This is a genomic window from Sphingobacterium litopenaei, from assembly GCF_014692495.1.
Lineage (GTDB): Bacteria > Bacteroidota > Bacteroidia > Sphingobacteriales > Sphingobacteriaceae > Sphingobacterium > Sphingobacterium litopenaei.
Window position 1 is genome coordinate 1 of record NZ_JACOIJ010000018.1, and the last position, 57,671, is coordinate 57,671.

A 57,671-nucleotide genomic window follows, 5' to 3' on the forward strand; every position below is an offset into this window, starting at 1 on the left:
TTGCTGTTCTCATAGCCTGTCGGAGCAATATTAAGCTCATCTAAATAAATATGGAGTTGATTGTCAACTTGATCGACTTCTAAAATCTGAAAGTATTCCAAAAGCCCTTCGGGCAGCAATAAAGATAATAATTTACGTTCGGCTTCTTGCAAGGGATATCTGTATTAAGGATGCTAAACTAAGAAATTTTTAACACTCCCCCCAAGAATTCTGCTTGATCCCCGCAAAGCTCATCCACATACCCTGACCGATATTGTTCGAACCCTTGGGTTCTCGTGCAAAGCGGGCAAAACGAAAAAAGCCCAATCTTTCGATTGAGCTTTTTAGATTGTGATCCCGCTGGGACTCGAACCCAGGACCCATACATTAAAAGTGTATTGCTCTACCAGCTGAGCTACGGAATCTTACTTCTTTTTTGAAGTATCCTTCGTTGTTTGAAGTGATGCAAAGATAGCTATTTCATGCGTTTCTGCAAACTATTTTGCGTTTTTTATGGTAATTTTTAGCAAACTTACTGATTCTTAAACCGATAAATTTGCATCTTTTTTTACTCGTTAATAGCTTTCCAAAGCATATCTTTCAATTGCGTAATATTCTTACCCGCAACTGAAGAAATAAAGATGTAAGAAATATCTTTAGGAAGCTGTGCTTTCATTTCTTCTTCCAATTCCTCATCCAACATATCGGATTTGGTAACCGCCAAAAGACGAGGTTTTGCCAACATCTCAGGATTGTATGACTTCAATTCGTTCAACAAGATAGTATACTCCTCTTCTATCGTACGATCAGTATCGGCAGGCACCATAAACAACAATACCGAGTTACGCTCAATATGTCTCAAGAAACGGTAACCTAAACCTTTTCCTTCGGAAGCGCCTTCGATAATACCCGGAATATCCGCCATTACGAAAGATTTGTTGTCGCGGTATCCTACGATACCTAAATTTGGAACAAGCGTTGTAAACGGATAATTTGCGATCTCAGGCTTCGCGGCTGATACCACAGACAGTAAAGTAGATTTACCTGCATTCGGAAATCCTACCAAACCTACATCCGCCAATACCTTCAATTCCAAAATCACCCATTGCTCTTTACCGGGCATACCTGGTTGAGCAAAACGCGGTGTTTGTTGTGTAGCTGATTTGAAATTGTTATTTCCCAAACCACCTTTACCACCTGGAGTCAAGATTTTTGTTTCACCATCTTCGGTAATTTCAAAAATCACTTCTCCTGTTTCGGCATCTTTTGCTACCGTACCAAGTGGCACTTCTAAGATTTCATCCTTACCTGTCGCACCTGTACGCAATGCAGAACCACCACGCTCACCGTCTGCCGCAATAATGTGCTTACGGTATTTTAAGTGCAACAACGTCCAGTGCTGCGAAGAACCTTTTAGGATAATATGTCCACCACGGCCTCCATCACCACCGTCTGGCCCACCTTTCATTGTCGTTTTATCGCGATGCAAATGTGCAGATCCTGCCCCACCATGCCCCGAACGACAACACACTTTTACATAATCAACAAAATTTGAACCTTGAGCCATATATAGATGTATCTTTTTTAAAAATTATTTTTGGTAGCTATCAATTACAGCAGACAATTCAGCGAAGATAGTTTCGATCTCACCAATACCGTTTACTTTAGTTAACTTACCTTGTGCTTCGTAATAAGGCAATAGATGAATAGTTTTGCTGAAGTATTCCTCAATACGTTTTTTCAATTTATCGGCTGCATCATCCGCACGACCAGATATCTCTTGGCGTTTAGCGATACGTTGCGTCAACTCCTCTTCTGTCACATCCAAAGCCACCACACCAGAAATCGAAGTATCTATACTATCCAAAAATGCGTCTAATGCTTCTGCTTGTGCTACTGTACGTGGAAAACCGTCGAAGATAAAACCTGTTGCCAAAGGATTCTTTTTGATTTCCTCTTCCAACATAGCGATAGTAATCGAGTCAGGAACCAAATTACCTTCTGCAATGATTTGGCTTACTTGTTTTCCTAATTCAGTTTGATCCTTGATGTGTGCACGGAAAATATCTCCTGTAGAAATATGTACCAAATTGTATTTTGCAATAAGTTTTTCTGATTGAGTTCCTTTTCCTGCTCCTGGAGGACCGAATAATACAAGGTTTAGCATAGTTTTGATTATGTTTATTTTGTGACAAAATAAAAAGCCTAATCCTTGTTAGAATTAGGCTTTCAGTTAACTAAGTGCACTCCAAGGGAGTCGAACCCCTAACCTTCTGATCCGTAGTCAGACGCTCTATCCAATTGAGCTAGGAATGCTTCAACCATCACTTCCGGGTATAGCCTCTTCCGTTTTGGTGATGCAAATATAGGTAAAAAGCCTTTAATACCAAATTTTACAGCACTTAATTTAGTAAATAATTTTAAAATTTCAACTAACTCTGTGAATTTCAGGAATAAAAAAGGAGGAAAATTTCCTCCTTTTTTTAGATTTATCAAACAACTATTAGTGTTTTTCGACGTAATGTTCGTTAGGCACGTAATCCGCAACCATTTCAGCAGCATAATTTGTTGGTTCTGCTTTACCAAAACGGCGTTTTAAGCTATCCATTAATGAATATACTACGGGTACGACTACCAATGTCAAGAACATCGAAGATAATAGACCACCGATAATAACGATCGCCAAACCTCTGTTCATATCCGCACCATCACCTGTCGCAATAGCAATAGGAATCATACCGAATACCATCGCAATAGTTGTCATTAAGATTGGACGAAGACGCGCGTGGTTGGCAGCTACCAAGGAATCGTGTGTATTCATACCTTCTTCCTTACGGTGGTTCGCAAAGTCAACCAACATGATCGCATTCTTAGCCACCAAACCAATCAACATGATAATACCTAAGATCGTAAAGATGTTCAACGATTGATTCGTCAACGCTAAGGCTAATAAGGCACCGATGAATGATAAAGGAATAGAGAATAACACGACAAATGGTGTAGCAAAGTTGTCATACAAAGCAACCATTACTAAGTAAACCAAAATTAACGAAGCCATCAACGCAATACCCAATGTACCAAAACCTTCAGATTGGTTTTCCATGTTACCACCCCAAACGTATGATACACCTGCTTTACGAGGCAACTGACTGAATTTCTCTTCCCATTCTGCCGCAATAGTACCTGTAGGACGACCGATTACACCACCTTGTACCGATACAGCAGGCGATTTGTCGCGACGCTCTAACATCGTTGGACCAGAACTGTATTCTACTTCAGCAAACTGATCTAAGGAAATATTAGCACCTGTACTATTTGTGAATTTTAATTTTTTAACATCTTCTAAACTTGTACGTCCTTTATCATCAAATTGAATGTTAATGTCATACTCATTATCACCTGCACGGAATTTATTATCTGTATTACCAGAGAAAGCAGTTTGCATGGTCATACCTACTGAAGCCACATTTAAGCCTAATGAAGTCATTTTCTCACGGTCTACTTTCACCGAAATCTCCGGGTTACCTGATTCCGAAGTCAATTTCACATCACGAGATCCAGGAACTTCTCTTAATAAATCCGCAGCTTGTAAGGCAAATTCTTGTGCATCTTCTACTGTAGAACCAATGATGGTTAACTTCAATGGCGCTTGCTCCGCTCCCATGATACCTACTGGTACAGATTTGATTTTTGCACCCACTAATTTTGGTAGCAACTCATTACGCAATTGAACCGCAAATACTTTGGAGTTCATGCTACGTTTAGCCTCTTCTGTTAAGATAACGTGAATTTCGGACTTGTAACGAGAACCCGTTGCCGAACTCATACCACCTTCAGAAGATTGACCTACTGTCGTAATGATTTTTTCAATTTCTGGTTTTGAAGCTAAGATATCTTCTGCTTGACGCGTTAAGATGTTTGTTTTCTCCAAAGAAGCATCTTTTTCTAATTCAAATTGCATGAAGAACTCTCCTCTATCTGAGGATGGGAAGAAATCCGCACCAATAAATCCAGCAGGAACTAAGGCAATAGATGCAACGAACAATACTACAGAAACTAATAAAGTGATTACTTTATTACCTCTTGAACGCAATGACCATCTTAAGATATCCGAAATTTTGTGTGTAAACTTATCCAAACCAGCTTCGAAACCGTGAACGATTCTTCCGAAGAATGAAGTCTCACTTAAGTATTCTAGTTTACCGAAACGAGAGTACAACCAAGGCACTACAGTAAATGAAACTAATAAAGACAATAAGGTAGATATAATTACAGTCACACAGAACTGAGCCAAGATATTAGCCACTAAACCTGTAGACATCGCAATAGGTAAGAATACTACCACGATTACTAAAGTAATCGCTGTTACAGTAAAACCAATTTCCGAAGCACCATCATAGGCTGCACGAACTTTGTTTTTACCCATCTCCATATGACGGTGAATGTTTTCAATTACCACAATCGCATCATCGACCAAAATACCTACTACAAGAGATAAACCCAGTAAAGACATCAAGTTCAACGTATAACCCATTAGCAATAATCCAATGAATGTTGCAATCAATGACAATGGAATAGCCACCATCGTGATCGCCGCATTACGCAACGAGTGTAAGAAGAATAACATGATGAAACCTACCAACACAATCGCAATAACCAAGTCATGGATTACGTTGTCTGCAGCTGTCAATGTAAATTCTGATGAGTCATTTGCTACCGAAATCTTAACACCTTGTTCTGAATAATCTTTCTCTACCCCACCTATTACATTGCCCTCTTTGTCATACGTAGCAATTGTATTACGTACCAATTCCGACACTGCAACGGCATTCGCATCAGATTGCTTAAATACTTGCAACATGATCGTATTTTGACGGTCTACACGTGCAATTTTCTCAATTTCCACGATACCATCTTGTACATCCGCTACATCTCTCAAGAAAATAGTAATACCTGCAGGAGTAGTCAAAGGTAAATTTCGCAACTCATCAATACTTCTCACTTTACCCGCTAGACGAATAGTCGTACGGTTATCTTTAGAAGCGACATTACCTGTTGGGAAGTCCATGTTGGATGAAGCAATAGCTTGTTGTACCGCTGAGATACTTAATCCATAACCTTGGATCTTATCTGGATCAATTTTCACTTGAATCTCACGTTCTTCACCACCAAGCATATCTACTTTAGCGACACCATTGATACGCGCGAAAACAGGTTGAATTTTCGTATCCAATAAATCGTATAATTCTTTCTCTGTCAATTTGGATGTTACCGCTAAGCTCATGATAGCCACATCATCCAAAGAGAATTTATTTAACGATGGTGTCTTGGCATCATCTGGTAAGTCGTTGATAACGGAGTTGATTTTACGCTGCGCATCCGTCAACAGGAAGTTTACGTCTGCACCGTTATTCAAAGTTACCATCACGACTGATACCCCTTCTAATGAAGTAGACTCAATCTTTTTTACCATCTCCAAGGAGGCAACCGCATCCTCAATTTTTTTCGTTACTGTATTTTCAACCTCCGTAGGCGAAGCTCCTGGATAAACCGTTTGAATGGTAATTACATTCACCTCGAACTTTGGAATCAACTCATACCCCAATTGGGAATATGAGAATAGACCACCGAGCGTCAAAATGATGAATAACACCAAGATGATACTAGGTCGTTTTATCGATATTTCTGAAATTTTCATAATAGCTTTTTACCCAATCTTATTTAATAACTTCGATTGCAGTTTGATCTAACAAGTTAATTTGACCTGAAATGATTACTTGATCACCCGCGTTAAGACCGCTCAACACTTCGATGTTGTTACCAAAGTTTCTTCCTGAAACCACCTTAGTTTCGATTGCTTTACCATTTTTAGCAACAAATACTTTGTTGTCTGATACAGAACCTACAAAAGCAGTACGAGGAATTACTAATACGCTAGCTGCAGATTTGCCACCGAAATTAGCCGTACCGTACATTCCTGCACGAAGATCATTTCCTTTGTTAGCAACTTCTACTTCTACTGGAAAATTTAAGCTACCATCTGATTTAGGAGCGATAAATGTAATACGACCAGTATATGATTTATCTGTATAAACAGAAGCTGTTACATCTACAGATTGACCTACAGCTAAACTTGCCACATTTTTCTCATCTACGTTCACACGTAATTTCAACGAGCTTACGTTTACAATGTCAAAAGCTGGAGTTCCTGGATTTACATACGTTCCTGGCTCAATTTTACGTGCATTCACAATACCCGATACAGATGTTTTGATAGTTACATCACCAGCAGTTAATTTAGAACTACGTAAGTTGTTTTTTGCTGTTTCAAATTGCAATCTCGCTTGATCCAATTGTTGTTGTGTTACACCACCTGTTTTGTAAGCACTCTCAAAACGTTGTAAGTTTTGTTGTGCATTATCATAGTTTGCTTGCGCGTTAGCTACATTGACATTTAATTTATCACCCTCAACAATAGCTAAAGTCTGTCCTGCGCTCACACGAGAACCTTCGTCCACCAAAACTCTAACCACACGACCAGCTGCCTCCGCAGATACAGTTACTTCTTGCTTAGGCTCGAAAGTACCATTTGCTGCATAAGTACCATCTATAGATTCCATACGCGCTGTATCAATACGTACTGCTACATTTGCGTTAGTTTTTGCCGCTTCCTGAGTTACAGCGTCATTTTTTGCTTTGTTATTTTTTAAGATAAAAAAGATTCCTCCTAATGCTGCTGCGATAATAATTACCGTAATTATTGCACGTTTCATAATATATATTTAGTCTAATTTGCGTTTACTAATGTTTTTAATTGTCCGTTAGATTTTATCAACTGAATTTCAGCAACTTTGTATTTCAATAAAGCTGTGTTCAGATTGTTTTGCGCATCTGCATAAGCATTCTCTGCATCAAGCAATTCTGTCAACGTAGCTAAACCATTTGTGTAGTTGTTATTGGTATTGTCCAATACTTCTTTAGCCAAAGCTACATTACTTCTATTCGTATTGATTGTCAATAAAGAGTTTTTGATTTGTGTCTTCGCATTTTCATTTGCTAAGGAAAGACCCAATTTAGCATCCTGAATATCGACTTCTGTTTTTCTCAATTCGATATCAGCTTGTCTGATTTTCGAACGTGTAGAACCCCCATTAAAAATTGGAATAGATAAATTCAAACCTAATCCTGAGAAATTAGACCATTTGAAACCATCACTACCAAATGTAGGGAATATATTACCCATACCTAAATATCCAAAGTTACCTGTAAAAGATAAAGAAGGATAATAAGTAGAAACGATAGATTTACGATTCAATTCCAATAATTCAGTCTGTTTATTCAAAAGAGCGATTTCAGTACGGCTATTTACATCCGCTGTATCATACATTCTTTCTACTGAGATATCGAAAGTTTCCTCTGGTAATACAATGTCATTTGTAATGTCCATTCCGATAGCAAATTTTAAGGCATTTTCTTGAAGTTCTAATGCATTGATTACTTGCTGTCTTTGTGCCTCTAGATTATTTACCGCTACTGTTGTACGATCCAAATCAATTTTCTTACCTAAGCCCGCATCAACCAAACCCTTGATTACGTCACGAGTTTTACGTGTGCTTTCTAGATTGATATCTAAAGTTTTGAGTTGAAGTTGTGTTTGAAAAACCTCATAATAGCTATTCGCTACCTTCTCAATTAGATTCTCTTCAGTAAGCGTATTATTAATTTGATAAAATTCACGCGTAGTTTTAGCAGCTTTCAAACCAGTAAATAAGGATTGATTAAAAAGCTGTTGATTTACAGATACGGCTGCATTAGTTTGCCACTTTTGTCCAAAGGCAACCATAATTGTTTCTCCTGGTTCACCACCAAAAATTTCGGCTGGCAAAGCACTTTTTTGCAACAACGGATTATAATTAATGGAGCCATTAGCATTCACCTGCGGTAGAGCTCCTGATCGAACTTCGTCAATCTTATATTCGGCATTTTCTACATCCAAAGCAGATTTCTTCGCTTCAGCCTTGTTTTGCAAAGCATATTTTATTGCTTCTTGTAAAGTCAAGACCTCTTGCGCATTCGCATAAGAAGCACCAAACAGACCGGCTAATAAAACAGCTATTATTCTGATTCTTTTCATTATTATTTATTAGTAACTATTCGTTCTTCAAAAATTAACTTCACAGCCTTCATTTGACTGTCTAAAATATGATCCACATTTTCCAAATTCGGGATACCACACATGATATCTTTTACGGTATGTAGTAATCCTAAACCTTTAATAATATTGCGCAAAACCACACTTGACTCTTCAATATTATCCATCTTTAAGTTGCCAGCATCCACGGCTTTGTTCAAAAGCGTTTGTAACACTTCCAAATCTTTACATTCTATCTCATCAATAAACTCTGTAAAGGCATTATCTCGAATCCAATCTAGGTTTTCGTTAATGTAGAGCATGTAATGCTTACGCATATGCTCCGCACGAAACTTCAATAATGCAAATAACGTATCCAGCAAATCGCCGTTGTATGCCTCTATCATCTTCTCTTCTTGCGAAATCAAATTAGTAGAAATATAGCACACCACATCTTTTATCAAAGCAACTTTGTCTGGATAATAGTAATACAAGTTCGCCTTGGTGATTTTTAGGTCATCCGCGATTTCATTCATCGTAGTTTTTGAAAAACCATAATGTGAAAATCGACGCAAAGCAATCTCTATTATTTCCTCTTTTCTTTTATCCATTTTATATTTTTAACTTTTGACTTTTACAAAAGAATGTTCAAAAATACAAAACGTTTAAATAGAACGTAGAATTGCATTAAAAAAATACAATCCTCTGACAAAAAGTTTTGTTTAGTAATTATAACTGCTAGGTAAACAGTTTCAAGAACTTACGTTTATCTAATTTGTATAAACGCGCAGCCCGGTATGAGACACCAGTCTGATATTCATCCAATTCTTTAAGATAACCTAAGTTGCTCATTCGCTTTCTAAAATTACGCTTATCGAGCGTCTCTCCTAGAATAGCTTCATATATTTGTTGTAATTGTGTAAGCGTAAATTTTTCTGGCAGCAATTCAAAAGGAGCTGTAGAATAGTTGAGATTTCTTTTCAGCTTTTTTAATCCCAATTTTAGGATATCATTATGGTCAAAAGCCAATTCAGGCACTTCATTCACATCAAACCATTTTGCCTGACGCATATAGTTAGTAACTGGTTTCACTTTATTTTTGACATCATCATATCGCACCAATGCCATATAAGCTACCGTCAAAATACGTCCTTCAGGATGACGCTTCAAACCAGCCATCGCGGCTAATTGCTCTAAATAAATATTTTTTAATCCGGTGTGTTCATAGGCAATACGATTGACCGCTTGCTCCATTTCCTCTTGCTTGTCCACAAAATAGCCAGGCATAGCCCACCAATCACGATACGGGTATTCATTCCTCTCATTCAATAAGACTTTCAATTTACCTTCATGAAAAGTAAATATTAAACAATCTACTGTAAAAAATGATAACATGATTTTGCCCTTATAAAAATTTATTATTTCTTAATAATTTTCTGACATATGATCAATTTAATAATCTGTAATAATCATTAAATTGTAGCCATGAGTTAATCTTTATTTATTCATAGATTTTCTTGATTAACAGCGACAAGATGAACAAAAATCAGCAAACTAGCAAAAAAATATGGATAAAAATTTAATAGTGTAAAAAATACACATTATATTCGTACGAACTTAATCTAAATTACTTTGAAAAAAATTAATCGAATTGGAGTTTTTACTTCTGGTGGTGACGCACCAGGCATGAATGCCGCAATCAGAGCGGTAGTGAGAACTGCTATTTACAACGATATCGCTGTTACGGGTATTTATCATGGGTACCAAGGCATGATTGAAGGTTCATTTATCGAAATGAATCGTCGTTCAGTAAGTTCTATTATTCAAAAAGGTGGTACTATATTAAAATCAGCACGTTGTTTAGAATTTAAGACTAAAGAAGGAAGACAACTGGCATATAATAATCTTCAAGAGCAAGGAATAGATGCATTGGTTGCTATAGGTGGTGACGGTACATTTACGGGGGCTGACTTTTTTTCTAAAGAATACGACATTCCGGTAATGTGTATCCCAGGTACTATTGACAATGATTTGTACGGTACAGATTATACATTGGGATACGATACAGCCAATAATACCGTTATCGAAGCTATTGACAAAATCCGAGATACAGCTTCTTCACATAGCCGTGTTTTCTTTGTAGAGGTAATGGGAAGAGATTCTGGATGTATTGCCTTGAATGCAGGTATTGGTGGCGGAGCAGAAGCTATTTTGTTACCTGAATTGAATTCGGGTATTGACAGCTTGATTGAAGAGTTGGAATTTGCCGAATCACGCAAAAAAACTTCGATGATTGTCATCATTGCAGAAGGTGATAAAAATGGTGGAGCATACAATGTAGCTAAAATTGTCAAAGAAAAAATTAACCATCTTGATATAAAAGTTAGTATATTAGGACATTTGCAACGTGGAGGCGCTCCAAGTAGCTTCGACAGAGTACTTGCTACGCGAATGGGTTATAACGCAGTAAATGAGCTTATCAAAGGCAATACACGTGGTACTTTAGGAATTCGTGGCAACCAAATAATAATAACTCCACTAGAAGAAGCGTTAAACAATAAAGAGTTCAAGTTGGACGAGGAATTGTTAGAGATTGCAAACGTAATGAACAAATAATATTCCATATGATATTAGTAATTTTCACTGGATCGAGATATGCTGATTGGCGCCTAGCTGAAAAAGGAAGACTGCTACATGGTTTTCGCACAGCAGGAATCAACTCGTATATTCAGGATGAAAATTTTATCAATCAATTGTTGAATAAGAACACCGATCTGCTATATAATGCAGAGCGCGTGAAAAAGATTTTCTTTTTCGGTGCCGGAGCATCTTCTAAAGAACGTCAGCAAAAAATTGAACGTGTATTTTCGACTTTCTTCAAAAATGCAAAAGTAAAAGTAGCGCACGATTTGGATGCTTCTGCCCTATCGACTTTTGGAGATGAAAAAGGAATTGTTGCTATAATAGGATCAGGTTCTAACGCCGCATATTATACAGGAAAGAAAATTATTCCGAATAATTATGGTTTAGGCTATATTTTAGCGGATGAAGGATCGACAAACTGGATTGCACAGCAGGTACTTCGCGATTATTTGACTGATGCCATGCCAAATGGTTTTCGCGAAAAGTTAGATGAAAAATACAATTTGGATAGAAAATATATTTTGGAAAAATTATATAATAATCCAAACCCAAATATATTTCTTACTTCATTTGCAGATTTCTTCTACGAAAATCGTTTCGAACCATATTTAACAAATATCATTAAAAAAGGTCTTGATCTATTTATCACTACCTATATTCTACCTTTGCTCGATCAATATCCAGACTCCCCTATAAGTTTGACTGGATCCGTAGCACATAATTATCAAGATTGGTTGATGGAATATGCAAAGGAATATCATTTGAATATCCAAACTATAAATAAAGAACCTATTCAAAATCTAATAAAATATTACATTAATAAAAATTAAGAAAATGAAAATTGGAATTAACGGATTTGGCCGTATTGGTCGTTTAGCTTTCAGAGCTGCTGTGAATCGTGCTGATATCGAAATCGTAGGTATCAACGATTTAGTAGAACCAGATTACATGGCTTACATGTTAAAATATGATTCTACGCACGGTAAATTTGATGGCACTGTAGAGGTGAAAGATGGCAACTTAGTAGTAAACGGTAAAACTATCCGTGTAACTGCTGAGAAAGATCCTGCAAACTTGAAGTGGAACGAAGTTGGTGCTGACGTTGTTATCGAATCAACAGGTTTATTCTTAACTCAAGAAACTGCTCAAAAACATATCGACGCTGGTGCGAAAAAAGTTATCATGTCAGCTCCTGCTAAAGATGACACACCTACTTTCGTAATGGGTGTAAACCACAAAGAATTAACTGCAGATCAAAATATCGTTTCTAACGCATCTTGTACTACAAACTGTTTAGCTCCTATTGCTAAAGTATTACATGATAAATTCGGTATCGTTGAAGGTTTGATGACTACTGTTCACGCGGTGACTGCTACTCAAAAAACTGTTGACGGTCCTTCAGTGAAAGACTGGAGAGGTGGACGTGGTGCTTACCAAAACATCATCCCTTCATCTACAGGTGCTGCTAAAGCAGTAGGTTTAGTATTGCCTTCTTTGAAAGGTAAATTAACTGGTATGTCTTTCCGCGTTCCTACAGCTGACGTTTCTGTTGTTGACTTAACAGTACGTTTAGATAAAGGTGCTTCTTACGAAGATGTTAAAAACGCAATGAAAGAAGCTTCAGAAGGTGAATTGAAAGGTATCTTGGGTTACACTGAGGATGAAGTTGTTTCAACTGACTTCTTAGGTGACGCACGTACTTCCATCTTCGATGCTAAAGCTGGTATCTCATTGAACGATAACTTCGTGAAAGTTGTATCTTGGTACGATAACGAATGGGGTTATTCAAACAAAATCATTGATTTAGCTCAAGAAGTAGGTAAATTCATTTAATAATTTACCCTATTACTCATAGAAAAAGCATCTGAAATCAGATGCTTTTTCATTAACACTCATTTTAAGTTAATAATCTATTGGTATAATCTATTCACATATAACAAATTTATGTAAATAGCATCATCCGAATTATACCTAATCATCGGTATTTTAACGACTTACAAACTTAAACGTATCCCGAAGGAAAACCAACGCTTAGGCATCAATACCGCGCCTGATTCTTGATAAGAAGCATTCGCTATATTAATCACATCACCATAGATATTCCAATGATGTATTGTATAACCTAATCTTACATCAGACACAAAATAAGGTTTGTTCAATTCTCTTTTGATCCAGCGATTCCCAGTGCTAAACTCCCAATTGCGTGCATTGTATAGTATTCTCAGCAAAGCTTGATGCTTGAGACTTTCTAATACGTATTTTGATATTATTCCTGTTTGGTAAGACAAATCTTCTGGAGAAAGGTAATTATACCCCAAGACATATTTTAAGCTTCTGTCAAAACCAATCACATATACTCGACTTAAAGATGCACTTACACCATGCATTTTATTATTACCTAAATTTAAAGGCTGATAAGGAATTTTACTTATTTCCGTTGGATCAGTCACATTTCCTGCGTTTTTGGTCCAATCTACAAAGTCATTAATATCTCTATAGAAATAGCGTATTTCTAATTGCGTTCCGCCTATTTTTCCTTGCAAGGAAGTTTCGTATTGCCAGGCATATTCGGATTTCAAATCAGGATTACCCACATTAGCGGGTTGCTTCAAATATAAATCTGTAAAAGATGGAATGCGTTGACTTTTGCCTACATTAAGGTTAAGTTTCCAATTCGGGATAAATTGGTAGCCCACATCAACTCCAGGATAAACTTCCCAACCGTATTTACTATTGTAATTACTATAAGCTCCTACATGCAAAGTCAACTTTGACAATAATTCTGTTCTATATTCTAGATAAGAACCAAAATTCTCGCGCGTATGGTTACCTAGATTATTACTTTTCACATCTTCATCACGTAATTCCAATCCCAATCCAAATTGACCAAGTGAAGTTGTCAATCTACTGTTTAACTCCAATGATAGCGCATTATTTTTATGTTCAGAACGCGCTTTACTCAAATCATTTCTATAATAGCGATAGTCATCCGAATTATAGCGGTTTGAAATACGTGGACTTATGTAGAATTTCTCACCAAAATAGTGTTTGGTAGAAAAATGAGCAAAAGCTGTTCTGACTATTTCGTAAGATTCCTTGTCACCAGGTGCAGCATAATATCCATTTGCTCCAAATTCATTGTCAATATATCCCGCTGACCAATCTAAAGAGTTGCTTGCATTAAGATTATACGCTCCTTGATAATATAAACGCATATCTTCTGTAGCACTATTGTAACGTTGTCCATTAGTTTTATTTGTAGATAATGAAATAAGATTTTGAAAATCCTTATTTCCTAATTGTGCTACCACTTGAGCACCTCCACCCCAATATTTACCTGAACCATCGCCTTCTTCTTTATTTTCCAATGAAGAGCCTCCTTGCAGGTGAACAGTTAAGGAATTTTTAGCAAAAGATTTTGTAACGATATTGATTGCTCCTGTTAAAGCATTGACTCCATACACACGAGCCATTGGTCCACGAAGCACTTCTATACGTTCTATTGCGTCTAATGCCACCGGAATATTCATCGTATGATGTCCAGTTTGCGGATCAGAAATTTTCACACCATTTAGTAATATCAAGGCCTGCTCGAATGTTCCTCCATCAATACTAATATCCGCTTGGGTACCAAAAGGACCGCGCTGACGTACATCCACCCCATTGATAAAAGCCAAGACTTCACTAATAGATTTTACGGGCATCTGAGAGATATCTTGGGCGGTAATAATTTCAATATTTTTATTGCGTTCTGCAAATGGAATTTGGAAACGATTCTCAGAAATAACTACTTCGGAGATAGAATCCTTTCGCAAGGTATTGTCAGTTTGTGCATACATACAGTTCGTACAAATAATCCCAGCAATAGAAAACAACATTTTATTTGAATACATAGAGCTAATAATTTTTAAAGTCCTGCAAATGTGGTATCTTTTCATCATATTAAAATAGTCCAGTTTAAAAACAATGAATAGTCCAGTTTTACAAAATATCTTAGCTTATATAAAGATTAATAAAATGGAAGCTACTGCCATTTATTTACAAATCGCACAAGGCTTAATTAATGCCATACAAACAAAAGCTGTTAAAACTGGAGATAAATTACCAGGTACCAGAACTTTAAGCGAAAAACTATATCTCCATCGCAAAACAGTTGTGGCCGCATATGACGAACTAGTCGCCCAAGGTTGGATTGATATTATACCTCAAATAGGTGCTTTTGTGTCTAACAAAAAAATTAAAACTACTTCCATACAGCTTACGGAGAAGGCTTTTAATTCAATTAAAACTCCTTATGAAGTAATGGAAAATTATATACTGGATTCACCTTACATTCCAATTGCAACAGATTTATATTTTACAGATGGAACAGGAGATTTTAGGTTATTGGATTTTAAAATTTTGACTCAAATTTTCAATGCGCTAACAAAAAAGAAAACCACAGCTTGCGCTATTAATAAGAATTTTCATGTACAAAATATGAATTTAAAGCAACAATTCCTAAATTATTTGTATATCACCAAAAGATTTACAATTCCAGAAAATCAGCTACTAATCTTCCAAAATAATCAAATTGCTTTTCAAAGTATTTTACAAACTCTCTTTCGTCCAAATGATACTGTCATCGTAACTGAGATTGGGCATTTTGAAACCAATATGAAATTAAAACATGCCCAAGTTAATCTAATTACTGTTATTACAAATCAAGATGGAATAGATCTACAACATTTTAAGTCAATACTTAATAAACAAAAAATACGAGCCCTCTATATTCAAACAAATCAGCTTTATCCTACTACTATATCTTTGACAGAAGAAAATAAAAAGCAATTAATAGAATTAGCATATGAACATCAGTTCATCATCATTGAAGATGATAATGGGACTGATTTTGTATACCATAAAAATCAAATTTCTACGCTAAAAAATCTTGACAGCAAAGGTTCTGTCGTTTATGTGAATTCGCTCAAAGACCTATTCCCTCATCCATACGATTTAGCCTATATTATTGTACCCGAAAATCTAATCCTAGAATTATCCAAAGCGCAAAATATATGGCAGTCAACTGCTATGTATCTTATAGAAGAAACTCTTGCAGAATATATAAATGAAGGATTATTATTACGGCAGTTGCAAAAACAAACTAAGATTTACCAAAAAAGAAGAGATTATTTTGCCTCCATCTTAGATCAGCATTTCGAACAAAGTATCCATTTTGAAAAACCTGAAATTGGATTAGGATTTTGGATTCAATTAAATAAGCGAATTTCTTTGCTTGCCATTGCCAATCTTTTGCGAGCAAAAAATCTCACGCTTCCAAATTATCTGCTTTATCAAAATAGAGATTTAACAGCACTTCGATTAGGCTTCGCGCACCTAAATGAACAAGAAGCCGAAGAAGCGACGACATTATTAAGTAAAGGTATTTATGAGTATATGTATAATTAAAACCTTCTTACGTATTTATATCACTTAGATGAAAAATACAGAAGTGCCTGGCAAGTAGCTAATTAAAATAAAAAAGAGGAAAGTTTTTTTTGCAGCTTCCCTCTTTCTCAATGTAATTTTGATTAAATATTTTATTTTCCTTCTAAAGCAGACAAAAATTGAGCTCTATAAGAAGCATCCTTCTCGCCGATTTCGAAAGAGCGTTTGTATAAATCCAATGTAACAAACACTTCGGCAGGTTCTCCGATCGAATTGTCAAAGAATAATTTAAAGCTATAAGTCGATTTTTTGGTTAAATCTACTTCAATAGTATTAGATGAAAATACTGTAGGTTCTATTACTGCACTTGAAAAAGCGCCTGAAGATTGACTTCCGAATATTGTAGCTAAAGATTTTACCAAAGCATCTGATTCAGCGCCGATAGACGATAATTTTAGAGCTCCTCTTACAAAACCATCTTCAACAGGTCTTCCTTGACCATTTACACCTGGCTTGATATTCTTCAATACTTCCACTTGCAGACCAACAGTATCTTGTTCGAATACAGATTTTGCAACATAGATGTGCGAAGAATCCGTTTGTGACTCATCTACAATTCTCAAGAACAATTGCTGTTTTACAGCAGTCTTATCGTTGGTAAACTTTTCCAAAGACGGACCTGTTGCACTTTGTGACGAATTCGTCGAATTTCCGCAACTTGCGAATAGTAATGCCGCCAATACTCCTGCTGACAATGTGGATTTTATAGCTTTCATAATACTTACTTTACTAATTAAAGCATTCAAATTACGATAAAGTTTTATTTAATTAAAGCATTATACAAAATTTCGACTGGATGGAAGGATTTACGCGCCGCACCATCTTTGATTTGATGACGACAAGATGTTCCCGCTGCCGCAATAATCGTATCCTCTTTAGCAGATCGTACCGCTGGCAATAACACCAATTCCGCTACTTTCATAGAAATATCGTAATGCTCCTTTTCGTAACCAAAAGATCCTGCCATACCACAACAGCCCGATGGAATTACCTCAACCGTATAATTTGCAGGGAATGAAAGAACTTTTTCTGTAAATCCAACCAAGTGAAAGGCTTTTTGGTAACAGTGACCATGTAATTTGATATGTTGTTTTTCTGCTGAAAATTGTTCTGGATGAATATTTCCTTTGTCTATTTCTTGAGCTAAAAATTCATCAACCATCAAAGCATTTGCGGCAATCTTTTGCGCATCAGCTTTTAAGTCCGCATCCACCAATGTCAAATATTCATCTCGGAAAGTAATAATTGCCGAAGGCTCAATACCCAATAAAGGTGTTTCAGCTGAAATTTTATCTTTTAGCATAGATACATTGGCATTTGCCAATTTCTTCGCTTCTTTGACAAATCCTTTAGATAAATAAGTTCTACCACTTTCTTTATGTGGCGCAAACAACACTTCATAACCTAAAGCAGTCAGTAATTTATAAGCAGTCTGTCCAATGCTTGTATCATTATAATCCGTAAACTCATCACAGAAAAGGTATACTTTACGTTTTGAAATCGGTGTATTTTGCTTTTTCAACCATTGTTTCAAGGTTGTACCTGACACTTCTGGTAATGACCTATCAGGCGCAAAACCAACAACTTGCTTGATAAGACTTGAAGTAAATTTATTTTGCGAAAAGAAGTTATAAAGTGGAGCTACTAAAGAACCTAACTGCTGAGATTTGGTGAAATTAGCAATCACTTTCGAACGGAATGGAGCACCATTCGCATCATAATAATGTTGCAAAAATTCCGCTTTCATCTTGGCCACATCCACACTAGATGGACATTCAGTTTTACAGCCTTTACAGCTTAAACATAAATCCATCACTTCTTTGATTTCCTCGTGATCGAAACGATTTTGTTTAGTTGAATTCGTTAAGAATTGACGCAACATATTTGCTCTTGCGCGTGTCGTATCCTTTTCATTGCGTGTAGCCATGAATGAAGGACACATAGTTCCACCACTAATTTCTGTCTTTCGACAGTCTCCCGAACCCGAACATTTTTCCGCTAAACGAAGAATGCTTTCATCTTTCGTAAAATCAAAATAGGTTTTGATTTCTTTGCCATCAACGACCTTGTCATAGCGCAGGGACGTATCCATAGGTGGCGTGTTAACGATTTTATTGGCATTAAAAATACCTTTTGGATCGAAGATATTTTTTACGTCTTGTAATAAAGCATAAACTTTATCACCCAAAACTTTACCAATAAATTCTCCTCTCAAACGTCCATCACCGTGCTCACCACTCAATGAACCATTATATTTCAATACCAAATCTGTTGTTCTTTCCAGAATCGAACGGAACTGTCGACGACCTTCTGAAGATTTAAGATTTACGAATGGTTCAATATGCAGCTCTCCCGCTCCAGCGTGTGCATAATACGAGGCATGAACACCCTCATCTTTTAATAGCTTTTGCACATCAGCAACATAAGCTGGCAAGTCTACAGGTGAAACTGCACAGTCTTCAATTAGATTAACGGGCTGCTCATCACCTGGAAGATTACGAATCAAACCAAGTCCCGCTTTACGTACATCCCAAACCAAATTCGTTTGTTTTGGACCTAAAACTAATGGATACGCATAACCTAAACCTTTTGCTTGTAATTCCTGCTTTAAAGCTTCCGCACGACGAACAATCTCATCTTCGTTATCCGCTCTAAATTCAACTATTAATAATGCTTTCGGATCTCCTTGGATGAAAAAACGATTGTATTGGTAAGTTGGATGTCCTACCGTAAAATCCAAAATGTATTTATCAACCAACTCTGAAGCTTCAGGATTATGCGACAAAGCAACAACGTTACCATGCATACATTCAACCATGTCTGCAAAGTGAACACACAATAAACCAATTTCTTTTGGAGGAAGTGGACGCAATTTGATTTTTGCTTCAGTCACTATACCGATAGTACCTTCAGAACCTGCCAATAGATTACACAAGTTGAAAGGTTTAGTATTATCTACTAAATAATCCAAGGCATAACCTGTATTCCGACGCGTTATATCTTTTTTCGGATAGCCTGAATTAATAATTTCTATGTTTTCTTGATTGCTTATAATATCATTCAGCTGACGATAAATTTCACCTTCACGATCTTTTTGAGAAAGCTTTGCAAAATATTCCTGAGGATTTAATTCTTTGAATACAACCTCAGTACCATCATTCAACAGAACACTTGCTTCCAATAGATTTTCACGCGTATCTCCCCAAACAATTGAGTGTAATCCCGAAGAATTGTTACCAATCATACCGCCCACCATCGCTCTACTTGCTGTAGACGTTTCGGGACCAAACATGAGTCCATATGCCCTCAGATACGCATTCAAATCGTCCCGAATGACACCTGGTTGAACACGTGCCCACTGTTCTTGCTCATTTACCTCTAAAATTTTATTGAAAAACTTAGATACATCAACGATAATACCTTTTCCCACAACCTGTCCAGCCAAAGAAGTTCCCGCTGTACGTGGTATCAAAGTAATTTGATTAGTATTCGCAAAATCAATTAACTTGTTTAGATCCGACTTTGTATAAGGAATAGCAACAGCTAGAGGTTTTTCTTGATATACAGAGGCATCCGTAGAATAAGCTACTAAGATGGTTTGATGTTTTGGATTGTTTTCTTGAAAATATAACTCTCCATCTAATTCAGTATTCAGTTTTTCTAAAGATAGTAACATACTTCGTATAAAAAATGAGCAATAACATAACAAATCTACGTAAAGTATGTTATTTTTGATAATATATACATCTATTTATTTTATGTTTTTTCGTGTTTATTTTTAAATAACGCACAAAAACGCAAATCAATTATAAAAGTATTTGTCGAATTTCAATACACCACATAAATTAAACTGAATTTAATTCTATAAAATTATTTAAATTTTGAATTATGTTCTGAAATTTTGTAATTTTGCAGAATTATGGGAAAATTAGAAGTTTCATTAGATCATATTGATTATCAGATATTACGCATTATGCAAAATAATGCTAGAACTAATAATGCAGATATAGCCCGCGAATTAGGAATGGCTCCTTCGGCTATTTTGGAACGCGTTAAGAAATTAGAGCAAAAAGAAGTGATTTTACAATACAATGCCAAGATCAACCCTGTGGCTTTAGACCAAAATTTACTTTCTTTTATATTTATTAAAACATCTGATATCATAGGCGAGCAAGGTGTCGCCTATTTATTAGCTGAAATACCTGAAGTGCAAGAAGTGCATGATATCGCAGGAGACGATGGTTATTTAATTAAAGTACGCACAAATGATGCTGCAGGTTTAGTAGACTTGATGCGCAACACATTGGGAAAAATAGAAGGTATCATCTCTACCCGTACAACTATCGTTTTAGAAACTGTAAAAGAAGAACAAAAATTAGTTATTCCAACACAAACAGCATAATGGAAGAAAATAAAGCATCCTTAGCCAAAATTATAGTAGCCTATCTGATTGTATATATCGTTTGGGGATCTACCTTTTTCTTTATTGAGGAGGCTTTGCGATCTTTCACACCTTTTGTATTAGGATCCATTCGATTCATAATCGCAGGTTCGTTATTGATGGGCTATTGCAAATTGCGTGGGTATAAGATTTTTAACAAAGCAGATGTAAAACAAGCTGTATTTGTTGGTTTTTTATTACTATTTGTGGATATGGCTGCCATCATTTGGTCCGAGCAATATATTTCAAGCGGTATTGTATCCATATTATCGGCTGCAACGGCTATTTGGTTTATTATTCTGGATAAGCCCAAGTGGAAAGAAAACTTTTCGAGCATCCCTACCCTTTTGGGATTATTTTTTGGTTTCGCAGGTGTGGTGATGCTATTCGCAGAACAACTAATGACGAATGAAATCCCACAAGAAGAGCGTTCTCAAAATCTTACAGCCATGCTGGTATTGACATGCGGAACTATTGGATGGACCATAGGATCATTGTATTCGAAATATAATCAAAAACCTAAATCAGTAGATAAGGAAAAGAAAAAGGAAGCTTCCTTAAATGTAATGGTCAAAACAGCTTGGCAAATGGTCACTGCTGGTTTTGCTTTCACAATAGTCGCTTTGTTAACTGGAGAATATAGTCGCTTTGATTATACACAGGTTCACGTAGCAGATTGGGGTGCTATGCTTTATTTGGTGCTGATGGGTTCCATATTAGCATTCAGTTCATATATCTGGTTATTGCAAGTTCGGCCTGCCACAGAAGTGAGTACATATGCCTATGTCAATCCTATAGTAGCGTTATTATTGGTTCATTTCTTTACAGACCATCAGGTAACGGTATTACAGATTGCTGGATTGGCAATTGTATTAATTTCCGTCCTCTTAATGAATTGGAACTTATACAAAGACAACAGAACCATACGTGCGATACGTTACCGTAAGAAACTCAAAAAATTACGAAACATGGCACCAAAGAGCAGTATACCGCGCATTGTAGAAGTTGCAGACTTCCAACGAAAACAAAAAGAAAAAGCGGCAAAAAAAGATAGAGAGAAAGAAAAGAGCAATTCATAAGAATTGCTCTTTTCTCTTATGTAAATTTCTTTATAAAGTGCAAAATCAATAATTAATATTTCTCTATATTGTGTTAATTTTATTTGATTTACCAAATAGCCAATTCTTTAAACAATTATATTCTGCACTGAATTTAGACATAATTCTTATGCAACATACAATGGACAGAATTCAGAGGGCATTACTCAAAAAAAAAAAAAAAAAATAATGACAAGTAATCTTAAAATACAACTTAAACCAACAAGAATAATTGACTTACCTATATTGTTTCAATTTTAACTTGATGAGGAAAGTGGATATTTAGCCGCATTTATGCCCTAGGATGTCACAGATGAAGAAGCATATTTAAGCAAATACACTAAATTACTAAGTAATTCAACTGTAAATCATCAAACCATTTGGTTTGAAAACAATATTGTAGGAAGTGTTTCTAAATTTATAATTCATGAAGACAACGAAATTACCTATTGGATAGATAAAAAGTACTGGGGAAAAGGTATTGCTACTCATGCACTAAAATTATTTTTAGCATCGGAAATAGAAAGACCAATTTTCGGAAGAGTGGCTTTTGACAATTTCAGGTCGCAAAAAGTATTAGAAAAATGCGGATTCTTAAAAGTTGGTAGTGACAGAGGATTTGCTAATGCTAGACAAAAATAAATTGAAGAATTTATTTACAAAATAGTTTGACATATAATCATAACCTTTTTGATCGAATACCTAAAGGACTTTAAAAATAAATGTTACAACTGAATTTTAAAAAGATCTATCTAAACTTAATAAAAGCATAATTATTGTGTCCAAATATTTATTATATTGAATAACAATCATAAGGTTTACCTATTGAAATTAATCTATAAAAAGCTACTTAGTTTGAGTAATTTTGTTTGACTAAGCGAGGAAGAGTAAGAGTATGTACATAATTTTTGACACCGAGACCACGGGGTTACCGAAACGTTGGGACGCGCCTATCACAGACACAGACAATTGGCCAAGATGTATTCAGATTGCATGGCAGCTACATGATGCTATGGGGAATCTGATCGAACATCAGGATTATTTGATCAAACCTGATGGCTTCAACATTCCATTTGACTCGGAAAAAGTACACGGTATTTCGACAGAATTAGCGACGGAACAAGGTGTACCTTTGCAAGATGTGTTGGTTAAGTTCAATGAAGCACTAGCCAAAGCGAAGTTTGTTGTAGGTCAGAATATTGGTTTCGATATTAACATTATGGGCTGTGAGTTATACCGTTACGGTGTAGACTCTCCTATGGCAAGTATGCCTGTATTGGATACCTGTACCGAAGTTACTGCCGATCTATTAAAATTGCCAGGAGGACGTGGTGGAAGATACAAACTACCTAACTTGACCGAACTTCACTCCTACTTATTTGGAGTTCCTTTTGCCGAAGCGCACAATGCAACAGCCGATGTGGAAGCAACCACACGCTGTTTCTTTGAGTTAGTACGTCGTGAAGTTTTTACTCCAGAAGAACTTCAAGTAGATACAGGTTACTTCGTTGATTTCAAACAACATAATCCGTCTGTAATTCCTACGGTTGGATTAAAACATATCAACTTAAAAGCAGCTTCGGATGCAATACGTAGCCGTGACCAATCTTATTCTGTTGTCGAAGTTGATTCCGAGAAATTAGAGGCACTTGAGCATGCTGCTTTTGCACATTTGCATAACCATTCACAGTTTTCCGTCTTACAATCTACCATTTCTATTGGTGATTTAGTTTCTGCTGCCGCAAAATATAATATGCCAGCAGTTGCCATGACCGATCATGGTAATATGATGGGTGCGTTTCACTTTGTGAGCAAAGTTTTAGGACATAACAAAGAGATTGAAGCGAAAAATAAAGAGGCTATTGAATCAGGAGAAGAACCAACAAGCCAAATCATTAAGCCTATTGTAGGTTGTGAATTTTACATATGTGACGATCGTAAAGATAAAACCCGCAAAGACAATGGCTATCAAGTTGTTTTCTTAGCAAAAAATAAAGCCGGTTATCACAATTTAGCCAAAATGGCTTCTATCGCTTATACAGAAGGTTTTTATTATGTACCTCGTATTGATAAATCTGTAGTAGAGCAATACAAGGAAAACTTAATTGTTCTGTCAGGTAACTTGCAAGGAGAGATCCCTAATAAGGTATTAAATATAGGTGAGAATCAAGCGGAAGAAGCGCTTCTGTGGTGGAAAGAACAGTTTGGCGATGATTTTTATATGGAAATCATGCGTCATGGTCAAGAAGACGAGAACCGTGTCAATGAAACCTTAATTTCTTTGGCTAATAAGCACAATGTTAAGCTTATTGCGACCAACAATACCTACTACGTCAACAAAGCGGATGCCCACGCGCACGATATTTTATTGTGTGTAAAAGATGGCGAAAAGCTATCAACCCCTGTTGGACGTGGTCGTGGCTTCCGTTTCGGAATGCCGAACCAAGAGTATTATTTCAAATCTGCCGAAGAGATGAAAAAGGCATTTGTGGATTTACCAGATGCTATTATCAATATTCAGGAGGTTTTAGATAAAATTGAGATTTATTCGCTAAACCGTGATGTCTTGCTTCCGAAATTCGAAATTCCAGAAGAATTTCAACACCCAGATGATGAATTGGACGGCGGAAAACGTGGCGAAAATGCTTTTTTACGTCACTTAACTTATGAAGGTGCGAAAAGAAGATACAAAGAGCTAACTGAAGAAGTTGTAGAACGACTTGATTTCGAATTAGCGACAATTGAACGTACTGGATACCCAGGTTATTTCTTAATTGTACAAGATTTTATTGCGGCAGCGCGAAATATGGGTGTATCCGTTGGTCCAGGTCGTGGTTCGGCAGCGGGTTCGGCAGTAGCCTATTGTTTGGGAATTACCAATTTGGATCCTATCATGTACGACCTCCTTTTTGAGCGTTTCTTGAATCCTGACCGTGTGTCCATGCCCGATATTGATATTGACTTTGATGATGAAGGTCGTGGTCGCGTAATGCAGTATGTAATTGATAAATATGGTGCTTCGCAAGTAGCCCAAATCATTACTTACGGTACGATGGCGGCAAAATCATCTATCAAGGATACAGGCCGTGTATTGGATTTACCTTTGGCAGATACCAACGAAATTGCGAAGCTAATTCCAAATTTGAAGTTGAGCAAAATCTTCAATATGGACGAAAAAGCATTGAAAGATGTGCTTCGTGCAGAAGAATTTGAAGCTGTCAATAAATTAAAATCCATTGCGGATGGTGCTGGTTTAGAAGCTGAGACAATAAAACAAGCAAGGGTGCTTGAAGGATCGATGCGTAATACAGGTATTCACGCCTGTGGAGTAATCATTACACCAGATGATATCACGAATTTTGTTCCTGTTTCCTTAGCAAAAGATTCCGACTTATATGTTACGCAGTTTGACAACTCGGTTGTAGAAAGTGCTGGTTTATTAAAAATGGACTTCTTGGGGTTAAAAACATTGACCCTGATAAAAGATACTGTAGCCAACGTTCGTTTAAGACATGGTATAGAATTAGATCCAGACAACTTCCCTATCGACGACGAACTGACTTACGAGCTTTTCCAACGTGGTGAAACCATCGGGGTATTCCAATACGAATCTCCGGGTATGCAGAAATACATGAAGGAACTGAAGCCCACAGTTTTCGCCGATTTGATTGCCATGAACGCCTTGTATCGGCCAGGCCCAATGGAATATATTCCTTCATTTATTAAGCGTAAACATGGAATTGAACCTATTACTTATGACTTGGATGCTTGTGAGGAGTACCTGAAAGAAACTTACGGTATTACCGTATACCAAGAGCAGGTAATGCTTTTATCCCAAAAATTGGCGGGATTCTCCAAAGGTGATGCCGACGTTTTGCGTAAGGCAATGGGTAAAAAGCAAAAGGCTGTCCTGGACAAAATGAAGCCTAAATTTGTCAACCAAGCAGCGGAAAAAGGCCACAATCCAAAAGTGTTAGAAAAGATTTGGACTGACTGGGAAGCTTTTGCGAGTTACGCTTTCAACAAATCCCACTCCACGTGTTATGCTTGGGTAGCATACCAAACGGCTTATTTAAAAGCACACTATCCAGCAGAATATATGGCGGCTGTTCTTTCCAACAACATGAACGATATCAAACAGGTAACGTTCTTTATGGAGGAATGTAAACGCATGGGATTAACGGTATTGGGACCTGATGTCAACGAATCGCACTATAAATTTACTGTAAATGAAAGCGGTGCGATCCGTTTCGGTATTGGAGCGGTCAAAGGTGTTGGAGCTGGAGCTGTGGACACCATCGTTCAAACACGCGAAGAAAGTCCTTATAAGTCTATCTTCGACTTTGCTAAACGTATCGACTTACGTGCTGCGAATAAAAAAGCATTTGAATCCTTAGCATATGCGGGTGGATTTGACGGTTTTACGGATACACATCGTGCGCAATACTTCTTTAAGGATGGTGACAATACAACAGGTATCGAGAAAGCGATTAAATTTGCCCAAAGATTTAAAGAGAACGAAAATTCAGCACAAGCCTCACTCTTCGGAGGTGGAGCTGCCACCGCTTTACCAGAACCCGTCTTAGCTCCTTGTCAACCTTGGGGATTAATTGAAAAATTGAAATACGAGAAAGATGTGATAGGAATTTACTTGACCTCTCACCCACTCGACAACTATAAATTTGAAATTGAACACTTCTGCCACAACAAAGTATCGGAGCTACAACTTATTAATAAAGTAAAAGCTTCAGAAGTAGAAGAAGAAGTGCTGTTGGAATTTAATAAAATCAAGAACAAAGAAATCATCATTGGCGGCATTATTGCCAATGTAGCGCATAGAGTCTCAAAAGCGGGTAAGCCCTTCGGTTCTTTCATTATTGAAGATTACTCAGATTCCTACGATATTGCAATTTTTGGTGAAGATTACGTCAAGTTCAAAAGCTACTTAGAAGATGGTTATTTTGTACAAATCCGTGGATTAGTGCAAGAAAGATTCCGACAAGTTGGTAATTGGGGTTTTGAACTGAAAAGCATTCAGTTGCTTTCAGAACTACGCGACAAATTCGCGAAGAATTTTACCATTCAAATCGCATTACATCAATTAAATGACGAAATGATTTACAAGATCCATGATTTGGTAGAGTCTACGGTGGTTGAAGGCGAAGTGGCCAATTGCTCATTAAAATTCATGGTTGTAGATGTCAAAGACAATATTGCGGTAGAAATGCCAGCAAAGTCTACGAAGATAAAAATCACGAATGAATTACTTGAAACTATTGAGAAAATGGAAGGTGTAAAGTATAAATTAAATTGATAGGGTATAGATATTATTACATTTGAATTACGATATATATTCCCTTCAAATAGCTATATTTGTTTTGAATAAATTTAAATAGAGTATTATTATGGCATTAGAAATTACAGATAGCAACTTCGAAGAGCTTGTATTAAAAGCAGATAAACCAGTGTTGATCGATTTTTGGGCAGAATGGTGTGGTCCATGTCGTATGGTTGGTCCTGTGGTTGACGAAATTGCTAACGAATACGAAGGTAAAGCTGTTGTTGGTAAAGTAAACGTAGACAACAACCCAGATATTTCAGTTCGTTTTGGTATCAGAAATATCCCTGCTTTATTATTCTTCAAAAACGGTGAAATTGTTGACAAACAAATTGGCGCAGTGCCTAAATCTGTTTTAACGGAAAAATTAGAAAAACAATTGTAATCAATATAGTTTGATACAAAAAATAAAGGGATTCAATATCGAATCCCTTTATTTTTGTCCTTATTTTAAAGCAAATATATCTGTTACGCCTAAAAGTTTTCTTGCTGTAAAACCTTCTGCATACGGAACCTGAATATTACGTCCCAATTCGCGTCCTCGTCCTCTAGTTGACTCCATAAAGTCAGGAGAAGAAATGTAGGTTTGAGGTCCATCCTCTTCACTAGCCGAATTAAATTGTGTTTTATAAGCTAAAATAGATTGCTCCTTAATATTCCAATATTCCGTTACATCCAACAAAATATCAGGTTGAATATATTTATCCTGGATTAATTGCAATTGTAATCTTGGACGAAAAGGCTCTTGGAGCATCCCTTCCAATTTTGTCTCTATACGTCTTAAGCCAGCTAAGAACAAAGCATCATTCACTAATTTACTCGCGCGACCATGATCTGGATGACGATCATCCAACGCGTTGGTAATGACAATTTCAGGCTGATATTTACGAATAGCTTGGATAATTACCAATTGAGATCCTTCATTATTTTGGAAAAAACCATCGCGTAATTCTAAATTCTCTCGAACAGCCACTCCCAAAATTCTGGCTGCATCTGCGGCTTCTTCTGCCCGCGTTATAGCCGTACCACGAGTACCTAACTCCCCACGTGTTAAATCAATAATTCCAACTTTTTTGCCTTCGGCAACATATTTCGCAATGGTACCTCCTGCTCCTAACTCCGCATCGTCAGGGTGAACAGTCATCACCAATAAGTCTAATTTCATAATCCTAAAATTTTCTCAAATATACGGATAATGAGGAATTTTACTTTTGCAATAAAGATTCGATTTGTCTAATTATTGTAGAAGATAAGGGACTGGTAAACGAATAGTAGAAGTCAACAACTTTACCATCCCTGTCTATAAGATACTTATGAAAATTCCAAAGAGGAACACTATTGACTACCCCATTCTCATCCTTGTCAGAAAGAAACTTGTATAGAGGATCTACAAATTCCCCTTTGATGTGAATACGTTTAAAAACTGGAAAAGTAATTCCTTCTTGAATACGACAATAAGTTTCCAGATTTAGTCCCGTGCGAGGTTCTTGATTCGCAAAATCATTGGATGGAAAAGCTAAAATTTCAAAACCCTGATCCTTATATTGTTGATATAACTTTTCTAAAGTTTTAAATTGTTTACGAAAGTAACAGCCACTAGCCGTATTAACAATCAAAAGCACCTTACCTTGAAAATCCGATAATGATTTATAATTACCAGAAAACTCTAGTGCTTTGAAATCATATATCGTTTTTGTACTCATAATGAATTCCTATTGAAAGGGTTTATTAATAGGTCGCAAAATTTCATATTCGCGAATAATGTTTTCTATTTCGTAATCCTCTTGCGGATCGTAAGTACTTTTTAGATTATGACCAAACATACGCGCCACACCTTGATAAACGAAAGCTGTAATATTGCCTTTCATATCTTTTACCAAATCGTAACTCGTATTTCCTGTTTGTCGTTCGATTAATTTGATCAAGATTTTACCTTGTGAAATAGATAAATCCTTAACCTCATTATTTATTTTTTCTTTAATCTCTCGCTCACAAGCTTTGATTAGCGCTTTTTCTTCTTTCTTCGAATTTGCTAATGCTAATTCTCTATCCAATTGCTCGTATCTCTTTTGCGCATAAATTGCATAAGGTAAGACACGCAAAACATTACGCTTTAAACGCAAATAGCGTTCTTTATCTACGATGGACTTCCATTTCCGCTCAGCATATACATATACTGTCTCGATAGGAAACCAAGGCAACACCTCTCCTGTTTCTAATTTCGTAGTTCCATAATAGGCTAAAGTCTCAGGATTTCCTGCACCATAATGCGGAACTGTTAATGGTGTCATAGCTTGCTGCCCTTTACAAACAGTTTGTAAAAGTAACATCAAAAATATTCCAAAACATATTTTTTGTAGACGAAACATTAACATTTTCAACTTTAACTCCAACAATGAAAGAATTAATCTTTATATTTATACATGAATAGGTGCCTATATTATCTGCTTATTCATTATTGGATAAAAATAACTTTTTTGACGGAGATTTCGAAATTTTTTAAGAGGTTCTTATGGAAGAATATGTGATTGATATTGAAGCGGAAAACAAAGAAATAAGAAAACGATATAGAGCATTACTACGGGCTTGTAAACCAACACTACAAAAGGGCGATAAACAAGAAATAAGAAAAGCTTTTGATTTAGCATTAGAAAGTCACAAAGAGATGCGTAGAAAGTCGGGGGAACCGTATATCTACCATCCTATTGCTGTGGCGCAAATAGCAGCTGAGGAGATTGGGCTGGGTACAACTTCTATTGTCTGTGCTTTACTCCATGATGTCGTGGAGGATACTTCCATTACCCTAGAGGAAATTGAAGCGAGATTTGGTAAAAAAGTAGCCCGAATCATAGATGGACTGACTAAAATTTCGGGGGTATTCGACCCTAATAGTTCTATTCAAGCGGAAAATTTCCGCAAAATGTTATTGACACTTGCTGATGATGTTCGTGTCATCTTAATCAAGTTAGCTGACCGTTTGCATAATATGCGTACCATGGAATTCATGGCGCGACACAAACAGTTAAAAATAGCTTCTGAAACAAGTTACCTTTATGCTCCTTTAGCACATCGCCTTGGTTTGTATGCGATAAAATCTGAATTAGAAGATTTATCGATGAAATATACCGACCCAGATACCTATAAATTTATTGCTAAGAAGCTTAATGAAAAGAAAGCAGAACGCGAAAAATTTATTGCGGACTTTATTTCTCCTGTGAAAGAAATTTTGTTAGATCAAGATATTAAAGCGGATGTTTTTGGTAGACCAAAATCTATACACTCCATTTGGAATAAAATGCGTAAGAAATCTATTCCATTTGAAGAAGTGTATGATTTATTTGCTATCCGTGTCATTATCGATACCGAATACGAAAAAGAAAAAACAGAATGTTGGAAGGTTTATTCCATTATAACGGATCTTTATCGTCCTAATCCAGATCGCTTGCGTGACTGGGTGTCCACGCCAAAAGGTAACGGTTATGAGTCTTTGCACACCACGGTAATGGGGCCTCGCGGTCAATGGGTGGAAGTACAAATTCGTACCAGACGTATGAATGAAATCGCGGAAAAAGGTTTTGCTGCACACTGGAAATACAAAGAATCATCCTCGGATAATGGTCTTGACCAATGGATCCAAAAAGTAAGAGATGTATTAAGCAACCCAGAGCAGAATGCTTTGGATTTCTTGGATGATTTCAAGATGAACCTTTTCTCAGATGAGATTTTCATCTTTACTCCAAAAGGTACTTTAATACAATTGCCCAATGGCGCGACTGCTTTAGACTTTGCTTTCGAAATCCATAGTGATATTGGCGCGACTTGTATTGGTGCCAAAGTGAACCATAAATTGGTTCCATTAAGTCATCCTTTGCAAAATGGAGATCAGGTCGAAATTATAACTTCCAGTAAGCAGACACCGAAAGAAGATTGGTTGAGTTTTGTTGTTACAGCCAAAGCTAAATCCAAAATAAAATCATCGCTTAAAGAAGAAAAAAGACGTGTTGCAGAAGATGGGAAAGAGATTTTAGAACGTAAAATGAAATCACTTAAACTCACTTACAACACGGATAACATCAATAAAATAGCAAATTTCTTTAAATATCCGAGTTCTCAAGAACTATTCTATAACGTTGCAAAAGGTGTTATTGATATCAAAAACCTGAGAGATTATGTTGCAAGTGAGAAATCACACGAATTAGCCCAAAATCAATTCAACTCTCACATCTCGGGATTAGTTGAGAAAATTGATAAGAAAAATGCCGATACAATTCTCATTGGAGATGATTTCCAGAAATTAGATTATACACTTGCAGCTTGCTGTAATCCTATTCCAGGAGATGATATTTTTGGTTTCTTAACCGTCAATGAAGGTATAAAAATACACCGGACTTCCTGTCCTAATGCCTCCAAGTTAATGGCTAACTATGGTTACCGTATTTTGAAAGCAAAATGGGCTTCTTCGCAAATTGATCATTCGTTTATTACGGGTATTCGAATTATAGGTATTGATGATGTAGGCTTAGTTAATAAACTCACAAATGTAATTTCGCAAGAATTTAATGTAAACATTCGCTCTTTGAGTATTTCGAGTAATGAAGGAATTTTCGAGGGTAATATTATGGTAAACATTCATAATATTGACCAATTAGAAAGTTTAATAAACCGCTTGAAATTAGTGGCGGGTATTACGAGTGTGACACGTTATGAATCTGAGAATTAATCATATCCTTCTCACAATTCGTAATCATTGAAAAAATAGAATATTATTTGGTAAATTTGCTTAGGAGCAGAAAACAATATGAATCAGGCAGAAAATTACGAGACTGTAAAAAAAATATTTGAGGCTTATTTAGAAAATAAAAATCTAAGAAAGACTCCTGAGCGTTATGCGATTCTTGAAGAGATATACTCACGTACGGACCACTTTGACGTAGAGTCTTTGTACATCCACATGAAAAACAAAAAGTACCGTGTGAGCCGTGCTACAGTATATAACACTCTTGAATTATTAGTTTCTTGTGACTTAGTGACTAAACACCAATTCGGAAGAAATATGGCTCAATTTGAGAAATCATATGGTTATAAACAACATGATCACGTGATTTGTATTGAGTGCAACAAAGTAGTAGAATTTTGTGATCCACGGGTTTACCAAATACAAAGCATGATTGGGGATTTATTGAAATTCGACATCAAGCACCATTCCTTAAATTTATATGGAATTTGCTCTACTTGTCAAGCTATGAAGGGTACGGAACGAAAAGAAGAGGTAGAACAAGTAATTTAAATTTAATTCTCTATACTTTATTAATAATAGTAAATTTGTTCGGAAAATGGACTGACCTATTTTCCGAACATTATTTTTTAATCGAATTTGTACAAAATTTCAATCATAATCTCAAAATAATACGCTATGCAAGTTGATGTGCTATTGGGCTTACAATGGGGCGACGAAGGTAAAGGTAAGATCGTGGATGTATTGTGTCCACAATATGATTTGATCGCTCGTTTCCAAGGGGGTCCTAATGCCGGACACACGTTAGAGTTTGACAACAAAAAATTTGTTTTAAACACTATTCCTTCAGGTATTTTTAATAAAACTACTTTAAATTTAATTGGTAATGGTGTTGTTATCGACCCTATCATTCTTAAAAGAGAATTAGACAATCTTAGAGCGGCTGGCTTTGATCCTGTAGGCGATGGAAAATTGGTGTTAGCACGTAAAGCGCACTTGATTCTTCCTACTCACCAATTATTAGATGCAGCTTCTGAATCTAAAATGGGTGCTGGTAAAATCGGTTCTACATTAAAAGGTATCGGTCCTACTTATATGGACAAAACAGGTCGTAACGGTCTACGTGTCGGTGATACTACATTATCTGACTTCCAAGAACGTTATGAGAAATTGAAAAACAAACACTTAGAAATTCTTTCTCACTACGGCGAAATCCCTGATTTCACAGAGCGTGAAGAAGCTTTCTTAGCGGCTATCGAATTCATCAAATCTATACCTCACGTAGATTCAGAGCATTTGGTAAATTCTTATTTAAAAGAAGGTAAAAAAGTATTGGCTGAAGGAGCTCAAGGTACTTTATTAGACGTTGACTTCGGTTCATATCCTTTCGTTACTTCTTCCAATACAACGACAGCAGGTGCTTGTACTGGTTTGGGTATCGCTCCTAACAAAATTGGCGAAGTATTAGGAATCTTCAAAGCATACTGTACTCGTGTAGGAGGTGGTCCTTTCCCTACAGAATTGGATAACGAAACTGGCGAAAAATTACGTCAATTAGGTCACGAATTCGGTGCGACTACAGGACGTGCTCGTCGTACGGGATGGATTGATATTCCTGCGTTGAAATATGCGATCATGTTGAATGGTGTTACTGAATTAGTGATGATGAAAGCTGACGTATTGGATACGTTTGAAAAAATCTACGCTTGTACACACTATAAATACAATGGTGAGGTTATCGACTACATGCCATATGACATCAACGCGATCAAACCTGAACCTATTCTAGAAGAAATCGAAGGATGGAATCAAGATTTGACTGGTATCCGTAGCAAAGACGAAATCCCTGCGGCATTGGCAAACTATATTGCTTACTTGGAGAAGGCATTAGAAGTGCCAATCAAATATTTGTCAGTAGGTCCAGATCGTACACAAACTATCGTATTGAAATAAGACATGGCAAAAGCCATTTTTGAAGTAAATATTCTGGAATTTGAGGCTAAAGCGTTAGCTTGGGCACAACAATTTGAACAAGTATGTTTTCTTCAATCAAATGGTTATCATGATGAATTTTCATCCATCGAAGCTATCCTAGCTGTAGATGCACAATATATTTTTGAAAGTACTTCAACTGAAACTTTCAAAACATTAGAAAATTTTAAAACCAAGCATCCTAATCAATGGATGTTTGGTTTTTTTGGTTACGATCTCAAGAATGAAATAGAAGGATTAGTAACCTCTTTTTCCAATCCTCTTGCCTTTCCAGATTGCTATTTTTTCATTCCAAAGACTTTAATTAAGTTCTTAAAATCATCTATTGAAATAGAAGCTCCAAATCCAGAAGAAATCTTTGAGGCGATAAAGAATTGTGATGTTAAAGCTTCAATTCATAACTCTTCAAAAATCAAAATTCAACATCGATTAGGAAAAGAAGGATATTTTAAGGCCTTTGAACACTTGATTTCACATATCCAACGCGGTGATATTTACGAAGTTAATTTATGTCAGGAGTTTTATGCAGAGCATGCTAAAATCGATCCGCTTGAAGTTTACCAAAAATTGAATGGAATATCTCCTACTCCATTTTCGACTTTCTTCAAGATTAATGACAAATATATTTTGTCGGCTTCACCTGAACGCTTTTTAGCAAAACGTGGAGAAACCTTAATTTCTCAACCCATAAAAGGTACTGCGCCTCGAGGTAAAAATGAAATAGAAGATCAAGAGAATATCTTCCAGCTACGAAACAATCCAAAAGAAATTGCGGAAAACGTAATGATTGTTGATTTGGTTCGCAATGATATGACCCGTTCCGCTAAACCAGGAACTGTAGCAGCTGAACGCAAATTGGAAGTGCATACTTTCAAACAAGTGCATCAACTTATCTCTACTATCACTTGTACTAAAAGTGAAAATATTAGTGATGTTGAAGCTATCAGAAATATCTTTCCTCCAGGTTCGATGACGGGGGCCCCAAAGATTTCAGCAATGAAATTGTGTGATCGTTATGAAAACTCGAGACGTGGCGTTTATTCGGGAACTGTTGGTTATTTTGCGCCATCAGGAGATTTTGATTTTAATGTCATTATCCGAACTATTCTATACAATCAAACTCAACAATATTTATCCTTTCATACTGGCGGTGCTTTGACTATTGATGCTAATGCAGAAAAAGAATACAATGAATGTCTATTGAAAGCTTCAGCTATTCTGCAGACACTAAATTCTTGATATATTTTTCCTGGATTACTTTCGATATTCTTAATTCGAGAAAGCAAAAATTAATATGTAAGATTTCTCCTTACGTCGAAATGACGTTATAAAAAAGTTGCTAATTGCAGAAGTCAAGAAATGTTGAAGTTGTTCTTTAAATTGATATCATCGTCATTTTGAATGAAGTAATACAGAATGAGAAATCTAATGATAGATTTCTTCCATTCGGTCGAAGAGATAGAAAATTTATACAGCACAAAAAATCCTTCTTCATTGTGATAATCGGTCAGAACTCTTACATTTACGATGAAATAAATTAAATATGGCTCTTAATTACGTTTGGGTATTTTTCTTCCTTATTACCTTTGTGGTAGCACTTGTAAAGTTAATCGGTGGCGATACCGAAGTTTTTCAAAATATCGTAAAATCCTTATTTGATAGTGCAGCAAACGGAGCTACAATTTCCCTGGGACTGATTGGTATGATGACCTTCGCTTTGGGTATTATGAAAATCGGTGAAAAAGGTGGAATGATCAATGTTTTTGCTAGATTAGTTGGCCCATTCTTTAATAAATTATTTCCTGAAATTCCAAAAAACCACCCCGCTTTGGGTTCTATTTTAATGAACTTCTCTGCAAATGCTTTGGGTTTGGACAATGCTGCTACTCCGCTTGGATTGAAAGCAATGAAAGAATTACAAGAACTTAATCCTAAAAAAGACACCGCAAGCAACGCGCAAATTATGTTTATTGTGCTGAATGCATCGAGTCTGACGTTGCTCCCAATATCTATTATGGCTTACCGTCAGGAAGCTGGAGCAGCACAGCCTTCAGATGTATTTTTGCCTATACTTATAGCTACATTTTTTTCCACTTTATCGGCATTAATTTTAGTATCTATTTACCAAAAGATCAACCTATTCAATAAAACCATCTTATTGTATTTAGGAACTTTATCTGCTGCAATTGGTGGATTATTATATTATTTCTCTACTTTACAACAGGCAGAAATCGAAGTAATTTCCAAAGTTGTAGGAAACGTAACTTTATTTTCCATTTTTATATCCTTTATAGCTTTAGCCTTTTATAAAAAGATTAATGTCTATGATGCTTTTATTGAAGGTGCAAAAGAAGGATTTTCAGTTGCCGTAAATATAATACCTTATTTAGTAGCCATTTTAGTCGCCATCGCTGTATTTAGAGCTTCAGGCACCATGGACTATTTAGTGCAAGGTATCTCATATTTAATAGCAAGTGTAGGCTTAGATACTTCATTCGTAGAAGCTTTGCCTGTTGCATTTATGAAGCCTTTGAGTGGCTCAGGGGCACGCGGATTAATGGTTGATTTGATGAATGCCAATGGTGCTGATGATTTTGCTTCGCGTGTAGCCTGTGTAATTCAAGGATCTACGGAAACTACATTCTATGTATTAGCTGTTTATTTTGGATCTGTAGCTATCAAAAACACGAGACATGCTTTGCCTTGCGCATTGATTTCTGAATTTGTTGGTGTAGTAGCAGCCATCATCGTGGCTTATGTATTTTTTGGATAACCTAGAACATTTATATTATGAAAACTATAGCATTAATTGCACATGACGGTAAAAAAGCTGAAATGGTCGCTTTTGTGAAAGATCATATTGAGTTTTTAAAAAAAGCACATATTGTAGCAACAGGAACTACTGGTGGCTTTGTACAACAAACAGGTTTGGATGTTGAACTAAAGCTTAGCGGTCCTAAAGGAGGTGATGCACAGATCGCTGCAATGGCTGCTGAAGGAAAAATTGCTGGTATTATTTTCTTCCGTGATCCTCTAGGCAAACATCCACATGAACCTGATATTCAAATGTTAATGCGTATTTCAGATTTATATAATGTACCTTTAGCAACAAATCCTGCTACTGGTTCATTAATTATCGCAGGGCTTCTAGATTAATTATATCGCAATTCTTGTACTATTATTTAGTACAAGAATGTATATTTGCCCGATTATTTATGAAAAGATAAGATAGATGTCGTCAATTCAAGAAGAAAAATTATTGAGTAGTCCTTATCAAGATTTTGATAGAGCGGAATGGAAAGGACTAAATGGACACTTCAATCACAGCTTGAATTCTGATGATATAGATCAGTTGCATGCCGTGAATGAACCGCTAAATACAGAAGAAATTGAAGAAATATACTTCCCTTTAGCGCATCTCATTGACATTCATATCCGAAATTATGAAGCTATCCGCAATAGCAGCAACAGTTTCTTTCAACGTAATCAAAAGAAATTACCTTTCATTATTGGTATAGCAGGTTCAGTCGCAGTAGGAAAAAGTACTACCGCTCGGGTATTACAGAAAGTACTTTCTTTTCTTCCAAACAAACCAAAAGTATCTTTAGTTACTACGGATGGTTTCTTATACCCTAATCGCATTCTATCCGAGCGTGGGATTTTAAATCGCAAAGGATTTCCAGAAAGTTATGATACTAAAAAATTGCTAAACTTTCTTACGGCAGTCAAAAGTGGAATTTCTACGCATATCGTACCTGTTTATTCGCATTTGGAATACGATATACTACCAGATGACACCTTATTGATTGAAAATCCCGATATTTTAATTGTAGAGGGCATAAATGTCTTGCAGGTCAATTCCCAAAAGGGACAAAGCAATAAAGTCTTTGTGTCTGATTTCTTCGATTTTTCTATTTATGTGGACGCCAAGGAAGATGATATAATAGAATGGTATATCAGCCGTTTCGAGTCACTTCGCGCAACTGCCTTCCAAGATCCAAATTCATACTTTCACAAATATGCCAACCTCACATTAGAAGAAAGTAAACAAATGGCATTTCAGATTTGGACAGAAATCAATAAACCCAACTTGCACAATAACATCTTACCTACTAAATATAGAGCAGATTTGATTTTACAAAAAGGATCTAATCACTTTGTAGAAAACGTAAAGGTTAGGAAGATTTAGTACGAGCATGCTCGAAAATTAAAATTTCCCGAAGTACTTCATTTTCTACTTCACGGTGCAGTTTATTACTGCTACTTATCGCATACAATTCTAATTTGTAACGTACAAAATCTTTTCCAATCTCTTGAACCTGAAGAGCTGGAGGCATATTGGCATCCAGATTTGGATGATTGATTAATACGCTTTGAATTTCCTTTTCCAATGTTGCGACATCCGTCGCTACATATAAAGGCAATTCGAATTTTACAGTGAATAAGTTTGAACGATGTGCGGAAAGATTAACCATCGAATTCGTAAATACGAGATTATTGGGCACCATTACAATATCGTCCTCTTCGTTTTGCAACAAGATATTTGCGAAAGTAATATCCACAATCCTACCCTTATGTTCGCCAACTTTGATGCGATCTCCTACCGATAATTGATCAGAAAACATAATAAACAATCCGCTCAGCATATTAGTAATATAATCTCTAAACAATACCGCTATAGCCATGGCAACTATTGTTAAGCTTGTTACAAACTCCACCGGATTAATTCCGAATGCCACCATCACTGCGATGATAAATAATACGGTATTTAGCACTGCGGTCAATCTATTAATCCCAAGAACAAAGTTACCACGTACAGCGCGATTAGCATGGCGTGCATTATACACCGAAATTACTATATAACGTAAAATTGATAATACAATACTGGGTACTAAAAAAGTGTTTATTCCTTTCAGAACCTGATGTAATAGTTGATTATCCTTAGTAGCAGGAAACATATTATAGACTGTAATCGAAATGATAACAGCAATGATTTTCAATATAAAAACAACAGGGAAATTCATTTTTTTAGTTTCGTCAGTGAACATAAATACCTTTATCTGCAAAACACTAAACTACTAATTTTTTGAATATCAACAGCATTAATCTATCGTCGAAAACAGTTTTAAATTAATTAAAAATACAGTAACTTAGCCAGAATAAACGACAGCGTTATTTTATATGAATACGACATTTGATTTTGAAAAGCCGATTGCAGATTTGCAAACACAAATAGAGAAAGTTAATCAAGTAGCGGAAAAAACTAAAGTAGACATGAGTGCTACCGTTCGCGAATTGGAAGAGAAGCTAGAACAAACCAAAATAGATATATACAAAAACATGACTGGATGGCAAAAAGTACAGATGTCTAGACATCCAGAAAGACCACAGACTTTTGACTATATCGAGATGATCTGTGATGAATTTGTAGAATTACATGGTGATCGTACCGTAAAAGATGACAAAGCTATCGTAGGTGGTTTTGCGTCAATCGGAGGCCAATCCGTAATGGTTATCGGACACCAAAAAGGTAAAAACACAAAAGAAAGACAATACCGTAACTTTGGTATGGCGAATCCTGAAGGCTATCGCAAAGCTTTACGTTTAATGAAAATGGCCGAAAAATTCAATAAACCTATCGTTACCTTAATCGATACAATGGGTGCTTACCCTGGATTAGAGGCTGAAGAAAGAGGTCAAGGTGAAGCGATTGCACGCAACTTATTGGAAATGTCTGTATTGAAAGTTCCAGTAATCTGTATTGTAATTGGTGAAGGTGCTTCGGGTGGAGCATTAGGTATAGGTATTGGAGATCGCGTATACATGATGGAAAACACATGGTATTCTGTAATATCTCCAGAATCTTGTTCTTCGATCTTATGGAGAAGCTGGGACCACAAAGAACGCGCTGCAGAAGCATTGAAACTAACGGGTGAAGATATGTTGTCAAATGGTTTGATCGATGGCATCATCCCAGAACCATTGGGCGGCGCACACCAAAATCCAGAAGAGGCAGCGGCGAATGTAAAAGCACAGATCTTAGCCGATTTAACTATCCTTGGTGTAAAAGATTCGGAAACCTTAGTGGCTGAAAGAATTGATAAATTCAGCAAAATGGGTGTAGTCAACGAATAACACAATTTGTTCTAATATACATAGCAACAAAAGCCTTCAAAAATTTTGAAGGCTTTTGTTTTGAATTAAGTTTAAGGTATAAAAAATGCGGAGCTTTTGAAACTCCGCATTTTTAGTAATTGCAAATTTAAATTATTTAGTTTCTTCAGGAAGAAGGATAAATTTAAATAACTTATCCTCTTTCAAGTATTTCTCTGCAACCGCTTTAACAGATGAGATATTTACTTTTTTCAATTTCTCTAAATATTTCAACATTGCAGTAGGATTTTCTTTCAAGCGGTAAGCTCCAGAAATTTCACCCAACCAGTAATTGTTTTCTTTCAAATCCAATTCGTATTGACGCGTTTTTTCAATGATGAATTTATCCAAATCTACTTGCGTAGGACCATTTTTCTTGATCTTGTTGATTTCATCCAAAGCAGAATTAATCAAAGATTGATATTTATCCAAACTTGTTCCGAAACCAATATTGAAAGAATATCTACCTGTTGGGAATTTAGAATATGATGCAGAAGCTCCTGTACCATATACACCACTTTCATCTTCACGCAAACGCTCTAACAATTTAATAGAAAGAACAGATTCCAAAGCATCCATATTGATGTTTTCATCATCATTATATGTGTAATCACCCAAGAAAGCAAGACTTACTTGTGCTTTTGCTTCTTTACCTTTGTTTACTACAACCTCAACACCTTTTGCCGGAGGTAAGATTTTTAAATCTCTAGCCTCTTCTGGTTTATTTGATGATGGCAGCGAAGCTAAATATTGTTCTAAATAAGGTTTTAAATCTTCCTCATTGAATGAACCTACAATAGTAAAGGTGAAACCTGAAGCATCCGCAAATCTTTCTTTAAAAATTTCTAATGTTCTTTCTTTAGAAATTGATTTTATTTGCTCTGGTGAAGCATTATTCTTACGAATGTTGTCACCATACAAGGCTTTGTTGATAGCTGTCTGGAATACAAAACGAGGTTCGCTTTCTCTGTTTTCCATTGAAGCGATAGTTTTCGCAATGATACCTTGGAAAATATCTTCATCCAAACGTGGTTCTGTGAAATAGGCATGAATTAATTCAAAAGCTGTTTTCAAACCTTCTTTGTCAGTACTACCCGACACACCTTCGAATCGTTCACTGATGTAAGGAGAAATCCCCACGTTTTTACCTGCTAAATATTTACGAATCTCAACAGCATTTAATTGACCAACACCAGAAGAATTAACAATACCAGCCGCGTTTGAAGCATTGAAATAATCTTTATCATCGTACAACGAATGACCACCTTCGCTGAAAGCAGAAATTAAAATCTGATCATTTTTGAATGTTGTAGGTTTTAAAATTACTTTCACTCCATTGCTCAATGTCAATTCTTTCGAACCAATTGCATCAATTGCTTTAACAGACTTAATAGTACCTTTAACTGGTTCTTTAGACAACAGTGGTAAATCAGAAACTTGATCCTCATAGGCTGTCAAAGTTTCTTTATTTACGCTTCCTAACCAATTATTAACGATTGCCTCATCTGGCATTTTATCTTTATCTTTTTCAGGACCCATGATGATAATATCACGGTTTGTTTCCGCATAGTATTTATTACCAATTGCTTCCACTTCTTTCAATGTAAGCGAAGGCAATAATTGTTTAGTCAATTGGTAATCCTGTTCAATACTCATTGCCGCCTCACCTCTCAAGAAATGACCTAGGTAATTGTTGACATAAGTGTCCGATTTTACTTTATCACGTTCCTGATAAGCCATTTCATTGCTTTTGCTATACATCGCAATAGCACGTTGGAATTCACTTTCGGTAATACCGAATTGCTCAAAACGCTTTAATTCTCTATAAACTGTTTGGATACTTGCTTCCAATTGATTTGGTTTAGGCACAGCCACCAAAGTCATCGCATCAAATACATCTAAAACTCCGTCCACACTTACAAATGCTTGCAAAAATGGCGCGTCTGGTTTTTGACTAATTTCTCTCAAACGAGCATTGATAACTTGGTTGAATACACCTTTAATTAATGAAGTGCGGTAATCGCCTACAGATTTAACCTCAGATTTTGGATGCTTGATTAAAACACGCGCTACTGTTTGCGGCATTTCTGGATCAGTAATCACTTTAAATTGATTTTTATTCAACAAATCAATTCCAAACTGCTTACGTTCTGCTGGTTTCTTAACCACTTTCATATCCGAGAACAAACGAACGACTTCTTTTTCCATTTGTTGTGGATCGATATCACCTACGATGATGATGGATTGTAAGTCTGGTCTATACCATCTTTGGTGAAAATCACGAATCAATTGGTGTTTGAAACCCATCACTACTTCTTCTGTACCAATTGGAAGACGGTTTGAATATAATGATCCATTCAATAGCACAGGTAACATTTGTTCTTGCATGCGTTGACTTGCCCCACGACCACCACGCATTTCTTCCATAATGATACCGCGTTCTTTATCAATTTCGTCCGAAGACAATAAAGCATCTTGTGCCCAATCACGCATTACTTGAAGACCATTTTTCAATAATTCAGGATCGTCCGAAGGAATTGGCAATTGGTATACCGTTTCATTGAAACCTGTATACGCATTTAAATCCGAACCAAAACGTACTCCTGCTTTTTGTAGATAATCCACTAATTCATTTTTTGGGAAGTGCTTCAATCCATTGAAGTTCATGTGCTCCAAAAAGTGAGCTAATCCTCTTTCTTCTTCCTTCTCAAGAATAGACCCTACTTTCACGCCCAAATACATTGTCACACGTTTCTCAGGCTCTGTATTTTTGCGGATATAATATGTAAATCCATTCTTTAATTTGCCAACCTTTACATCTTTGTCAAAAGGTAAAGGACTAGACCATGCTAGTGTATCTTGGCTTAAAATCGTTCTTACTTCTGAAGACAGCGCTGCATTAAAATTAGATTTAGCTTGCAACGAGCTAAATGTAGCTGGCAATAAAAATGCTACTGCTAGAGGTTTTAAAAATTTCATTAATTTAGAGCTTTAAATATTATACAAATTAAATATTAATAATCGATAAGCAAAACACTATCACTGTATTTTTTACATTATTTAAGAGTTGAAGGATGAATTGGGAGGCAATACTGAAAGATTTCAAGAAATTTTTATCGTTTGAACGGAATTTATCTAAAAATTCTATCCTTGCATATATAAATGATGTAGATAAAATCAGAGTGTATGCTGAGGATAATAATATCCCTTTAGAAAAACTATCAACTAAAGACTTTCAAAATTTCCTGGCGTGGATAAACGAATTTAATATTTCCCCTTATTCCCAAGCAAGAATTATATCAGGACTCAAATCATTTTTCAATTTTCTGCAGTTGGAATATAATTTTGAAAATAATCCTGCCTCTTTGATTGAAACGCCCAGATTAGAAAGAAAGATTCCGGATGTATTGGATGTAGCCGATATAGACAACCTCATCAATGCCATTGACCTTTCACAGCCTGAAGGGCCTCGCAATAAAGCCATGCTCGAGGTATTATATGGCTGTGGATTACGTGTAAGCGAATTGATTGATTTAAAAATCTCCAACCTCCATCTGGAGGTGGAATTTATTAAGATCGAAGGAAAAGGCAATAAAGAGAGGTTAATCCCAATCGGTCATCAAGCTATCAAGTATTTAAAGATCTATTTGGAGGAATCGCGTCCCCACCTACCTATAAAAGCTGGAAATGAAGATTTCGTATTTTTAAATCGACGGGGTGCGGCCATGACACGTGTCATGGTCTTTATAATTATCAAAGATTTAGCGGCTAAAATAGGCTTACAGAAGAAGATTAGCCCACATACATTCCGTCATAGCTTTGCATCGCATTTGGTCGAAGGAGGTGCGGATTTGCGCGCTGTACAGGATATGCTCGGTCATGAGAGTATTACCACCACCGAAATCTATACACATATAGACAAAGATTATCTGCAATCTATTATCACGCAGTATCACCCAAGGTCATAAAACAGAAAAAGCATCTAGTAAACTAGATGCTTTCTTGTGCACTCCAAGGGAGTCGAACCCCTAACCTTCTGATCCGTAGTCAGACGCTCTATCCAATTGAGCTAGGAATGCTTTAATCTTCAACTTTCAGACTGTATGTCGTTCCGTTTCGATGATGCAAATATGAGGAGATTTTTAATTATTTCAAACTTTTTCTCACTTTTTTTCTACTTTAGAAGCACTTTTTTAGGTATATTACTGATACATAAAGAAATAATTTTTTCAATAAATTTTTATATGGCAGAGCGCATAATTCGATCTGGGAAAGCTCAGATCCACGACATAAACATTTCCTACTACATTAAGAAGGCAACTGAACCCGAAGAAAAGGTCATAATCTTTATCCACGGCTTCCCTTTCAACAAAAATTCATGGAAATATCAACTCGAATCGCTCGAGGACAATATCACCGGTATTGCTATCGATGTACGTGGACATGGATTGAGTACTTCGGGTCATGGATTTTTTAGCATTGATGTATTTGCGAAGGATTTGGAAGCTTTCATGGAGAAACTTGAATTACAGAACGTGGTGCTGTGTGGCGTCAGTATGGGTGGTTATATCGCTTTACGTGCTTACGAACTTTTCCCCGAGAAAATCGCGGGATTAATCCTTTCAGATACACACCACAGAGCTGACGACAATGCAGGCAAACAAAAGCGTTTTGATAGCATACAAGCGATTCTACGCTATGGCCGTAGACCTTTTGCCATTGCTTTTATTGATAACCTTTTTACGAAGAAAACTATTCAAGAAAACGAAGAAGTCATAGATTTAATAAAAAGTAGCATTCGTCGTAATTCAGTAAGGAATATCTGCGCAACACAACTGGCTTTAGCTTCCCGCACAGATTCAACAGAACTACTTTCCAAAATCACAGTTCCTACCCTAATTATCCGTGGTGAACAAGATAAAATTACGCCTAAAGCACTGATGGAAGAATTACATCAAGGAACTAAAAATTCTGTCTTTGTAGAAATACCAAATACAGGACATCTGCCAAATCTCGAAGACCCTTTAGCTTTTAATAGAGAGATAAATGGATTTTTGTTAGAGAGGTTAGGAACCGGCAACATGAAAAGGCACTATAATTTCATTTAACTTAATGGTCAAAATTTATCTCAAACCATTCATAAATAGTTTTAAAAGCTATTAAAACATTGGAATTTAAAAATCCTATGTCTTAGAGTCATTTATATGCAAAATTCGAATATACATAGATTACTTATATCTGCAGCAACCATCTTATGGATAATTACTTCTTTTACTTTATTAGTAGATAAAGAACCTTATTCTAGTCAATCATTATTTATTACCCTAATCCTTCTAATAACTGGGATACTTTATTGGTTAAGATATTATAGGTTAAAAAAAGGATATTATCCAAATATCAATAACATATTAAGCAATTTTAGCTTTAACGGAGGGCGAGTCCTAGTTAATAGTAGATATCTATTAAATCATATCTTAGAATTTTGGACAATATTGTTATTGATAGTAAATATAATCTCTATAGTTTTTTTATCTATTAAAAAAACTATAGAGTTTATTAACCCCAAATAGCTTTCACTATTGGAAATTATTAAATCAATAATGATCGCCTCAATTTTCTATACTCGCTCATTATAATCGCTACAATAAATTTCCCATTTTGGGAAATTACAACTATATTTGTTTAAAATAGAAATACTTGAGAGTTATAGCAAAGAAAATACTTCGAGAGTTTTGGGAAAAACATTCAGGTTGCGAACAGCAACTAAAATCGTGGTATGCTGAAGCTGAAAAAGGGACTTGGAAAAACTTGAATGAATTAAAGCTTGAATATCCAAGTTTAAGTGTTTTAGAAGATAATCGCGTTTGTTTTAATATAAAGGGTAATCATTATCGATTGATTGTTAAAATCAATTTCAGTTATCAAATGATGTGGATTCGCTTTATAGGCTCTCATGCCGAATATGATAAAATAGATGCCAACAAAATTTAAAAGATATGAATGTAAAACCTATCAAAACAGAACAAGATTATATGGAAGCATTAGAAAGATTAGAAGTAATTTTTGATGCTAAACCAGGAACGAAAGAAGGTGATGAATTAGAAATCTTAGGAATCTTGTTGGAAAAATATGAAAATGAAAACTTTCCAATTGAACTTCCTGACCCTATTGAAGCTATAAAATTCCGTATGGAGCAATTAAATTATTCGCAGAATGATTTAGCGGAAATTATCGGTTTAAAAAGTAGAGCTAGCGAAATCTTAAACAAGAAAAGAAAATTATCATTAGAAATGATTCGAAAATTAACAGATAAATTACATATTCCATCTGAAGTGCTAATCCAAGCATATTAACAACAACCCCCAAATAGCTTCCACTATTTGGGGGTTGACTTATAAAAATCTAAAGAATCTTACAATAACTCTTCTACAGTCAAGGCGCCTACCGTAAGATTATTGCGTGGATCGATAATAATACCACGTGCATTACCTGGAAAATCTCGGTTTAAATCAAAAACCACTTCTTCCGCAGCTTTAACGGATACGCGACCAATATCATTTAAACGGATATCTTCATCATAGATGCGTTCTTGTGTATTGACATCAAATTTGTATTGCACTTCAGGGATTTTGATTTTGGTTACTTTAGTCTGATTTTGCAATAAATACACTTGATTTGTATCCAAAGCTTTATTTTCAAACCAAGAGATATTTGCTTCAAAACCACGTTCTGCATACGCAGGTTTATTTGCCGACACGATAAAATCACCACGCGAAATATCTACATCATCCTTTAAATGCAAGACCACCGATTGACCATCATGTGCGGCTTCTAAAAGTTGTTGGCCTAATTCTATGCGTTCTATAGTCGTTTGTACTCCGCTAGGTAAAATGACCACTGACTCTCCTACTTTTAAACCTTCACCAATCACACGACCTGCATACCCTCTATAATCTGGATAATCTGCCGATTGCGGACGAATTACCCATTGCACTGGAAAACGCCATGTATCAAGATTGCTTTCCTCGAATTCCACCTGCTCTAAGTATTCCAATAATGTTGGGCCTTCATACCAAGCAATACGTAAAGATTTATCTACGATATTATCCCCTTTCAAAGCCGAAACGGGAATAAAATCTACATGCTCTAATTTTAAGTTTTTCGCTAGTTGCAAGTAGTCAGCCTTAATAGTTTTATATACATCCTCACTATAATCCACCATGTCCATTTTGTTGACACAAACCAGCACTTGTTTTAAGGATAACAATTTAGCAATAAAGGAGTGACGCTTTGTTTGTTCAATTACACCTTTACGTGCATCAATTAGTATAATAATTAAATCCGAATTCGATGCTCCTGTAATCATATTGCGCGTATATTGGATATGTCCTGGCGCATCCGCAATGATGAACTTACGATTTTCTGTTTGGAAATATTTGTAAGCCACATCAATGGTAATACCTTGTTCACGTTCAGCTTTTAGACCGTCGGTCAAAATAGCCAAATCAACAGTTCCATCATCGTTCTTGCGATTCGCTTTTTGAATAGCCTCCAATTGGTCATCCAGAATCGAGTTGGTATCATATAGCAAACGGCCAATTAAAGTACTTTTTCCATCGTCAACAGAACCAGCCGTTATAAATTTTAGAATATTCATTGTTTACTTAGAATTGAGTAGTGAGTATTGAGATGTGAGACGATTACAAAGTCTAATATCTTATATCTATTGTCTAAAATCTCATATCTCCAGTCTAACATCTATTATCTCCTTAAAAATAACCTTGTTTCTTACGTTCTTCCATCGCAGCTTCGGATACTTTATCATCCATACGTGCACCACGCTCACTTACAGTTGAAGCTTTGATTTCCGCGATAATATCGTCTAATTCTGTTGCCACCGAACCTACAGCAGCCGTACAAGTCATATCACCAACCGTTCTGAAACGCACAGATTTATGTTCGACCAAATCTTCCGAATCTATATTTAGACATTCTGCGGCAGCCATCCATTGACCATTACGCCATACGACATCACGTTCATGACTAAAGTAGATGGAAGGCAACGCAATATTTTCGCGTTTGATGTAACTCCAAACATCCAATTCGGTCCAGTTAGAAATTGGGAAAATACGAACATTCTCTCCTTTATGAATTTTACCATTAAAGATATTCCAAAGTTCTGGACGTTGACGCTTAGGATCCCATTGTCCAAATTCATCACGTACCGAGAAAATACGTTCTTTGGCTCTGGCTTTCTCTTCGTCACGACGTGCACCACCTATACAAGCATCAAAACCGTATTTTTCAATCGTATCCAACAAAGTTACCGTCTGCAATGCATTGCGGCTCGCATTCTTACCTTTCTGTTCGATAACCTTTCCTTGATCAATACTATCTTGCACCAAACCAACAATTAACTTTTCACCTAATTGCTCCACCAACCAATCTCTGTATTGAATAGTTTCTGGGAAATTGTGACCTGTATCAATATGCACTAGTGGAAAAGGAAATTTACCTGGTCTAAATGCTTTTTTAGCTAAATGAACTAATGTAATACTGTCTTTTCCTCCCGAAAATAGCAGTGCAGGATTTTCAAATTGCCCCGCCACCTCACGCAGTATGTAGATGGCTTCCGCCTCCAAATGATCTAAATAATCCATTCTTTACCCTTATTCGTATATATTTTCTTTCTTATGTATCTACTCTTATTTGCTGGTTACGTGCAAGCCGCATTCTTTCTTGCTCTTGTCTTCCCACCACCAGCGCCCAGCACGGAAGTCTTCTCCAGGTGCTACTGCACGGGTACAAGGTTGACAACCAATACTTGGAAAACCTTTATCATGTAAATGATTGTACGGCACATTAAACTGTTTTAAGTGAGATTCAACATCGTTTAATGTCCAATGGAATAAAGGATGTATCTTAATGATCTGATTACCTTCATCCCACTCTATGAAATCCATATCTTCACGATTAGCAGATTGTTCTGCACGAATACCCGTTACCCAGATTTCGTAACCTTGTATCGCACGTTTTAAAGGCTCAATTTTTCGAATAAAACAACATTCTTTTCTATTCTCTATACTTTCATAGAAACTCGATGGTCCTTTTTTAGTGACCATTTCCTCTACTAAAGCCGCTTGCGGATAATACGCCTTTATCGGTAATTTGTAACGTTCTAAAGTTCTGTTCCACACGTAGTAAGTTTCTGGAAATAAACGTCCAGTCTCCAAAGTGAAAACATCGATCTTCCCACCTGCATCAGCAATTAACTGCGTCAGCACCTGATCTTCTATACCGAAAGATGTCGAAAAAACCGCTCTATTACCATAATTATCCGTGATATATTGGATAATTTGTGCAGCATCCAAACCTTGTAAACTTGCTCTCAAATGATCAATCATACCCTATTTCTTACTTACTATATCTTGTGTATGTGCATTTAACTGCTTAATCTTATGTTCCAAATCACCACGCAATTGATTTCTATATTCTTGCAGAAGCTCCAATGTTTCGTCAATTTCTTCAGGCAATATTTCATTAAAAAATTCTTTTAATCGTTTTGCCATTGTCGGTGATTTACCATTTGTCGAAATACCAATTTTTAAGTTTCCTTTTTGGACGATAGACCCTAAATAAAAATCACACAATTCTGGTTTATCTGCTACATTCAATAGAATGTGGCGATTGATCGATAAAGCTCGAATATGTTTATTCAATTCAGGATTATTGCTCGCAACTACAACCAAATCTTTTCCCTCCAAATCCGATTCTTCAAAAAGACGTTGCTCCAATTGAATTGATTCTTTATCTGCGATAAATTCAAAAACTTCGGGAATAACTTCTTCAGCTACGATTTTCACATTCGCTAACGGAGAACTACGAAAAATAGCTTGTAACTTCTCCAAACCAACCGGTCCAGCCCCCACTAAAAGGGTTTGAATCTGGTTCATTTTAACGAAAATTGGAAACAGCGTATTCATTTAAGCTTCTAAATGTTGAATCTCTTGTTTTAACTTTTGGAAAGATTGGTGCTTTGCAACCACTTCACCCAAAACAATAATCGCAGGCACACCTAAAAGATTTTTATGAACTTGCTCCATAATGCTATCTATAGTACCAATTGCTAAACGCTCATTTTCTAACGAACCATTTTGTATCAAAGCAATAGGTAAGTTTCCTTTACCATTATTTTTATATAATTCAATGATCTGTTGTAATTTAGAATAACCCATCAAAACAACTACTGTAGCATTTGTTTTCACCGCATGGTGCAAATCTTCGGATAAACGCCCGTCTGAAGTGGATCCAGTAATTACCCAAAAACTTTCACTAATACCACGATAAGTTAATGGAATTTGTTGTAATCCTGTTAAACCTACAGATGATGAAATCCCAGGTACTACAGCCGTTGGAATATCAAATTGATGAACATAATCCAACTCTTCTCCTCCACGACCAAACACAAACGGATCACCACCTTTCAGTCTTACGACATGACCATGCGTCAACGCATAGTCCACTAATAATTTATTGATGTAGTCTTGTGAGGTAGATAAACGTTCCGCACGTTTACCCACATATATCTTCGTACAAGACTCCTTAGCATAAGTCAATAATTCTTCATTGACCAAAGCATCGTACAGAATCACATCAGCTTCTTTTATAGCTTTTATGCCTTTTAGTGTAATTAAATCGGGGTCACCCGGACCTGCACCAACTAATGTTACAAATGGTTTTACTTCACTCATTCTTCCCTCCTTAACTATTTACTACGCGTAATGATTCTCTACGTTCAGCAGATTCGTAATAAAAAGCTGTCGCCTGCTTGATATATACCTCAGCAAATTCACGCGATGGTTCATATTTATTTATTTGCAATACACGTTCTGAAAATGAAGTTGGGAATGTGAAAATTCCTTCGTTTACATAACGTGCATCGAATTCATTAATTACTGCAGATTGAGTGCTCGAATTAACTCCTTTATCCAATAATAACGCTTTCGCTGTCCACACAAATGCACTGTAGGCATGGTAAATTGCATCTACATACTGATTATTTTCAAAAGCTTTATTCGCCCATTCGATTTTCTCTTCTGACTCCAACAATAGTGTAGCTACTAAATCGATAACCACACCAGCACATTCTCCCACACCAATAGCTGTTTCGAAAGTACCTTCATGACCCCAATCCACAAACTCATCTGCCGTCAAAGTAGTTAAGTCAGAAAGTGGTTTTAATAAGCGGTAGAAATAATCTTTGGTTTGACGATCGTAATACGCATGGAAATTTTCTTCCGCTAATCTATTTTGTTTGTAATCAACCAAAACTAAATCTACTACTTGCAATACACGTTTAGTTGGAACTTTTATAACACGTTCTGCAACACGACCTTTACCATCACCAATTGTACCTCCACCTAACATCACCTGCGCCGCTGGAACTACTTTACCTTCAGCCTTTACCGAACTTCCGTGAAAACCAATATGTGCCAAACCATGTTGACCACAAGAGTTCATACAACCCGAAATTTTGATTTTCAAATCCTGTTCGAACACAAACTCTTCATGGAATTCATGAATATATTGCTCAATGACACGCGCCATTTCCGTAGAATTCGAAATACCCAAATTACAAGTATCCGTACCCGGACAGGTTGTCACATCGGCTGTACTATCAAAACCTGCATTAGCTATGCCTAATTGTGTAAACAAATTGAACAAATGCGGTAATGATTCTTCACGTACATATTTGAAAAGTAAATTTTGATTTTGTGTAATACGAATATCATCTGCGATATGATCACGAATTCCGGCTACCAATTCTCTCGCTTTTGAAGTCGAAATATCACCAGTCAAAATCTTCACATACACACCAAAAAAACCTTTTTGTTTTTGTTCAAAAACATTAGTGGCGCGCCATACTTGATATTTTGCGGCATCAATTGGTTCTACAGCTGTCACTACCGACGTTGGCGCTACAGGCTGCTGTATAGTTTCTCTGTTTACGACAACATATTTATTTTTAATAGCTACTTTTTCTTCTTCAATTAAACGCAATACTTCGTCCAAACCAAGTTTTTGCACTAAATATTTGAAACGCGCTTTATTACGGTTGTTTCGCTCGCCATAACGATCAAATACACGCAAAGTAGCTTCCATGTAAGGAATAATTTGATCTTCTTCCAAGAAATCAAAGATTTCGTGCGCCAATAAAGGCTGAGAACCTAAACCACCACCTAGCAAAACTTTGAAACCTCTTACCTCTTCGCCATTTATAATTTTCACTTTTGGAATAAAACCAAAGTCATGAATGTAAGAGAAAGCAGTATCGCGGTCAGAACTAGAAAAAGAAATTTTAATCTTACGTCCCATTTCTGCACAGATTGGGTTACGCAAGAAATACTCAAAAGTCTTTTGCGCATAAGGTGAAACATCAAATGGTTCCAAAGGATCAATTCCTGCGGTTGGAGACGCCGTAACATTACGTACGGTGTTACCACACGCTTCACGCAAAGTAATATCATCTTCCGCTAATTTAGCCCACAACTCTGGTGTTTTATCCAAACTAACATAGTGTATTTGTATATCTTGACGAGTAGTCAAGTGCAGATTTTTGGAAGCATATTCATCAGAAATATCTGCAATTTTCAATATTTGCTTAAATGTAACTTTCCCAAATGGTAATTTAATGCGTACCATTTGCACACCTGGCTGACGCTGTCCGTACACTCCTCTTGCCAATCGTAGTGACCTGAATTTCTCATCCGGAATTAATCCTTCTTGATACGCTCTAATCTTACGCTCAAGCTCTATAATCTCTTGCTCTACAACTGGGTTTTCTAATTCTGTTCTAAAACTTTGCATGGTTTAAAGTAAGTAGCATTCCTCGTTTAAATCTCTTCAAATGGTTACTTTTTCAAATAACGCGTGACAAAGGTAAAAAATAAAACCTATAAAAGCTATATATTCTACCAATTTAGTATATATTTGTAGAAATATTTTAATTTATAATATTGGTAAATATAATTAATGAAATTAACAAAATCATTAACTAAAGCCTTAATTCTTTCAATTATCTTCAGCGGTTGCGCACCGAAAGTCAAAGAGGGATACGACGAAAAGACCGGATATGTGGGTAATATTTCCATTTCTGGGGCATTCGCATTGTATCCAATCGTAGTATTATGGGGCGAGGATTTTAAAAAGTTGAATCCAAATGTACGCTTCAATATTTCAGCAGGTGGAGCTGGCAAAGGAATAGCCGATGTGCTTACTAATATGACAGACATAGGTTTGGTGTCGCGAGACTTACATCCTCAGGAATTGGAAAAAGGAGCTTATCCTATTTTTGTAGCTAAAGATGCTGTTTTGGGAACTTTTAATTCCAATCATCCGGATGCAAATTTGATAAAAGAACGAGGACTTACGCAAAATGAATTAGAAGATGTTTTTGTACATAGTAAATACAAATCTTGGAATCAAATTGATAGCAGATTTTCATCCGCAGCTATAGGTGTATATGTACGTTCGGATGCAGCTGGTGCGGCGGAAACTTGGGCTAAATATTTCAAAAAATCTCAAGAAGACTTGAAAGGTGTTGGAATATTTGGAGATCCAGGGTTGGCACAAGCTATTAAAGACAGTCCTACTGCAATTGGATTCAATAATATCAACTATGTTTACGATCTGAAGACCAAGAAAACCACACCCAATATCGAGGTTATTCCAATCGACATTAATAAGAATGGGAAAATAGATTCCGAAGAAAGCTTTTATGACAATATCGATGTGTTGACCGAAGCTGTAGCTTTAGGAAAATATCCTTCGCCTCCAAGTAGGGAACTACTTTTTGTCATTAAAAATGATAATAACAGCAAATTGATAAAAGAATTTATTCGCTTTGTTTTAGACAAAAATCAGCAAGGCTATCTTTTAGAAAATGGTTATGTACCACTTACTGTTGAGCAAAGAAATAAGGAATTAGAAAAACTTACCAACTAATGAAATTCAGATTAGTAAAAGATTTAATCGCTAAGTATTTATCGAAATCGCTTTTAATCCTATCATTATCAGTGGTAGTGCTTATTGTTATTGGTTTAGCAATGAAATCTTCACCACTATTGGATAATGTAAATTTATTCCATATTCTAACCGAAAAGAATTGGTCACCTCAAAAAGGAAATTTTGGTTTCCTACCTTTTATTATGGGAACGCTGTGGGTGACATTAATATCCTTAGTTATAGCTGTACCACTTTGTATTTTAGCATCCACCTATTTGGTAGAATATGCTTCTGACAGACTTCGCATTTCAGTATTGCCCTTAATGAATGTCTTGGCAGCCATTCCACCTGTACTATATGGTGTTTGGGGTGTTTTATTTGTTGTGCCACTCATTTCAGACTGGATAGCCCCCATATTCAATATCAATATTACAGGTTACTCCGTATTAGCAGGAGGAATTGTTTTGGCTGTAATGATCTTTCCAATCATGATTAGTATCATGGTCGAAGTGTTGCACACTATCCCAAAGGAACTAAAAGCAGCTTCACTGTCTTTAGGTGCAACAAAGTGGGAGACCATACAAAAAGTAATTTTACGTAAAGCCAGACCTGGAATAATTGCCGCAGTCGTATTAGCGGTTTCAAGAGCTTTTGGAGAAACGGTAGCCGTATTAATGGTTTGTGGAAATATCCCTAAAGTCCCACAATCTTTATTTGATGCGGGCTACCCTATCCCCGCTCTTATAGCCAATAATTTTGGAGAAATGATGTCTATTCCGCTGTACGATGCAGCGTTGATGTTCGCTGCTTTATTATTGTTTGTTATCATCTTTGGATTCAACCTTATCTCGAGAATAATCTTAAACAGATTGGAGGAACACGCCTAATGTCAAATATCAAAAGCAGATTACGAAAAGAAAAAATTGCTAAAATATTGATGCAGATTTCAGGCATTAGTATTACAGGTTCTCTATTTTTAATAATTGGAATTATAATGTATAAAGGACTACCTTATATTAGCTGGGAGATGATTTCTCAATCTCCAAAAGGGGGCTTTTATATAGGTAAAGGCGGAGGAATCTTTAATGCGATACTAGGATCTTTATATTTAGCTGGCCTTTCTACAGTATTGGCGACACTTATTGGAATTCCAATTGCCTTGTACCTCAATATGTATATCAAGCAGGGTTCTTTTTTAGAAAAATCTTCCAAACTTTTGTTTGATGTATTGTTCGGTATCCCTTCCATTGTTTATGGAGCAATTGCTTTCAGCATAATGGTTTGGTTGGGAATTCGTGCTTCTCTATTGGGAGGTGTTATCACGATTACATTGCTCACCATTCCTATTGTGGTTCGTACCATCGATGAATTGTTATTGACTGTACCTGTTGATTTAAAAAATGTAACCAAATCCTTAGGTGCTACCACATGGGAAACAGCTAAAGTTTTAATAAAATACATCAAACCTGGAATTTTCACCGCCATATTATTGGCTTTCGGAAGAGCGATTGGTGATGTAGCAGGAGTATTATTAACAACAGGATTTTCGGATAATCTGCCCAAATATATTGATGAACCAGCAGCGACATTGCCATTAGCTATATTTTTTCAATTAAGTAGTCCTATACCCGAAGTACAAGGCAGAGCTTACGCTTCTGCATTAGTACTGACACTAATTATTTTAATTATCGTCATATGCACGCACATTCTAGCATCGAAACAAAAGAAACACAAAATATAATCCTTCCCAGCACCCCTCACATGCAAATCAAGGATTTGAATGTATATATAGAAGGAACTCATATACTTAAGAATATCAACTTGGATATTCCAAACAATTCGATTACCTCTATTATCGGTCCATCAGGATGTGGTAAAACCACTTTATTAAAAACCTTAAATCGACTGATGGACGACTCGAAAGAAGTAAAAGTAACGGGATCCGTTTTAGTAAATGGAGAAGATATTTACGCGAAAGACGCAGAAGTAACTCATATTCGCAAGAAAATGGGCTTACTTTCACAAAGACCTTTCCCTCTACCGATGTCGATTTTTGACAATATAGCTTACGGACCAAAGATACATGGCGAACGCAATAAAAAAGTATTGGAACAGATTGTAGAAACTCAACTGCGCAATGTAGGACTTTGGGAAGAAGTAAAAGACCGTTTGGACTCTTCGGCAACAGGATTATCGATAGGTCAGCAGCAAAGACTTTGTTTAGCGAGAGGTCTTGCAGTTCAGCCTGAAATCATTTTAGGTGATGAAAGTACATCTGCGTTGGATCCCATCTCAACACAAACTATTGAGAATCTGTTAATAGACCTTAAAAAAGACTATACTATTGTATTGGTAACACATATTTTAAGGCAAGCTCGTCGTGTGTCCGATTATATCTTATTTGTATATAATGGTAAAGCAGTAGAGTTTGGAAAAACCGAAGATGTATTAATCAATCCAAAAAATCCAATAACTCAACAATACGTAAAAGGATTTATAAGTTAAAATTAGAAAGCCAATCAAATACATGATTGGCTTTCTAATTTTTATGACCAGTATGAAATAATAAGTAAAAATCCTCCATAAGCAATTCCAAAACAATCCATGATGTACTTTATGCAAGCAAGTACAATCCGATTACCCTCGAAAGTAAAAATTGAATTAAATATATTTAAGTATAATCTCCCTTTTAAGGAATAATTGTTGGTTGGTATAATTATAAAATAAACATTAAGAAGCAGTCAAGAAGATCTCCTCATCTCCTACTGCATTTACATTTTGTATACTATCAAATGCGAGTTCTATGTCCTTGCATAGCTGCATTAACTTTACAATATTAATATCTTTAGAATTCTCAAATTGATCCATTTCAAATTCATAGCAATCGCCCTCTTCGAAAACATCCATAATTTCTTTCAACTCGCCATCAGAGGCAATATTTACAATTTGAGTAAACAATTGATTTCGAATGTCGCCTAATAGTTGTAAAGATTCAATAACTCTGTTTCTGTAAGCTTTCATAAGCGTAAAGTTTTAAGTTCAATAATTCAGAATTATTATCAAATAAGCTTAGAATCCCGCGGTTTAAATGGTAATAATTACAACACAAATAAACAATATAAAATAATTCCAAAAGCCTTTTTTTAAGAATGTGTAACAAATTGTAGTTATTGTTTTACAGCATTAAAAGTTTAATTATTTTCTTAAAAAACATTGTTTTAGATTAAAGAAAAGGATATTCTAATAGGTATATGTTAATTTTACCATTATTAGAATTTTCAGATTTTTGAACGTCGCAGAAATTAACCAAAAAGAAATAACTTTTTATAAAAAAAGTGCTTAAAATCACATTTTTCAAATGATTTGTAACAAAGAATATGGTAAAATTGGGTAATTAAAAAGGCCAATCACTAAACGATTGGCCTCTATATTGTCTTATAATCTTTAAATGATTCCAGCATGCAGAAGCTCAAGCTCCATTTCCTTTTGCAATTTTATAGCTTCCTCTCTTGCTCTCTCCGCAAAATCTTTACCTGTAGAGGCGTATATAATTCCTCTGGTACTATTGACCAAAAGACCACAATCTTTGTTCATACCGTATTTACATACTTCTTGCAAAGATCCTCCTTGCGCACCAACACCTGGCACCAACAAGAAATGATCTGGAGCGT

At 36.1% G+C, this 57,671-nt stretch carries 48 protein-coding genes and 3 tRNA genes (1 of these 51 running past the window's edge); 25 read left to right on the plus strand and 26 right to left on the minus strand.

Going from position 1 to position 57,671, the window contains the following annotated elements:
* Nucleotides 1–331: 331 nt before the first annotated feature.
* The 9 genes from H8B04_RS10210 to H8B04_RS10250 form a co-directional block, all read right to left on the minus strand.
* Nucleotides 332–404 (minus strand) — tRNA-Lys (locus tag H8B04_RS10210).
* A 143-nt stretch (nt 405–547) separates the two neighbouring features.
* A complete protein-coding gene (obgE, locus tag H8B04_RS10215; RefSeq protein ID WP_165292109.1) occupies nt 548–1,546 on the minus strand; it encodes a GTPase ObgE in 999 nt (332 codons plus the stop codon).
* 24 nt (nt 1,547–1,570) lie between these two features.
* On the minus strand, nt 1,571–2,146 hold the full coding sequence (locus H8B04_RS10220; RefSeq protein ID WP_165292110.1) for an adenylate kinase: 576 nt from the start codon (nt 2,144–2,146) through the stop codon (nt 1,571–1,573).
* 75 nt (nt 2,147–2,221) lie between these two features.
* A tRNA-Arg gene (locus H8B04_RS10225) sits at nt 2,222–2,295 on the minus strand.
* 187 nt (nt 2,296–2,482) lie between these two features.
* Complete coding sequence (locus H8B04_RS10230) at nt 2,483–5,677, minus strand: efflux RND transporter permease subunit (protein WP_165292111.1); 3,195 nt, start codon at nt 5,675–5,677, stop codon at nt 2,483–2,485.
* 19 nt (nt 5,678–5,696) lie between these two features.
* Nucleotides 5,697–6,752 carry an efflux RND transporter periplasmic adaptor subunit gene (locus H8B04_RS10235; RefSeq protein ID WP_165292112.1) on the minus strand — a complete coding sequence of 352 codons (1,056 nt, stop codon included), beginning with the start codon at nt 6,750–6,752 and terminating at the stop codon, nt 5,697–5,699.
* Nucleotides 6,753–6,766: 14 nt separating this feature from the next.
* Nucleotides 6,767–8,113 carry a TolC family protein gene (locus H8B04_RS10240; protein ID WP_190302291.1) on the minus strand — a complete coding sequence of 449 codons (1,347 nt, stop codon included), beginning with the start codon at nt 8,111–8,113 and terminating at the stop codon, nt 6,767–6,769.
* A gap of 2 nt (nt 8,114–8,115) precedes the next feature.
* On the minus strand, nt 8,116–8,721 hold the full coding sequence (locus H8B04_RS10245) for a TetR/AcrR family transcriptional regulator (RefSeq protein WP_165292114.1): 606 nt from the start codon (nt 8,719–8,721) through the stop codon (nt 8,116–8,118).
* A gap of 127 nt (nt 8,722–8,848) precedes the next feature.
* A complete protein-coding gene (locus H8B04_RS10250) occupies nt 8,849–9,505 on the minus strand; it encodes an NUDIX hydrolase (RefSeq protein ID WP_165292115.1) in 657 nt (218 codons plus the stop codon).
* A gap of 237 nt (nt 9,506–9,742) precedes the next feature.
* On the opposite strand from H8B04_RS10250, the gene pfkA reads away from it, so the two are divergent.
* The 3 genes from pfkA to gap are packed head-to-tail and all read left to right on the plus strand — an operon-like array spanning nt 9,743 to nt 12,586.
* The gene (gene pfkA / locus H8B04_RS10255) at nt 9,743–10,726 is read left to right on the plus strand and encodes a 6-phosphofructokinase (RefSeq protein WP_190302292.1); all 984 of its coding nucleotides are present in this window, start codon (nt 9,743–9,745) and stop codon (nt 10,724–10,726) included.
* Nucleotides 10,727–10,734: 8 nt separating this feature from the next.
* Complete coding sequence (locus H8B04_RS10260; RefSeq protein WP_165292116.1) at nt 10,735–11,583, plus strand: hypothetical protein; 849 nt, start codon at nt 10,735–10,737, stop codon at nt 11,581–11,583.
* A gap of 4 nt (nt 11,584–11,587) precedes the next feature.
* Entirely contained in the window at nt 11,588–12,586 is a 999-nt protein-coding gene (gene gap, locus H8B04_RS10265; RefSeq protein ID WP_165292117.1) for a type I glyceraldehyde-3-phosphate dehydrogenase, read from the plus strand.
* Nucleotides 12,587–12,747: 161 nt separating this feature from the next.
* Here gap and H8B04_RS10270 read toward each other — a convergent pair whose 3' ends face one another.
* Nucleotides 12,748–14,646: a TonB-dependent receptor plug domain-containing protein gene (locus H8B04_RS10270; RefSeq protein WP_190302293.1), complete on the minus strand. Its 1,899-nt coding sequence runs from the start codon at nt 14,644–14,646 to the stop codon at nt 12,748–12,750.
* Between the two features lie 73 nt (nt 14,647–14,719).
* Here H8B04_RS10270 and H8B04_RS10275 point away from each other — a divergent pair, with 73 nt between their 5' ends.
* Nucleotides 14,720–16,201 (plus strand): aminotransferase-like domain-containing protein, encoded by a 1,482-nt coding sequence (locus H8B04_RS10275; protein ID WP_190302294.1) that lies wholly within the window; start codon nt 14,720–14,722, stop codon nt 16,199–16,201.
* 131 nt (nt 16,202–16,332) lie between these two features.
* On the opposite strand, the gene H8B04_RS10280 is transcribed toward H8B04_RS10275, so the two are convergent.
* Nucleotides 16,333–16,956 carry a hypothetical protein gene (locus H8B04_RS10280; RefSeq protein WP_190302295.1) on the minus strand — a complete coding sequence of 208 codons (624 nt, stop codon included), beginning with the start codon at nt 16,954–16,956 and terminating at the stop codon, nt 16,333–16,335.
* Nucleotides 16,957–17,000: 44 nt separating this feature from the next.
* Complete coding sequence (locus H8B04_RS10285) at nt 17,001–19,916, minus strand: FAD-binding and (Fe-S)-binding domain-containing protein (RefSeq protein WP_190302296.1); 2,916 nt, start codon at nt 19,914–19,916, stop codon at nt 17,001–17,003.
* A 243-nt stretch (nt 19,917–20,159) separates the two neighbouring features.
* On the opposite strand from H8B04_RS10285, the gene H8B04_RS10290 reads away from it, so the two are divergent.
* The 5 genes from H8B04_RS10290 to trxA all read left to right on the plus strand — a co-directional run bounded on the left by H8B04_RS10290 (nt 20,160) and on the right by trxA (nt 27,501).
* A complete protein-coding gene (locus H8B04_RS10290; RefSeq protein ID WP_165292122.1) occupies nt 20,160–20,642 on the plus strand; it encodes an Lrp/AsnC family transcriptional regulator in 483 nt (160 codons plus the stop codon).
* Nucleotides 20,642–21,760, plus strand: coding sequence for an EamA family transporter (locus H8B04_RS10295; protein ID WP_190302297.1), 1,119 nt, complete (start codon nt 20,642–20,644; stop codon nt 21,758–21,760). The genes H8B04_RS10290 and H8B04_RS10295 overlap by 1 nt, the downstream gene beginning before the upstream one ends.
* 396 nt (nt 21,761–22,156) lie before the next feature.
* The gene (locus tag H8B04_RS17500; protein WP_394354881.1) at nt 22,157–22,420 is read left to right on the plus strand and encodes a GNAT family N-acetyltransferase; all 264 of its coding nucleotides are present in this window, start codon (nt 22,157–22,159) and stop codon (nt 22,418–22,420) included.
* A gap of 253 nt (nt 22,421–22,673) precedes the next feature.
* Nucleotides 22,674–27,092, plus strand: a complete 4,419-nt coding sequence (gene dnaE / locus H8B04_RS10305; protein WP_165292125.1) for a DNA polymerase III subunit alpha — start codon at nt 22,674–22,676, stop codon at nt 27,090–27,092.
* 91 nt (nt 27,093–27,183) lie between these two features.
* Nucleotides 27,184–27,501, plus strand: coding sequence for a thioredoxin (gene trxA, locus H8B04_RS10310; protein ID WP_165292126.1), 318 nt, complete (start codon nt 27,184–27,186; stop codon nt 27,499–27,501).
* A gap of 60 nt (nt 27,502–27,561) precedes the next feature.
* Here the strand turns inward: trxA and bshB1 are convergent, their stop codons facing one another.
* Genes bshB1 through H8B04_RS10325 form a run of 3 tightly spaced genes read right to left on the minus strand, consistent with a single transcriptional unit; the run spans nt 27,562 to nt 29,407 of the window.
* Nucleotides 27,562–28,281, minus strand: coding sequence for a bacillithiol biosynthesis deacetylase BshB1 (gene bshB1 / locus H8B04_RS10315; RefSeq protein ID WP_165292568.1), 720 nt, complete (start codon nt 28,279–28,281; stop codon nt 27,562–27,564).
* A 40-nt stretch (nt 28,282–28,321) separates the two neighbouring features.
* A complete protein-coding gene (locus H8B04_RS10320) occupies nt 28,322–28,819 on the minus strand; it encodes a glutathione peroxidase (protein ID WP_165292569.1) in 498 nt (165 codons plus the stop codon).
* A gap of 9 nt (nt 28,820–28,828) precedes the next feature.
* Nucleotides 28,829–29,407: a DUF4294 domain-containing protein gene (locus H8B04_RS10325; protein ID WP_223815366.1), complete on the minus strand. Its 579-nt coding sequence runs from the start codon at nt 29,405–29,407 to the stop codon at nt 28,829–28,831.
* A gap of 221 nt (nt 29,408–29,628) precedes the next feature.
* Between H8B04_RS10325 and H8B04_RS10330 the strand changes: the two genes are divergently transcribed.
* The 7 genes from H8B04_RS10330 (at nt 29,629) to coaA (ending at nt 38,032) form a co-directional block, all read left to right on the plus strand.
* Complete coding sequence (locus H8B04_RS10330) at nt 29,629–31,836, plus strand: RelA/SpoT family protein (RefSeq protein ID WP_190302298.1); 2,208 nt, start codon at nt 29,629–29,631, stop codon at nt 31,834–31,836.
* A gap of 78 nt (nt 31,837–31,914) precedes the next feature.
* The gene (locus H8B04_RS10335) at nt 31,915–32,403 is read left to right on the plus strand and encodes a Fur family transcriptional regulator (protein ID WP_165292572.1); all 489 of its coding nucleotides are present in this window, start codon (nt 31,915–31,917) and stop codon (nt 32,401–32,403) included.
* 126 nt (nt 32,404–32,529) lie between these two features.
* On the plus strand, nt 32,530–33,804 hold the full coding sequence (locus H8B04_RS10340; RefSeq protein WP_165292573.1) for an adenylosuccinate synthase: 1,275 nt from the start codon (nt 32,530–32,532) through the stop codon (nt 33,802–33,804).
* A gap of 3 nt (nt 33,805–33,807) precedes the next feature.
* Nucleotides 33,808–35,082, plus strand: coding sequence for an anthranilate synthase component I family protein (locus H8B04_RS10345; RefSeq protein WP_165292574.1), 1,275 nt, complete (start codon nt 33,808–33,810; stop codon nt 35,080–35,082).
* A 304-nt stretch (nt 35,083–35,386) separates the two neighbouring features.
* Nucleotides 35,387–36,616, plus strand: coding sequence for a nucleoside recognition domain-containing protein (locus tag H8B04_RS10350; RefSeq protein ID WP_165290180.1), 1,230 nt, complete (start codon nt 35,387–35,389; stop codon nt 36,614–36,616).
* A 17-nt stretch (nt 36,617–36,633) separates the two neighbouring features.
* The gene (locus H8B04_RS10355; protein ID WP_165290179.1) at nt 36,634–36,999 is read left to right on the plus strand and encodes a methylglyoxal synthase; all 366 of its coding nucleotides are present in this window, start codon (nt 36,634–36,636) and stop codon (nt 36,997–36,999) included.
* Between the two features lie 76 nt (nt 37,000–37,075).
* Nucleotides 37,076–38,032, plus strand: coding sequence for a type I pantothenate kinase (coaA, locus tag H8B04_RS10360; RefSeq protein ID WP_165290178.1), 957 nt, complete (start codon nt 37,076–37,078; stop codon nt 38,030–38,032).
* On the opposite strand, the gene H8B04_RS10365 is transcribed toward coaA, so the two are convergent.
* A complete protein-coding gene (locus H8B04_RS10365; protein ID WP_190302299.1) occupies nt 38,019–38,891 on the minus strand; it encodes a mechanosensitive ion channel family protein in 873 nt (290 codons plus the stop codon). The genes coaA and H8B04_RS10365 overlap by 14 nt on opposite strands.
* Before the next feature lie 133 nt (nt 38,892–39,024).
* On the opposite strand from H8B04_RS10365, the gene H8B04_RS10370 reads away from it, so the two are divergent.
* Nucleotides 39,025–39,978 carry an acetyl-CoA carboxylase carboxyltransferase subunit alpha gene (locus tag H8B04_RS10370; protein WP_165290176.1) on the plus strand — a complete coding sequence of 318 codons (954 nt, stop codon included), beginning with the start codon at nt 39,025–39,027 and terminating at the stop codon, nt 39,976–39,978.
* 132 nt (nt 39,979–40,110) lie between these two features.
* On the opposite strand, the gene H8B04_RS10375 is transcribed toward H8B04_RS10370, so the two are convergent.
* Nucleotides 40,111–42,975: a M16 family metallopeptidase gene (locus H8B04_RS10375; RefSeq protein ID WP_190302300.1), complete on the minus strand. Its 2,865-nt coding sequence runs from the start codon at nt 42,973–42,975 to the stop codon at nt 40,111–40,113.
* Between the two features lie 95 nt (nt 42,976–43,070).
* Here H8B04_RS10375 and xerD point away from each other — a divergent pair, with 95 nt between their 5' ends.
* Nucleotides 43,071–43,964, plus strand: a complete 894-nt coding sequence (gene xerD, locus H8B04_RS10380; RefSeq protein ID WP_190302301.1) for a site-specific tyrosine recombinase XerD — start codon at nt 43,071–43,073, stop codon at nt 43,962–43,964.
* 37 nt (nt 43,965–44,001) lie between these two features.
* On the opposite strand, the gene H8B04_RS10385 is transcribed toward xerD, so the two are convergent.
* Nucleotides 44,002–44,075 (minus strand) — tRNA-Arg (locus H8B04_RS10385).
* A 165-nt stretch (nt 44,076–44,240) separates the two neighbouring features.
* On the opposite strand from H8B04_RS10385, the gene H8B04_RS10390 reads away from it, so the two are divergent.
* The 3 genes from H8B04_RS10390 to H8B04_RS10400 all read left to right on the plus strand — a co-directional run bounded on the left by H8B04_RS10390 (nt 44,241) and on the right by H8B04_RS10400 (nt 46,349).
* The gene (locus tag H8B04_RS10390; protein ID WP_165290173.1) at nt 44,241–45,104 is read left to right on the plus strand and encodes an alpha/beta fold hydrolase; all 864 of its coding nucleotides are present in this window, start codon (nt 44,241–44,243) and stop codon (nt 45,102–45,104) included.
* A 589-nt stretch (nt 45,105–45,693) separates the two neighbouring features.
* Nucleotides 45,694–45,987 carry a type II toxin-antitoxin system HigB family toxin gene (locus H8B04_RS10395; RefSeq protein ID WP_165290172.1) on the plus strand — a complete coding sequence of 98 codons (294 nt, stop codon included), beginning with the start codon at nt 45,694–45,696 and terminating at the stop codon, nt 45,985–45,987.
* Nucleotides 45,988–45,992: 5 nt separating this feature from the next.
* Entirely contained in the window at nt 45,993–46,349 is a 357-nt protein-coding gene (locus H8B04_RS10400; protein WP_149915661.1) for a helix-turn-helix domain-containing protein, read from the plus strand.
* Nucleotides 46,350–46,408: 59 nt separating this feature from the next.
* Here H8B04_RS10400 and H8B04_RS10405 read toward each other — a convergent pair whose 3' ends face one another.
* The 6 genes from H8B04_RS10405 to H8B04_RS10430 form a co-directional block, all read right to left on the minus strand.
* Entirely contained in the window at nt 46,409–47,653 is a 1,245-nt protein-coding gene (locus H8B04_RS10405) for a sulfate adenylyltransferase subunit 1 (protein WP_190302302.1), read from the minus strand.
* Between the two features lie 112 nt (nt 47,654–47,765).
* Complete coding sequence (cysD, locus tag H8B04_RS10410) at nt 47,766–48,656, minus strand: sulfate adenylyltransferase subunit CysD (RefSeq protein WP_165290169.1); 891 nt, start codon at nt 48,654–48,656, stop codon at nt 47,766–47,768.
* A gap of 45 nt (nt 48,657–48,701) precedes the next feature.
* Entirely contained in the window at nt 48,702–49,400 is a 699-nt protein-coding gene (locus H8B04_RS10415; RefSeq protein ID WP_165290168.1) for a phosphoadenylyl-sulfate reductase, read from the minus strand.
* Nucleotides 49,401–49,403: 3 nt separating this feature from the next.
* On the minus strand, nt 49,404–49,979 hold the full coding sequence (locus H8B04_RS10420) for a precorrin-2 dehydrogenase/sirohydrochlorin ferrochelatase family protein (protein ID WP_165290167.1): 576 nt from the start codon (nt 49,977–49,979) through the stop codon (nt 49,404–49,406).
* Complete coding sequence (cobA, locus tag H8B04_RS10425; protein WP_165290166.1) at nt 49,980–50,747, minus strand: uroporphyrinogen-III C-methyltransferase; 768 nt, start codon at nt 50,745–50,747, stop codon at nt 49,980–49,982.
* 10 nt (nt 50,748–50,757) lie between these two features.
* A complete protein-coding gene (locus H8B04_RS10430) occupies nt 50,758–52,863 on the minus strand; it encodes a HEPN domain-containing protein (RefSeq protein ID WP_165290165.1) in 2,106 nt (701 codons plus the stop codon).
* A gap of 165 nt (nt 52,864–53,028) precedes the next feature.
* Here H8B04_RS10430 and H8B04_RS10435 point away from each other — a divergent pair, with 165 nt between their 5' ends.
* The 4 genes from H8B04_RS10435 to H8B04_RS10450 are packed head-to-tail and all read left to right on the plus strand — an operon-like array spanning nt 53,029 to nt 56,505.
* Nucleotides 53,029–54,000 carry a PstS family phosphate ABC transporter substrate-binding protein gene (locus tag H8B04_RS10435; RefSeq protein WP_165290164.1) on the plus strand — a complete coding sequence of 324 codons (972 nt, stop codon included), beginning with the start codon at nt 53,029–53,031 and terminating at the stop codon, nt 53,998–54,000.
* A complete protein-coding gene (gene pstC, locus H8B04_RS10440) occupies nt 54,000–54,887 on the plus strand; it encodes a phosphate ABC transporter permease subunit PstC (RefSeq protein ID WP_190302303.1) in 888 nt (295 codons plus the stop codon). Before H8B04_RS10435 ends, pstC begins: the two co-directional genes overlap by 1 nt.
* A complete protein-coding gene (locus H8B04_RS10445; RefSeq protein WP_190302304.1) occupies nt 54,887–55,741 on the plus strand; it encodes a PstA family ABC transporter permease in 855 nt (284 codons plus the stop codon). Before pstC ends, H8B04_RS10445 begins: the two co-directional genes overlap by 1 nt.
* Before the next feature lie 20 nt (nt 55,742–55,761).
* Nucleotides 55,762–56,505, plus strand: coding sequence for a phosphate ABC transporter ATP-binding protein (locus tag H8B04_RS10450; RefSeq protein ID WP_223815367.1), 744 nt, complete (start codon nt 55,762–55,764; stop codon nt 56,503–56,505).
* A 225-nt stretch (nt 56,506–56,730) separates the two neighbouring features.
* Here H8B04_RS10450 and H8B04_RS10455 read toward each other — a convergent pair whose 3' ends face one another.
* Nucleotides 56,731–57,021: a hypothetical protein gene (locus tag H8B04_RS10455; RefSeq protein WP_165290160.1), complete on the minus strand. Its 291-nt coding sequence runs from the start codon at nt 57,019–57,021 to the stop codon at nt 56,731–56,733.
* 423 nt (nt 57,022–57,444) lie between these two features.
* Nucleotides 57,445–57,671, minus strand: partial view of an orotidine-5'-phosphate decarboxylase gene (gene pyrF, locus H8B04_RS10460; RefSeq protein WP_165290159.1) — the 3' end only. The gene runs 607 nt beyond the window's last position; 227 of the gene's 834 nt are visible here — the last part of the coding sequence; its start codon lies beyond the right edge, outside the window — the gene reads right to left on this strand; the stop codon is at nt 57,445–57,447.

What these genes read in the sequence shown, in the direction of transcription:
- H8B04_RS10250 (WP_165292115.1), bottom strand. Translation starts at nt 9,505, where the DNA reads ATGTTATCATTTTTTACAGTAGATTGTTTAATATTTACTTTTCATGAA.
- pstC (WP_190302303.1), top strand. Translation starts at nt 54,000, where the DNA reads ATGAAATTCAGATTAGTAAAAGATTTAATCGCTAAGTATTTATCGAAA.
- H8B04_RS10220 (WP_165292110.1), bottom strand. Translation starts at nt 2,146, where the DNA reads ATGCTAAACCTTGTATTATTCGGTCCTCCAGGAGCAGGAAAAGGAACT.
- H8B04_RS10415 (WP_165290168.1), bottom strand. Translation starts at nt 49,400, where the DNA reads ATGATTGATCATTTGAGAGCAAGTTTACAAGGTTTGGATGCTGCACAA.
- H8B04_RS10435 (WP_165290164.1), top strand. Translation starts at nt 53,029, where the DNA reads ATGAAATTAACAAAATCATTAACTAAAGCCTTAATTCTTTCAATTATC.
- H8B04_RS10355 (WP_165290179.1), top strand. Translation starts at nt 36,634, where the DNA reads ATGAAAACTATAGCATTAATTGCACATGACGGTAAAAAAGCTGAAATG.
- cobA (WP_165290166.1), bottom strand. Translation starts at nt 50,747, where the DNA reads ATGAGTGAAGTAAAACCATTTGTAACATTAGTTGGTGCAGGTCCGGGT.
- H8B04_RS10295 (WP_190302297.1), top strand. Translation starts at nt 20,642, where the DNA reads ATGGAAGAAAATAAAGCATCCTTAGCCAAAATTATAGTAGCCTATCTG.
- coaA (WP_165290178.1), top strand. Translation starts at nt 37,076, where the DNA reads ATGTCGTCAATTCAAGAAGAAAAATTATTGAGTAGTCCTTATCAAGAT.
- bshB1 (WP_165292568.1), bottom strand. Translation starts at nt 28,281, where the DNA reads ATGAAATTAGACTTATTGGTGATGACTGTTCACCCTGACGATGCGGAG.
- H8B04_RS10370 (WP_165290176.1), top strand. Translation starts at nt 39,025, where the DNA reads ATGAATACGACATTTGATTTTGAAAAGCCGATTGCAGATTTGCAAACA.
- H8B04_RS10455 (WP_165290160.1), bottom strand. Translation starts at nt 57,021, where the DNA reads ATGAAAGCTTACAGAAACAGAGTTATTGAATCTTTACAACTATTAGGC.
- H8B04_RS10230 (WP_165292111.1), bottom strand. Translation starts at nt 5,677, where the DNA reads ATGAAAATTTCAGAAATATCGATAAAACGACCTAGTATCATCTTGGTG.
- H8B04_RS10335 (WP_165292572.1), top strand. Translation starts at nt 31,915, where the DNA reads ATGAATCAGGCAGAAAATTACGAGACTGTAAAAAAAATATTTGAGGCT.
- H8B04_RS10340 (WP_165292573.1), top strand. Translation starts at nt 32,530, where the DNA reads ATGCAAGTTGATGTGCTATTGGGCTTACAATGGGGCGACGAAGGTAAA.
- trxA (WP_165292126.1), top strand. Translation starts at nt 27,184, where the DNA reads ATGGCATTAGAAATTACAGATAGCAACTTCGAAGAGCTTGTATTAAAA.
- H8B04_RS10235 (WP_165292112.1), bottom strand. Translation starts at nt 6,752, where the DNA reads ATGAAACGTGCAATAATTACGGTAATTATTATCGCAGCAGCATTAGGA.
- H8B04_RS10390 (WP_165290173.1), top strand. Translation starts at nt 44,241, where the DNA reads ATGGCAGAGCGCATAATTCGATCTGGGAAAGCTCAGATCCACGACATA.
- H8B04_RS10365 (WP_190302299.1), bottom strand. Translation starts at nt 38,891, where the DNA reads ATGTTCACTGACGAAACTAAAAAAATGAATTTCCCTGTTGTTTTTATA.
- obgE (WP_165292109.1), bottom strand. Translation starts at nt 1,546, where the DNA reads ATGGCTCAAGGTTCAAATTTTGTTGATTATGTAAAAGTGTGTTGTCGT.
- H8B04_RS10325 (WP_223815366.1), bottom strand. Translation starts at nt 29,407, where the DNA reads ATGACACCATTAACAGTTCCGCATTATGGTGCAGGAAATCCTGAGACT.
- gap (WP_165292117.1), top strand. Translation starts at nt 11,588, where the DNA reads ATGAAAATTGGAATTAACGGATTTGGCCGTATTGGTCGTTTAGCTTTC.
- dnaE (WP_165292125.1), top strand. Translation starts at nt 22,674, where the DNA reads ATGTACATAATTTTTGACACCGAGACCACGGGGTTACCGAAACGTTGG.
- H8B04_RS10330 (WP_190302298.1), top strand. Translation starts at nt 29,629, where the DNA reads ATGGAAGAATATGTGATTGATATTGAAGCGGAAAACAAAGAAATAAGA.
- H8B04_RS10245 (WP_165292114.1), bottom strand. Translation starts at nt 8,721, where the DNA reads ATGGATAAAAGAAAAGAGGAAATAATAGAGATTGCTTTGCGTCGATTT.
- H8B04_RS10290 (WP_165292122.1), top strand. Translation starts at nt 20,160, where the DNA reads ATGGGAAAATTAGAAGTTTCATTAGATCATATTGATTATCAGATATTA.
- H8B04_RS10270 (WP_190302293.1), bottom strand. Translation starts at nt 14,646, where the DNA reads ATGTATTCAAATAAAATGTTGTTTTCTATTGCTGGGATTATTTGTACG.
- H8B04_RS10285 (WP_190302296.1), bottom strand. Translation starts at nt 19,916, where the DNA reads ATGTTACTATCTTTAGAAAAACTGAATACTGAATTAGATGGAGAGTTA.
- cysD (WP_165290169.1), bottom strand. Translation starts at nt 48,656, where the DNA reads ATGGATTATTTAGATCATTTGGAGGCGGAAGCCATCTACATACTGCGT.
- H8B04_RS10280 (WP_190302295.1), bottom strand. Translation starts at nt 16,956, where the DNA reads ATGAAAGCTATAAAATCCACATTGTCAGCAGGAGTATTGGCGGCATTA.
- H8B04_RS10430 (WP_165290165.1), bottom strand. Translation starts at nt 52,863, where the DNA reads ATGCAAAGTTTTAGAACAGAATTAGAAAACCCAGTTGTAGAGCAAGAG.
- H8B04_RS10445 (WP_190302304.1), top strand. Translation starts at nt 54,887, where the DNA reads ATGTCAAATATCAAAAGCAGATTACGAAAAGAAAAAATTGCTAAAATA.
- H8B04_RS10240 (WP_190302291.1), bottom strand. Translation starts at nt 8,113, where the DNA reads ATGAAAAGAATCAGAATAATAGCTGTTTTATTAGCCGGTCTGTTTGGT.
- H8B04_RS10420 (WP_165290167.1), bottom strand. Translation starts at nt 49,979, where the DNA reads ATGAATACGCTGTTTCCAATTTTCGTTAAAATGAACCAGATTCAAACC.
- H8B04_RS10345 (WP_165292574.1), top strand. Translation starts at nt 33,808, where the DNA reads ATGGCAAAAGCCATTTTTGAAGTAAATATTCTGGAATTTGAGGCTAAA.
- H8B04_RS10375 (WP_190302300.1), bottom strand. Translation starts at nt 42,975, where the DNA reads ATGAAATTTTTAAAACCTCTAGCAGTAGCATTTTTATTGCCAGCTACA.
- H8B04_RS10260 (WP_165292116.1), top strand. Translation starts at nt 10,735, where the DNA reads ATGATATTAGTAATTTTCACTGGATCGAGATATGCTGATTGGCGCCTA.
- xerD (WP_190302301.1), top strand. Translation starts at nt 43,071, where the DNA reads ATGAATTGGGAGGCAATACTGAAAGATTTCAAGAAATTTTTATCGTTT.
- H8B04_RS10320 (WP_165292569.1), bottom strand. Translation starts at nt 28,819, where the DNA reads ATGAGTACAAAAACGATATATGATTTCAAAGCACTAGAGTTTTCTGGT.
- H8B04_RS10405 (WP_190302302.1), bottom strand. Translation starts at nt 47,653, where the DNA reads ATGAATATTCTAAAATTTATAACGGCTGGTTCTGTTGACGATGGAAAA.
- H8B04_RS10450 (WP_223815367.1), top strand. Translation starts at nt 55,762, where the DNA reads ATGCAAATCAAGGATTTGAATGTATATATAGAAGGAACTCATATACTT.
- H8B04_RS10400 (WP_149915661.1), top strand. Translation starts at nt 45,993, where the DNA reads ATGAATGTAAAACCTATCAAAACAGAACAAGATTATATGGAAGCATTA.
- H8B04_RS10275 (WP_190302294.1), top strand. Translation starts at nt 14,720, where the DNA reads ATGAATAGTCCAGTTTTACAAAATATCTTAGCTTATATAAAGATTAAT.
- H8B04_RS10350 (WP_165290180.1), top strand. Translation starts at nt 35,387, where the DNA reads ATGGCTCTTAATTACGTTTGGGTATTTTTCTTCCTTATTACCTTTGTG.